Source organism: Bradyrhizobium sp. 160 (assembly GCF_023073735.1).
Taxonomy (GTDB): domain Bacteria; phylum Pseudomonadota; class Alphaproteobacteria; order Rhizobiales; family Xanthobacteraceae; genus Bradyrhizobium.
Genome location: NZ_JADPKD010000076.1, coordinates 1 through 55,574, shown reverse-complemented (window position 1 = coordinate 55,574; position 55,574 = coordinate 1). Strand labels below are relative to the sequence as shown.

46 protein-coding genes and 2 pseudogenes are annotated in these 55,574 nt (G+C 63.1%); 23 read left to right on the top strand and 25 right to left on the bottom strand.

Going from position 1 to position 55,574, the window contains the following annotated elements; genetic code table 11:
* Positions 1-85 precede the first annotated feature (85 nt).
* From IVA98_RS32050 to rfaD, 4 genes are all read right to left on the bottom strand, one after another.
* Positions 86-1,999, bottom strand: coding sequence for an SDR family NAD(P)-dependent oxidoreductase (locus tag IVA98_RS32050; protein WP_247356398.1), 1,914 nt, complete (start codon positions 1,997-1,999; stop codon positions 86-88).
* 100 nt (positions 2,000-2,099) lie between these two features.
* Positions 2,100-3,386 carry an O-antigen ligase family protein gene (locus tag IVA98_RS32045; protein WP_247356397.1) on the bottom strand — a complete coding sequence of 429 codons (1,287 nt, stop codon included), beginning with the start codon at positions 3,384-3,386 and terminating at the stop codon, positions 2,100-2,102.
* Positions 3,383-4,867, bottom strand: coding sequence for a D-glycero-beta-D-manno-heptose-7-phosphate kinase (rfaE1, locus tag IVA98_RS32040; RefSeq protein WP_247356395.1), 1,485 nt, complete (start codon positions 4,865-4,867; stop codon positions 3,383-3,385). Before rfaE1 ends, IVA98_RS32045 begins: the two co-directional genes overlap by 4 nt.
* A gap of 28 nt (positions 4,868-4,895) precedes the next feature.
* On the bottom strand, positions 4,896-5,876 hold the full coding sequence (gene rfaD / locus IVA98_RS32035) for an ADP-glyceromanno-heptose 6-epimerase (RefSeq protein WP_247356393.1): 981 nt from the start codon (positions 5,874-5,876) through the stop codon (positions 4,896-4,898).
* Between the two features lie 156 nt (positions 5,877-6,032).
* Between rfaD and waaF the strand changes: the two genes are divergently transcribed.
* On the top strand, positions 6,033-7,103 hold the full coding sequence (gene waaF / locus IVA98_RS32030) for a lipopolysaccharide heptosyltransferase II (protein ID WP_247356391.1): 1,071 nt from the start codon (positions 6,033-6,035) through the stop codon (positions 7,101-7,103).
* Complete coding sequence (locus IVA98_RS32025; protein ID WP_247356388.1) at positions 7,100-7,270, top strand: hypothetical protein; 171 nt, start codon at positions 7,100-7,102, stop codon at positions 7,268-7,270. Before waaF ends, IVA98_RS32025 begins: the two co-directional genes overlap by 4 nt.
* Positions 7,271-7,280: 10 nt before the next feature.
* Here the strand turns inward: IVA98_RS32025 and IVA98_RS32020 are convergent, their stop codons facing one another.
* The gene (locus tag IVA98_RS32020) at positions 7,281-8,318 is read right to left on the bottom strand and encodes a glycosyltransferase family 4 protein (RefSeq protein WP_247356386.1); all 1,038 of its coding nucleotides are present in this window, start codon (positions 8,316-8,318) and stop codon (positions 7,281-7,283) included.
* Between the two features lie 126 nt (positions 8,319-8,444).
* On the opposite strand from IVA98_RS32020, the gene galE reads away from it, so the two are divergent.
* The 3 genes from galE (at position 8,445) to IVA98_RS32005 (ending at position 12,119) form a co-directional block, all read left to right on the top strand.
* Complete coding sequence (gene galE / locus IVA98_RS32015; RefSeq protein ID WP_247302953.1) at positions 8,445-9,458, top strand: UDP-glucose 4-epimerase GalE; 1,014 nt, start codon at positions 8,445-8,447, stop codon at positions 9,456-9,458.
* A 118-nt stretch (positions 9,459-9,576) separates the two neighbouring features.
* Entirely contained in the window at positions 9,577-11,379 is a 1,803-nt protein-coding gene (locus tag IVA98_RS32010) for an ABC transporter ATP-binding protein (protein ID WP_247356384.1), read from the top strand.
* A 38-nt stretch (positions 11,380-11,417) separates the two neighbouring features.
* Entirely contained in the window at positions 11,418-12,119 is a 702-nt protein-coding gene (locus tag IVA98_RS32005; RefSeq protein WP_247334352.1) for a fumarylacetoacetate hydrolase family protein, read from the top strand.
* A 61-nt stretch (positions 12,120-12,180) separates the two neighbouring features.
* On the opposite strand, the gene IVA98_RS32000 is transcribed toward IVA98_RS32005, so the two are convergent.
* The 15 genes from IVA98_RS32000 to IVA98_RS31925 form a co-directional block, all read right to left on the bottom strand.
* Positions 12,181-13,521, bottom strand: a complete 1,341-nt coding sequence (locus tag IVA98_RS32000; RefSeq protein WP_247278749.1) for an MFS transporter — start codon at positions 13,519-13,521, stop codon at positions 12,181-12,183.
* Between the two features lie 164 nt (positions 13,522-13,685).
* Positions 13,686-14,144: a YybH family protein gene (locus IVA98_RS31995; RefSeq protein ID WP_247356382.1), complete on the bottom strand. Its 459-nt coding sequence runs from the start codon at positions 14,142-14,144 to the stop codon at positions 13,686-13,688.
* A 13-nt stretch (positions 14,145-14,157) separates the two neighbouring features.
* Positions 14,158-15,087, bottom strand: a complete 930-nt coding sequence (locus IVA98_RS31990) for an aspartyl/asparaginyl beta-hydroxylase domain-containing protein (protein ID WP_247302948.1) — start codon at positions 15,085-15,087, stop codon at positions 14,158-14,160.
* Positions 15,088-15,216: 129 nt separating this feature from the next.
* Entirely contained in the window at positions 15,217-15,372 is a 156-nt protein-coding gene (locus IVA98_RS31985) for a hypothetical protein (RefSeq protein WP_007612486.1), read from the bottom strand.
* Positions 15,373-15,533: 161 nt separating this feature from the next.
* Positions 15,534-16,997: a flavin-containing monooxygenase gene (locus IVA98_RS31980; protein WP_247302946.1), complete on the bottom strand. Its 1,464-nt coding sequence runs from the start codon at positions 16,995-16,997 to the stop codon at positions 15,534-15,536.
* 50 nt (positions 16,998-17,047) lie between these two features.
* On the bottom strand, positions 17,048-17,464 hold the full coding sequence (locus IVA98_RS31975) for a nuclear transport factor 2 family protein (protein ID WP_247302944.1): 417 nt from the start codon (positions 17,462-17,464) through the stop codon (positions 17,048-17,050).
* A 165-nt stretch (positions 17,465-17,629) separates the two neighbouring features.
* Complete coding sequence (gene ahcY, locus IVA98_RS31970; protein WP_247302942.1) at positions 17,630-19,051, bottom strand: adenosylhomocysteinase; 1,422 nt, start codon at positions 19,049-19,051, stop codon at positions 17,630-17,632.
* Positions 19,052-19,179: 128 nt separating this feature from the next.
* Entirely contained in the window at positions 19,180-20,376 is a 1,197-nt protein-coding gene (gene metK / locus IVA98_RS31965; RefSeq protein ID WP_247356380.1) for a methionine adenosyltransferase, read from the bottom strand.
* Positions 20,377-20,436: 60 nt separating this feature from the next.
* Positions 20,437-21,792 (bottom strand): hypothetical protein, encoded by a 1,356-nt coding sequence (locus IVA98_RS31960; protein WP_247278755.1) that lies wholly within the window; start codon positions 21,790-21,792, stop codon positions 20,437-20,439.
* A gap of 794 nt (positions 21,793-22,586) precedes the next feature.
* A complete protein-coding gene (locus tag IVA98_RS31950) occupies positions 22,587-23,705 on the bottom strand; it encodes a cobalamin-independent methionine synthase II family protein (RefSeq protein ID WP_247356379.1) in 1,119 nt (372 codons plus the stop codon).
* Positions 23,706-23,785: 80 nt separating this feature from the next.
* Positions 23,786-24,502, bottom strand: coding sequence for an ABC transporter ATP-binding protein (locus IVA98_RS31945; protein ID WP_247356377.1), 717 nt, complete (start codon positions 24,500-24,502; stop codon positions 23,786-23,788).
* Positions 24,495-25,250 carry an ABC transporter ATP-binding protein gene (locus tag IVA98_RS31940; protein ID WP_247356375.1) on the bottom strand — a complete coding sequence of 252 codons (756 nt, stop codon included), beginning with the start codon at positions 25,248-25,250 and terminating at the stop codon, positions 24,495-24,497. The genes IVA98_RS31945 and IVA98_RS31940 overlap by 8 nt, the downstream gene beginning before the upstream one ends.
* The gene (locus IVA98_RS31935; protein WP_247356373.1) at positions 25,247-26,275 is read right to left on the bottom strand and encodes a branched-chain amino acid ABC transporter permease; all 1,029 of its coding nucleotides are present in this window, start codon (positions 26,273-26,275) and stop codon (positions 25,247-25,249) included. Before IVA98_RS31935 ends, IVA98_RS31940 begins: the two co-directional genes overlap by 4 nt.
* Positions 26,276-26,283: 8 nt before the next feature.
* Positions 26,284-27,153, bottom strand: coding sequence for a branched-chain amino acid ABC transporter permease (locus IVA98_RS31930; RefSeq protein WP_247356371.1), 870 nt, complete (start codon positions 27,151-27,153; stop codon positions 26,284-26,286).
* A 238-nt stretch (positions 27,154-27,391) separates the two neighbouring features.
* Positions 27,392-28,570 (bottom strand): ABC transporter substrate-binding protein, encoded by a 1,179-nt coding sequence (locus IVA98_RS31925; protein WP_247356370.1) that lies wholly within the window; start codon positions 28,568-28,570, stop codon positions 27,392-27,394.
* A 522-nt stretch (positions 28,571-29,092) separates the two neighbouring features.
* On the opposite strand from IVA98_RS31925, the gene IVA98_RS31920 reads away from it, so the two are divergent.
* Positions 29,093-29,371 carry a hypothetical protein gene (locus IVA98_RS31920; RefSeq protein ID WP_247356368.1) on the top strand — a complete coding sequence of 93 codons (279 nt, stop codon included), beginning with the start codon at positions 29,093-29,095 and terminating at the stop codon, positions 29,369-29,371.
* An 82-nt stretch (positions 29,372-29,453) separates the two neighbouring features.
* Here IVA98_RS31920 and purU read toward each other — a convergent pair whose 3' ends face one another.
* Positions 29,454-30,317: a formyltetrahydrofolate deformylase gene (gene purU, locus IVA98_RS31915; protein ID WP_247356366.1), complete on the bottom strand. Its 864-nt coding sequence runs from the start codon at positions 30,315-30,317 to the stop codon at positions 29,454-29,456.
* Positions 30,318-30,462: 145 nt separating this feature from the next.
* Here purU and IVA98_RS31910 point away from each other — a divergent pair, with 145 nt between their 5' ends.
* Positions 30,463-31,302 (top strand): uroporphyrinogen-III synthase, encoded by an 840-nt coding sequence (locus tag IVA98_RS31910; protein ID WP_247356355.1) that lies wholly within the window; start codon positions 30,463-30,465, stop codon positions 31,300-31,302.
* A gap of 176 nt (positions 31,303-31,478) precedes the next feature.
* Positions 31,479-32,741: an MFS transporter gene (locus IVA98_RS31905; RefSeq protein WP_247356353.1), complete on the top strand. Its 1,263-nt coding sequence runs from the start codon at positions 31,479-31,481 to the stop codon at positions 32,739-32,741.
* On the opposite strand, the gene IVA98_RS31900 is transcribed toward IVA98_RS31905, so the two are convergent.
* Positions 32,738-33,412, bottom strand: coding sequence for a Crp/Fnr family transcriptional regulator (locus IVA98_RS31900; RefSeq protein WP_247356351.1), 675 nt, complete (start codon positions 33,410-33,412; stop codon positions 32,738-32,740). The two genes, IVA98_RS31905 and IVA98_RS31900, sit on opposite strands and share 4 nt — an antisense overlap.
* A 291-nt stretch (positions 33,413-33,703) precedes the next feature.
* On the opposite strand from IVA98_RS31900, the gene IVA98_RS31895 reads away from it, so the two are divergent.
* The 6 genes from IVA98_RS31895 (at position 33,704) to IVA98_RS31870 (ending at position 40,894) form a co-directional block, all read left to right on the top strand.
* Positions 33,704-34,570, top strand: a complete 867-nt coding sequence (locus tag IVA98_RS31895) for an ABC transporter ATP-binding protein (protein WP_249817136.1) — start codon at positions 33,704-33,706, stop codon at positions 34,568-34,570.
* Positions 34,567-36,498 (top strand): long-chain fatty acid--CoA ligase, encoded by a 1,932-nt coding sequence (locus IVA98_RS31890; protein WP_247356341.1) that lies wholly within the window; start codon positions 34,567-34,569, stop codon positions 36,496-36,498. Before IVA98_RS31895 ends, IVA98_RS31890 begins: the two co-directional genes overlap by 4 nt.
* Positions 36,499-36,616: 118 nt before the next feature.
* Complete coding sequence (locus tag IVA98_RS31885; RefSeq protein WP_247356339.1) at positions 36,617-37,510, top strand: branched-chain amino acid ABC transporter permease; 894 nt, start codon at positions 36,617-36,619, stop codon at positions 37,508-37,510.
* Between the two features lie 3 nt (positions 37,511-37,513).
* Positions 37,514-38,587, top strand: a complete 1,074-nt coding sequence (locus IVA98_RS31880; RefSeq protein ID WP_247334333.1) for a branched-chain amino acid ABC transporter permease — start codon at positions 37,514-37,516, stop codon at positions 38,585-38,587.
* Positions 38,588-38,629: 42 nt separating this feature from the next.
* Positions 38,630-39,913, top strand: a complete 1,284-nt coding sequence (locus IVA98_RS31875; RefSeq protein WP_247302910.1) for an ABC transporter substrate-binding protein — start codon at positions 38,630-38,632, stop codon at positions 39,911-39,913.
* A gap of 141 nt (positions 39,914-40,054) precedes the next feature.
* Positions 40,055-40,894 carry an ABC transporter ATP-binding protein gene (locus IVA98_RS31870; protein ID WP_247302908.1) on the top strand — a complete coding sequence of 280 codons (840 nt, stop codon included), beginning with the start codon at positions 40,055-40,057 and terminating at the stop codon, positions 40,892-40,894.
* Here the strand turns inward: IVA98_RS31870 and IVA98_RS31865 are convergent.
* Entirely contained in the window at positions 40,891-42,042 is a 1,152-nt protein-coding gene (locus IVA98_RS31865; RefSeq protein ID WP_247302906.1) for an AGE family epimerase/isomerase, read from the bottom strand. The two genes, IVA98_RS31870 and IVA98_RS31865, sit on opposite strands and share 4 nt — an antisense overlap.
* An 89-nt stretch (positions 42,043-42,131) precedes the next feature.
* On the opposite strand from IVA98_RS31865, the gene IVA98_RS31860 reads away from it, so the two are divergent.
* The 3 genes from IVA98_RS31860 (at position 42,132) to IVA98_RS31850 (ending at position 45,055) form a co-directional block, all read left to right on the top strand.
* A complete protein-coding gene (locus tag IVA98_RS31860) occupies positions 42,132-43,355 on the top strand; it encodes a phenylacetate--CoA ligase family protein (RefSeq protein WP_247302904.1) in 1,224 nt (407 codons plus the stop codon).
* Between the two features lie 484 nt (positions 43,356-43,839).
* Positions 43,840-44,145: a hypothetical protein gene (locus IVA98_RS31855; RefSeq protein WP_247302903.1), complete on the top strand. Its 306-nt coding sequence runs from the start codon at positions 43,840-43,842 to the stop codon at positions 44,143-44,145.
* A 715-nt stretch (positions 44,146-44,860) separates the two neighbouring features.
* A complete protein-coding gene (locus tag IVA98_RS31850) occupies positions 44,861-45,055 on the top strand; it encodes a hypothetical protein (RefSeq protein ID WP_247356337.1) in 195 nt (64 codons plus the stop codon).
* 1,907 nt (positions 45,056-46,962) lie between these two features.
* Here the strand turns inward: IVA98_RS31850 and IVA98_RS31845 are convergent.
* Positions 46,963-47,502 carry a D-glycero-alpha-D-manno-heptose-1,7-bisphosphate 7-phosphatase gene (locus IVA98_RS31845; RefSeq protein ID WP_247302898.1) on the bottom strand — a complete coding sequence of 180 codons (540 nt, stop codon included), beginning with the start codon at positions 47,500-47,502 and terminating at the stop codon, positions 46,963-46,965.
* A 307-nt stretch (positions 47,503-47,809) separates the two neighbouring features.
* On the opposite strand from IVA98_RS31845, the pseudogene IVA98_RS31840 reads away from it, so the two are divergent.
* From IVA98_RS31840 to IVA98_RS31820, 5 genes and pseudogenes are all read left to right on the top strand, one after another.
* Positions 47,810-48,373: pseudogene (locus IVA98_RS31840) on the top strand (YqaJ viral recombinase family protein); the annotation flags it as partial.
* Positions 48,357-49,534 (top strand): annotated as a pseudogene (locus IVA98_RS31835) (ERF family protein). The pseudogenes IVA98_RS31840 and IVA98_RS31835, both read left to right, overlap by 17 nt.
* The gene (locus IVA98_RS31830) at positions 49,531-50,148 is read left to right on the top strand and encodes a hypothetical protein (protein ID WP_247356335.1); all 618 of its coding nucleotides are present in this window, start codon (positions 49,531-49,533) and stop codon (positions 50,146-50,148) included. Before IVA98_RS31835 ends, IVA98_RS31830 begins: the two are co-directional and overlap by 4 nt.
* Before the next feature lie 177 nt (positions 50,149-50,325).
* On the top strand, positions 50,326-50,841 hold the full coding sequence (locus tag IVA98_RS37855) for a hypothetical protein (RefSeq protein ID WP_524536441.1): 516 nt from the start codon (positions 50,326-50,328) through the stop codon (positions 50,839-50,841).
* 616 nt (positions 50,842-51,457) lie between these two features.
* Positions 51,458-51,883 carry an NUDIX domain-containing protein gene (locus IVA98_RS31820; protein ID WP_247302894.1) on the top strand — a complete coding sequence of 142 codons (426 nt, stop codon included), beginning with the start codon at positions 51,458-51,460 and terminating at the stop codon, positions 51,881-51,883.
* Positions 51,884-52,333: 450 nt separating this feature from the next.
* Here the strand turns inward: IVA98_RS31820 and IVA98_RS31815 are convergent, their stop codons facing one another.
* The gene (locus IVA98_RS31815; RefSeq protein ID WP_247302891.1) at positions 52,334-52,555 is read right to left on the bottom strand and encodes a hypothetical protein; all 222 of its coding nucleotides are present in this window, start codon (positions 52,553-52,555) and stop codon (positions 52,334-52,336) included.
* 989 nt (positions 52,556-53,544) lie between these two features.
* Here IVA98_RS31815 and IVA98_RS31810 point away from each other — a divergent pair.
* Complete coding sequence (locus IVA98_RS31810; protein WP_247356324.1) at positions 53,545-55,539, top strand: SDR family NAD(P)-dependent oxidoreductase; 1,995 nt, start codon at positions 53,545-53,547, stop codon at positions 55,537-55,539.
* Positions 55,540-55,574: the final 35 nt, after the last annotated feature.

Genomic DNA, 55,574 nt, shown 5'->3' with positions numbered 1-55,574 from the left:
TCCCGTCACCAGCGCGACCGGCTTTATCTCGCTCATCATTGCTCCGACAGAACAGCGTTGCGCAACAATCCGTCGACCGGCACGATCAGGCCGCGGTCGACCCGAATTCGGGAACCGCATCCTTCAGGATGGTCCTGATGGTGGCGCGATCGTCGCGTGCGATCGCCTGCTCCAGCGCCGCAATCCATTTGCGCAGCGTCTGCATCGGCGGCTCGTTCGGCTGCGCCGCCATGATGCCGGCAACGCCGATTTCGCGGGTCGGCTCCTCGGAGGCGAATAGGATCTCGTACAGCCGCTCGCCCGGCCGCATGCCCGTGAACACGATGTCGATGTCGTAGCCGGGCTCAAGGCCCGAGAGGCGGATCATACGCTCAGCGAGATCGACGATCTTCACCGGCTGTCCCATGTTGAGGACGTAGACCGAGACATCCGGCCGCGTCTGTCCGAGTGCGTGCGTTGCCGCCGTGATGACGAGATCGCAGGCTTCCCGGATGGTCATGAAATAGCGGACCATGTCGGGATGGGTGACGGTGACGGGGCCGCCGGCCTCGATCTGGGCTTTGAACTTCGGCACCACCGAGCCGTTCGAAGCCAGCACATTGCCGAACCGCACCGAGATCAGCCGCATCGGCGGCCTGGCGCCGCCGCTCGCTACTGCGAGATCATGGTCGAGCGCCTGGCAATACATCTCGGCGAAGCGCTTGGTCAGGCCGAGCATCGATACCGGCTCGATCGCCTTGTCGGTCGAGATCATCACCATGGCTTCGGCGCCTGCGGCAAGCGCCGCATCGGCGACGTTGATCGAGCCGAAGATGTTGGTCTTGACTCCCTCGCTCCAATCGCGCTCGAGGATCGGCACGTGCTTGAGGGCCGCGGCGTGAAACACGATGTCGGGCTTGAACTCCGCCATCAGGCGTATGATGCGCTCGCGGTCGCGGATGTCGGCAATCCGCCCTTCGATCGCAGCGCCGGAGCCGTGCGCGGCGAGCGTCTCCGTGACGGCGTAGAGTGCCGGCTCGGAATTCTCCAGAATCAGCACGCGTGCAGCACCGAAGGTGACCACGCGCTCGCATATCTCGGACCCGATCGAGCCGCCGCCGCCGGTGACGATCACCGCCTTGCCCTTGATCAGCGCTTCCAGGCGCGCATAGTCGATCTTCTCGCTCGGCCGCAACAAGAGGTCCTCGACCGCGACCGCCGTGAGCCGTGGCGCCTCGCCGCTCTCCAGCGAGGGCATGCGGCTCACGATCACGCCTAACTTGCGTGCCCGCATCAGGACCGCTTCGGGATGGGCTTCCGGCTCGAATGCCGACGACGTCATCACGATGCGGGCGATCGGCTTGTCGCGCTTGGAAAAGTCCGCGATGACGTCCTCGAAATCGTCGATGCCGCCCAGCACCGGCACGTTGCGGATGAGCTGGCCCAGATCGGCGCGCGAGGGCGACAATATGCCGACCGGCCAGATCCGCTTGATCGCCCCGCTCTCGATGCCGCGCAACAGCACCTCGGCATCCGCAGTCCGGCCGATCAGCAGCGTCGGCGCGGCGTCCTCGGTGCGTGCATGACGCCGCACCCGCGTATAGCGGAAGTAGCGGTAGGTCATGCGCAGCGCGCTGAGGAAGCCGATCTCGAGAAACCAGTAGAGGACGATGGTCACCTTGCCGACGAAGAAGCTGCCGCGGACATTGGGCGCGACGAAGATGTAGTCCAGCACCAGCAGCGCGAGCGTCAGCACGGTTGCAGCGCGGATGATGTTCAGCGCATCCGGCAGCGAGATGAAGCGCCACTTCGTCGTGGTCAGGTTCAAGAGGAAGAACACGACCACGGCCAAGCCGAGGAAGTAGGGTAGGATCTGGAACAGGAGCGGCAGGCGCGCGAAGAAGTCGTCACCACCCTCGAATCGCAGGTAGAAGGCGGCAAAAAGTGCCGCAGTGGTCGCAAGCACGTCGTGCAGCGCGATCAGGAAATTGCGCGAGGTGAGATGCGAAAGACGCGTCATCCGCCGGCCGATGAAACCCAGTTAGGTGCAACCTGACGGCGCTGATAGCCCATCTCGGCAAGACATGCCAGTCAGAGCGTACCAACCGCGCGCCGCCCGTTCAGGAACCGCAGTCCCCCGCTTTCGCCTCGGCCTGTCGTGCCCGGATCACCATGCCGCCGGCAACGCCGACGCCGATGACGTACATCCAGCCCTCGTGGAAGTCGAACAGATGGGAGTTGAACAACGAAGTGAAGACGTTCTGCACCACCACCAGCAGCCCGATCCAGTCGGCAAGCCCCTCGCCACGAAACAACAGCAGATGCAGGATCCAGATCGCATAGAGAGCGGCGATGCCGATAGCGCCCCATTGCACGGCGACGTTCAGCGTCTGATTATGGGGATTGCCGATCACTTCGGCGGATGCCTGGTACTGACCGCGGGGCGTTGCGACCCGCTCGAACAATCCGCGCGTCGAGCCTGTGCCGTGGCCGAAGATCGGCGCCTCCGCGAAGAAGCCGAGCGATTTCCGCCAGAACTCGAGCCGCATGCCCATCGAGGTCGGCTCGCCCCTTTCCACATAGCCGGTGTAATCCCTGGCGAACCTCTCGGCAGTCTGCCGCAAATGCGGCGAAGCCTGCCAGGCCAGAACGGCGCCGGTGAGCAGAACGGCGGCAACGATCGCTATGCTGCGGCCTTTGAGGTGAAGCAGCGCGAACACGCCGAACAGAATCGGAATGGTGACGAGCGCCGTGCGCGACACCACCACGAAGGCCATGTTGACGAAGAAGCTGAGCGCCAGCGCGGTGAGCAGCCCGGCCAGCCAGTAACGCTTCTCACGCAGCAGCGTCACGACCGGATAGGCGAGCGCGACCGCACAGAGCGTGAATTCCTGGCTTTGGTCGATGTAGTTCTTGACGAAGATGCCGCGTTCGGGCGCATCGGTCTTGAGCGCGAGGTTGGGATAGAAGGCGACCAGCCACGACATCACCGACAACAGCGCGCAGGACACCAGGAACGCGACGATCACCCAATGCCCGCGCCGCGAGCGCTCGAAATGGTAGAGCAGGACGGGCAGCACGAGCAGCTTGACGGTTGGGTTGACCGCATATAGGCGCGCGCCCCAGGACGCGTCCGACCACAGCGTCCCCGCCAGCGCGAGAACGACCAGCGCAATCGGCGCAACGCAGATCGGACGCTTCAGCGACTGCAGGAATGCGCGGAGGTCGAGAAACGGCACCATGCACAGCAGCATGAGAGCATTGAATATCCCCGCGAGCGACGTCGACCAGGGCAGCGAAGCCGCGGTCAGCACCGCAAAAAGATCGACGGTCTCGCGCCAGGCCGCCGGGCTGCGCAGGCGTCGCAAGAGCATATGGCCCGTCGTCTCGCGGGCGAGCACCGTCACTTGCTCCCTCCCCGCGCGCGATGCACCAGCGCGGTGGTGCTGAAGCCCTGGAGGATGTCGACCAGCACGACCGTCCCGCCCGTGGCCTCGACGACCTCGTGGCCGACCACCTGCTCGCGGGTATAGTCGCCGCCCTTCACCAGCACAGCCGGCTTGATCTTGGTGATCAGCTCGATCGGCGTGTCCTCCTCGAAGATGACGACGAGATCGACGGCCTCGAGCGCGGCCAGCACCTCGGCACGCGCGCGCTCGTCCTGGACCGGACGATCGGCGCCCTTCAGCCGCCGCACCGACGCGTCGCTGTTGAGACCCACGATCAGGCGGTCACAGGCGGCGCGCGCCGCGGTCAGCACCTTGACGTGGCCGGGGTGGAGGATGTCAAAACAGCCATTGGTGAAGCCGACGCGCTGGCCCTGCCTCGTCCATTCGGCGAGTTGCGCGTCGAGCGCGTCCGGCTCGAGCACGATCTTCACCTCGGCGGCGAGATAGGCATGGGGCAGGATCTTTCGCCGCAGCTCGGCCGCGCTCACGGTGGCGGTGCCCTGCTTGCCGACGGCGACGGCGGCGGCGGCATTGGCCATGCGCAGCGCCGTGCCCCAGTCCGCGCCCGCTGCGAGCGAGACCGCAAGCGCGGCGGCGACGGTGTCGCCGGCACCGGAGACGTCGCGCACCTTCACCGGGAACGCCGGAACATGGACGGCCTCGCCGCTGCGCGGCACCAGCGTCATACCGTGCTCGCCCAGCGTGACCAGGATCGCCTCGCAATCGGCGAGCCGCATCACGTCCTCGCCGGCATCGACCATGCTCTGCGTGGTGTCGGCGCGGCTCCGCGTCGCCTCCGAAAACTCCTTGCGGTTGGGCGTGAGCAGCGTGGCGCCACGATAGATCGCCCAGTTCAGGCTCTTGGGATCGACGATGACGGGCTTGCCGAGCTTTCGCGCGGCGTCGATGGTGTGGCGGATCACGCGTGCGGTCAGCACGCCCTTGGCGTAGTCGGACAGCAGCACGATGTCGGCGCGCGCGATCTGCGGCAGGATCGCCTCGATCAGCTTCGTCTCGGTCGCATCGGAGGCAGGCCCCGCCTGCTCCCAATCCGCACGCAACATATGCGTGGAAAAATGCTCGGAAACAAAGCGGACTTTTCGCGTGGTCGGGCGCGAGGCTTCGCTCACCAGAACGCTGTCGATGCCGGCGTACTCCGCCAGCGCCGAGGCGAGCCGCCTGCCCGCATCGTCCTCGCCGATCAGCCCGACGAAGATGCAGCGCGCGCCGAGGGAGGCGACGTTGCGCGCGACGTTGCCGGCGCCGCCGATATGGATCTCGCTGCGCTGTGCCGAGATCACCGGCGCGGGCGCTTCCGGCGAGATTCGCGACACCTCGCCATAGACGAACTCGTCCAGCATGATGTCGCCGATGCACAGCACCGTGCGGCCGCTGATGGCTTGTGCGAGAGCATCAAAATCGAGGATGGCTGTCGGCATGATCTTTGGGCCTCAGCTCCTTGGGGCCTCAGCGGAAGCGGTCGGGCCGGTCGAGGTAATCCCCGACATAGGCCTTGACCGCGTCCTCAAGGGTCGTGAAGCCGCCGTTATAGCCGGCGCGGTGGAGACGATCGACCTTGCTCTGGGTGAAGTATTGATAGCTGCCCCGGATCGCCTCGGGCATGTCGATGTATTCGATGTTGGGGCTTTTGCCGAGGGCTGCATAGGCTGCCAGCATCAGGTCCTTGAAACTGCGCGCCTTGCCGGTCCCGACGTTGAAGAGGCCGGAGACCGACGGCGTCGCCAGCAGCCACATGACGACGCGCACGACGTCGTCGACATAGATGAAATCGCGGCGCTGGTCGCCGTCGACGATGCCTTCGCGATGCGACTTGAACAATTGCACGACGCGGCCCGCTTTCACATCATCGAAGCGGCGCGCCAGCACGCTCATCATCGAGCCCTTGTGGTATTCGTTGGGGCCGAACACGTTGAAGAATTTCAGGCCCGTCCATTGCGGCGGGAGCCGGTCGCCGCTCGCTACGCGCTCGGCAACAGCGAGGTCGAACAGGTGCTTGCTCCAGCCGTACAGATTCATCGGGCGCAGCTTTTTAAGCGCCGGCAGCGAGGAATCGTCGTCAAAGCCATCCGCGCCATCGCCATAGGTCGCGGCCGATGAGGCATAGATGAACGGCACCGCATTCGCCGTGCACCAGTCCAACAGGCGCATCGAGAGGCGGAAATTGGTCTCGATCACGAGATCGCCGTCGGTCGCGGTGGTCTCGGAAATCGCACCAAGATGGATCATTGCGTCGAGCTTGCGGCCCTTCAGCCAGCCCTCCAGTTCGGCCGGCGGGACGATATCCACAAGCTGCCGCTTGGCGAGGTTGCGCCATTTGCCGTCAGAGCCGAGGAGATCGCAGACCACGACGTCGCTGCGGCCGGCCTGGTTCAGCGCGGCGACGACGTTCGATCCGATAAAACCGGCCCCGCCGGTCACCAGCAACATTCCACCTACCTGCCCGATTTTCTGAATGCCCGGTCCTGCCGTAGCGCATGATCTGCCAAAGTGTAAGCGGTTTTGGCATCGTTCCTCAGCCGGCTTTACCTGCTGGCTGGGAGCGGCTAACCGAGCGCCCATATCAGCTCGCCCGATCGTATTACAATGAATCAAAATTCGCAACTTGGTGAACATGCAGACCGGGACGACACGCGCCCGATCCTGATCATTCCCTACATGTGGATCGGCGATTTCGTCCGGAATCACACCGTCGTGCGGGTTCTAAATCAGCGGTGGCCGAACCGGCCGGTCGATCTCCTGACCACCTCCGTGTGCGCCCCGCTGGTCGATTACATGCCCGGTGTGCGCGCTGGCGTCGTTTGGGACCTGCCGCGCGGCCGGCTCGCAATTGGCCGCCAGCTCAGCCTGGCAAAACGCCTGCGCGAGCGGAACTACGGCACCGCCCTGGTGCTGCCCCGGACCTGGAAGGCGGCCATCGCGCCCGCGCTGGCGGGCATTCCCGAGCGGGTCGGCTTCGTCGGCGAGTTCCGGTTCGGCCTGCTCAACCGCTGGCGCTGGGGCGAGAAGAAGCTGCCCCGCTTCATCGACAAGAACGCCGCCCTCGCCCAGCCCGACGGCGCGCCGCTGCGTGCGGAATGGCCGGTGCCGCAATTGCGGGTCCCGGCCGAGGAGATCGCCCGCTGGCGGCAGGCCAATGGCCTCAGCGCCGGCGCAGCCATAGCGCTGGCGCCCGGCTCGGTCGGGGCGTCCAAACGCTGGACCTACTATCCCGAGGCTGCCCGGTTACTGGTCCAGCGCGGCCTGGAGGTCTGGGTGGTCGGCGGCCCTGCCGAGAAAGGCCTCGCCCAGGAGATCGTCGCGGCCGGCGGCGCGGGGGTGCGAGACCTCACCGGCAACGATCTGCGCAACGGCGTGCTGGCCATGGCCGCGGCCGGCGTCGCGATCTCCAACGATTCCGGCCTGATGCACATCGCAGCCGCCCTGGGCACGCCCACCATGGGCATCTTCGGGCCAACCGACCCCTATCTCTGGGCCCCACTCAACGGCCTTGCCGCCACCGTGGTCCAGAACAAGAGCGTGCTGTCCTGCCAGCCGTGCCAGAGCACCGTCTGCAAGATGAACGACCACCGCTGCATGCGCCACATCGCGGCGAGCGAGGTGGTCGCGATTGCGCAGCGGGTGTTGAGTGAAGCGGAAGCGCGGGCGACGACGTGAGCGATCTGGCCATTGCCGATGATGACATCCTGCCAGTGTTTTGCCCGACAGGTCAAACACGATTCGAAAAATCCGCAAAACATCGTGCCGGCGGCCAACCCGTTGATTTTGCTACTCCCGGCTACTGTGCATGGGGTTGTTTTCGCGCTTTTTGTTTGGCGTCGTGAAAAAACCGGTTCAGAGCAGCGGCCGATAGATCTCGCCGATCCGCGCCGTCTCCGCATCCAGGCTGAACTTTGCGAGCACCCGCGCCCGCCCGCGCGCGCCCATTGCGGTCGCGGCGTCCACATCTCGCATCAACGGCTCCAGCGCGGCGACCAGCGCATCGACATCGCCCGGCGGCACCAGCACGCCGCTCACGCCATCCTCGACCACGAGTTCGGCCGCGCCGGCGCGTGCGGCGACGAGGGCGCTGCCGGTCGCCATCGCTTCGATCAACGTCAGGCCGAAACCTTCGTTGCGCGAGGTGAAGGCGTAGATCGTCAATCGCTGATACCAGCGCTGCACCGCTTCGATCGGCAATTCGCCGGTCATGACGATGCGCGATTGCAGGCCGGCCGTCTCGATGCGCTGCTTCAGGTCGTTGGCAAAGCGCGTCTGCTCGGGCGTGACCTGGCCGACGATCACAGCGGAGAAATCCGGATGTCGCGGCAGCAGCCGGCACATCGCATCGACGAATACGTCGGTGCCCTTCTGGGCGCGCACGCGGCCGAAGCAGCCGATTGCGTAGCGGCCGGGCAGCGCGGCTTCGGCGAAGGCCGCGGCGCGATCTGTCGGCGGTGCGTAGACGTCGGTGTCGACACCATGCGGGATCACGGTTGCCTTCACTTTCAGGAAGGATGCCGAGATGTCGCTCGTTGCGATGATCGCATCCATGCGCCGGATCAGCCAGCGCGTGATCCAGCTGTGATGCCGCTGCGCCGCCGAAGTGAACACGAGCTTCAGGGGCCAGCCGAGCGCGCGCAACGCGACGCCGGCGATCATCTCGTTGTTGCGCCGCGCATGCCAGATCAGCGGCGCCTTGCGGCGCCATAGCTTCAGAAAATCCGCAGCGCTCAGGCGGCCGATCCCCGCCGGCGCATCGGAGCCGAACCAGGCCGCGCGAAACAGCCTTGCGAGCCGCGGCGCCACCATCCGATTGGTCGCGGTGACCCCGGAATAGCGCCTGTGCAGATTTGGCACGATCACTTCGAGATCGCCGGGGAAATTCGCCACGTCATGCTCCGTTTCGAAAGATCCCTATACGCAACATTAAGCATAGTGACCAGTTCAGCCGCGCCGATACCCCCTCTTCACCACGCGGGCGGTAGTTTTAGGCGTTGATCGAAGACGGGTGAGATCATGACTGTGCTAGTCACCGGCGGCGCCGGCTATATCGGAAGTCACACGGTCCTGGCGCTGGCGGAAGCCGGCGAGGACGTCGTCGTGATCGACGATCTCTCCACGGGTTTTTCCACCTATCTGCCGGAAGGCGTGCCGCTGTTCATCGGCGATGCCGGCGACGAGAACCTGCTCGAAGGCGTGATCGCGCAGCACGACATCGAGAGCATCATCCATTTCGCGGGCTCGGTCGTCGTGCCGGATTCGATGCGCGATCCGCTCGGCTATTATCGCAACAACTTCATGACCGCGCGCAATCTGCTCAACGTCGCGGTCAAGCGCGGCATCAGCCGCTTCATCTTCTCCTCGACCGCCGCCGTCTACGGCGATCCTGACCAGGTGCCGGTGCCCGAGCATGCGCCGACGCGACCGCTGTCGCCTTACGGCTCGTCGAAGCTGATGACCGAAATCATGCTGCATGACGTCGCCGACGCCTACGGCATGCAATATGTGACCTTGCGCTACTTCAACGTCGCCGGCGCCGATCCGCAGGCGCGCATCGGCCTTGCCACCGCCGGTGCCACGCATCTGCTCAAGATCGCAGTTGAAGCCGCCACCGGCCAGCGCGCCAAGATCGACGTGTTCGGCACGGACTATCCAACCCCGGACGGCAGCTGCATCCGCGATTTCATCCACGTCACCGACCTCTCGCAGGCGCATCGCTCGGCGCTGGCCTATTTGCGCAATGGCGGCGCCTCGACGACGCTCAATTGCGGCTATGGCCGTGGCTATTCGGTGCTGGAGACCATCGACGCGGTGCGGCGGGTTTCGGGCCGCAGCTTCGCCGTGCAATACGCTGCGCGCCGGCCTGGCGACATCATGACCATGGTCGCCGACACCAGCCGCATCCGCGGCCTGCTCGACTGGCACCCACAGTATGATGACCTCGAGACCATCGCCGCGCACGCCCTGGCCTGGGAGGACAAGCTGTTCCGCGAGCGCCATGGCGAGCTCCGCCACGCCGTCTCGGCCTAGAATCAACCCGAGCGCAAGCCCTTAATTGGGCTTGAAAAACTGTAGCCGAGCGGGCACAGAGGCCCATCGATCCCTGACGCACGGGCAGGCTTTGTCCCGCGCCGTCAATGGACACCGGATGGCCCAGTTTCCAAAGAAAATCACTGACGACCCCTATGCAGCAGCGGTCTTGATTCGCCGCCTGGTCTTGGAACAAGGGGTCGTCTACTGGAGGCGCTACCTCGTCGCCTTCGCGCTGATGGCACTCGCCGCCGGCGCGACCGCAGGCGCGACCTATGTGCTCGGCCAGGTCATCAACCAGGCCTATGTCGACAAGAACATTCCAGGTATCGCGATGTTTTCGGGCATCACGGTGGTGCTGCTGTTCATCAAGGGCGTCGCGACCTACGGCCACATGGTGATCCTGACCAAGATCTCCAACGCCATCCTTGCCACCAATCAGCGTCAGCTCTTCGCCAAGCTGATGCGCGAAAGCGTCGGGTTCTTCTCCGAGCGGCATTCGTCCGAATTTCTGGCGCGGCTGACCGCCGGCGCCAAGTCCATCACCGACGTGCTCAACATGCTGGTCAACGCCGTCGGGCGTGACCTCTTGATGCTGCTCGCCATGATCGGCGTGATGGTATGGCAGGACCCACTGATGTCGTTCATCGGCCTCGTCGCGGTGCCGCCTGCGATGCTGGTGCTGCGCAAGCTGGTCAAGCGCATCAAGGGCCTCGCCTACAACCAGTTCACCGGCACCGCCGACATCATGGAAACCATGCAGGAATCGCTGCAGGGCATCCGCACCGTGAAGGCGTTCACGCTCGAAGATACCATGCAGAAGCGCATCGACGAGAACATCGCGATCGTCGAGCGCAATGCCAACAAGATGGCCCGCGTCGCCAACCGCTCCAATCCGCTGATGGAGATGCTGGGCGGATTCGCCGTTGCCGGCTGCCTGCTCTATGGCGGCTACAGCGTGGTCGCGCTCAATGCGACGCCCGGCGCGTTCTTCTCTTTCATGACGGCATTCCTGATGGCGACCGAGCCGGCCAAGCGGCTGGCGCGGCTCAACATCGACCTCAACAGCCAGTTGGTCGGCGCGCGCATGCTGCTCGAGGTCGTCGACAGTCCGGCGAGCGAGCAGTCCGATGACGACAAGCCGGCGCTGAAGCTGTCAGATGCCCGCATCGAGCTGCGCGACGTGAGCTTCTCCTATCGCTCAGGCGAGAGCGTGCTCAACCGCATGAGCTTCGTCGCCGAGCCGGGCAAGGTCACCGCGCTGGTCGGCCCGTCCGGCGGCGGCAAGTCGACCGTGCTGGCGCTGCTCTTGCGCTTCCACGAGGTGACGCAAGGCGAGATCGTGATCGACGGGCAGTCGATCTCGTCAGTGTCGCGAAAATCACTCCGAGCGCAGACCGCCTATGTCGGCCAGGACGTCTATCTGTTCCGCGACACCATCCGCAGCAATATCGCCTTCGGAAGGCCGGGCGCGAGCGAACAGGAAATCATCGAGGCCGCAAAAGCGGCCTGCGCACATGATTTCATCATGGGTTTCCCGCTCGGCTACGACACGCCCGTCGGCGAGCACGGCACGCAGCTGTCGGGCGGCCAGCGCCAGCGCATCGCGGTGGCGCGCGCGTTGATCAAGAACGCGCCGATCATCCTCTTGGACGAAGCCACCGCCGCGCTCGATTCGGAGTCCGAGCGGCAAGTGCAGGAGGCGATCGAGCATCTCTGCCAGAACCGCACCACCATCGTGATCGCGCACCGCCTGCACACCATCATGCACGCAGACCGCATCCTGGTGGTCGAGGGCGGCGAGATCGTCGAGCACGGCCGGCACGACGATCTGCTGCGCCGCGGCGGGCGCTATGCGTCGTTCTTCCGCCTGCAGCATCACCATTCCGGCGCTCTGGCGCCGATCAGCGCAACCGCATAGAGTTCCTTGTCAACCTCAAGAGCCGCGAGACCCGCTCCATGAACGCCGCCTCCTACGTGATTCCGCTTCCGCCCCAGGCTTCGCTTCCCGTCGTCGGTGAGAGCGGCCGCTATCCGGTGCGCCGCATCTGGTGTGTCGGTCGCAATTATCTCGAGCACATCCGCGAGATGGGCAATGACGAGCGCGCCCCGCCGTTCTTCTTCGCCAAGCACGCCGACATGCTGGTGCCTGATGGCGCCACCATTGCCTATCCGCCCCTGACCAAGGATCTGCATCACGAGGTCGAGCTGGTCGTCGCGATGAAGAGCGGTGGGCTGAACATCCCTGCCGACAAGGCGCTCGACCACGTCTACGGCTACGCAGTCGGCATCGACCTCACCCGCCGCGACCTCCAGATCGCCTCGCGCAAGAAGGAGCGGCCGTGGGAGATCGGCAAGTCGTTCGACGGCTCCGCCCCGTGCTCCGCGATTCAGCCGGCATCGAAGATCGGCCACCCCGCCAAGGGCAAGATCTGGCTCACGGTCAACGGCAAGGAAGCGCAGAAGGGCGACCTCACCGAGTTGATCTGGAACGTGCCCGAAATCATCTGGCAGCTCTCGCAGCAGGTGAAGCTCGCCGCCGGCGACATCATCATGACGGGCACGCCGGCCGGCGTGTCGCAGCTCCAGGTAGGCGACAAGCTCGAATGCGGCGTCGACGGCATCGGCACGTTGAAGGTTGCGATCGGCCAGCCAGAATAGGCTGAGCTCAAATCAAGGAAAACGCAAAGCCCCGGACGTCGCGTCCGGGGCTTTTACGCGCTCAAGTTCGCCGCTCATGCGCGCCGGCCACGTTGATGTCCTTCCCGGTGTAATCGGTCATCATCGCGGTCGCGGCCAGCGTCACGACAGCGCAAATCGCGATGTAGATTGCGATCGCGGTCGCCGAGTGGAACGTGCCGAACAGCCAGGTTGCGATCAGCGGCGCCGGACCGCCGGCGATCACGGAAGCGAGTTGATAGCCGAGCGAGGAGCCGCTGTAGCGCAGGCGTCCGGTAAAGCTCTCGGCGATCAAGGCGGCTTGCGGGCCGTACTGCATGTCATGCGGAATCAGCGACAGGATGATCGCGACGAAGATGATGGTTGGCGATCCGGTGTCGAGCATCGCGAAATAGACGAAGCCGAATATGCCCGTCACGGCAGCGCCGATCATGTACATGTTCTTGCGGCCGATCTGATCGGAGATATGTCCGCACAGCGGAATCGAGACGAACGACAGCACCGAGGCCGAGAGCACCGCGGTCAGCAGGAAGTCGCGCGAGACATGCAAGGTGCCGATGCCATAGGAAAAGACGAAGGCTGTGAAGATGTAGAACGGCGCCTGCTCCGACATGCGCGCAAAGGCGGACAGCAGAATCTCCTTCGGATACTCCCGGATCACGGTCAGCATCGGCGTGCGGTCCACCTGACGTTCGGCCACGAGCTTTGAGAACACCGGCGTTTCGAGGATGCCGAGCCGGATATAAAGGCCGACGCCGACCAGGATGATGCTGAGCGCGAATGGAATGCGCCAGCCCCACGCCAGGAACTGATCGCCCGCCATCTGGCTGAACGCCAGCACGGCGAGATTAGCGAGGAACAGACCGCAGGGCACGCCGAATTGCGGCCATGACGCGATCAATCCTCGGGATCGGTCGCTGCGGGCCCATTCCATCGACATCAGCACCGAGCCGCCCCACTCGCCGCCAACGCCGACGCCCTGAATGAATCGCAGCACGGTCAGGATCACGGCGCCCCAGATGCCGATGCTCGCATAGGTCGGCACCACGGCCACCGCGGCGGTCGCCAGTCCCATCAAGAGCAGCGTCGCGATCAGCGTCGACTTGCGGCCGATGCGGTCGCCATAGTGACCAAAGATTGCCGCGCCGATCGGGCGCGCGATGAAGCCGACTGCGTAGATCGCAAACGCCTCCAGCGTGCCAACCCAGGGGTCAGACTGCGGAAAGAACAGCTTTGCGAAAACCAGACCGGTGACGGTGCTGTAGAGAAAGAAATCATACCATTCGATCGCGGTCCCTACCGTGGACGCGATCACCGCGCGACGAAGCTGGCGCTGATGCTCGGATGGAGTAAGTCGGGTGGCGTCAAGGCCGAGTGTTGCCATGGGAGCGTTTCCTCCGGACAGCCCCCCGGTTGCGTATTTTTCACCGGTTGTTCCTTGAGGAACAAACGAGATCAGGTTCCAAGGGTTCCGGCCGAGGTGGAACGAGAGTGTAAAACTTTAGTCGGCCAATAAAGCCGCGGCGCACGCTGCCGGATGGCTTGGCGCTACCAAGCCTTCACGGGCCGATTGGCGTGGCTTGCCTGCGGCACACCGCGATTGAGCGACATGTGGGAATGCACGCACAGCCACGTTTCGCCATTCCTGGCAAACACCATCGTGGCCCGGCCGGGGCGTGGAAACGGGCTGCCATCGGGATGATAGCCCGTGCTCGCCCATGGCGCGATCACAGTCGCCATCGTGCCATCGGCGGATGCCAGGATCGAGGTCTGATCGAGCACGAAATGAAAATCGGTCGTCTTGGGCCAGACGTTATTCCACTGTGTCGAGACCCACTGATCAAGACCAGGGATGACGTCGTTATGCGTGCCGAAGGCAAGCACGTCCGGATGGAAGAGCGGCCGCGCCGAAGCGTAATCGACCTCCCGGACATAACCGGCAAAACTCTCCAGCCAGTGGCGGAAGAACAGCACGATCTCCGTATTCGCGACCGGCAAGGGGCTCATCGCGACGCCCTGATCACCGCAGCGCCGACAGCACGACGAGGCCGAGGATCAGCGCCGTCAGCGAATATTTCAGCGTGTAGTAGACGTTGCGGTTCCATTCCTTGACCTTGCGGCTGGCGAGATGGATCTCGTAGAGCTTGCCGAACATCTTGTTGAGCACGCCGACATTCTCGCCGTCGACGTTCTGGGTCGCCGACGCCTTGACGATGTGCTGGCTGACCCAGCGGTTGATGGCGGTCATGAAGCCGAACTTCATCGGCCGCTCCACATCGCAGAACAGGATGATGCGGTTGACGTCGGTCGCATTCTCCGCGCTGTGGATGAAGGTCTCGTCGAACATGAAGGCTTCGCCGTCGCGCCAGACGCATTCGACACCGTCGACCAGGATGCGGCACTTGTTCGAGTTCGGCGTGACGAGGCCGAGGTGATAGCGCAGCGAGCCCGCGAACGGATCGCGATGGGCGCCGAGCTTGCCGCCCGGCGGCAGCATCGCAAACATCGCGCCGTGCACGCTCGGGATCGCGTTGAGCAGCTCCACCGTCTTCGGGCAGAGCGTGCGCGCCGACGGCAGGAAGTCGTCGTACCATTTTAGGTAAAACCGCTTCCAGCCGCTCTTGAAGAAAGAGTAGAAGCCCCAGTCGTTGTTATTGGCGGCCGCGCGAATAAAACCTTCGTCGAACAGGCGCACCGCCTCGTCGCGTATGATCTCCCAGTTCTCGCTCAGCAGCTTCAGCTCGGGAAACTGATCGACCGAGATCACCGGCTTGTTGGGCACGGCCGAGCCGACATACATCAACACGTTGTAGGGCGCGAGATAGGTCGAGTGATCGCCGAGCTGGCGCGCGAAGCGCAGCCGCTGCTTGCCGCGGAAGTGAACGTAAATCGTCGAGACCGCCAGCACATAAAGAACAACAAGTTGCGGCGCAAAAAGCTGTTTCAGCATATCCCCGTTCCCCAGTGACCCAGCCGGGGACGTCATCTATCCCCACCCGACCGGGGCGGCAAGATATTCACCGCTGGGTTGCACTCACACTGGCGCGAGCAGGAGCATGGAACCTGAACCGAGAGGCGGTCACGCCCGCGATAGCGCCTGGAGCCCTTTGAAGGTCAGGCGTTTGGGGTCGGTGACGCCGGCGAGATAGAGACGGCGGATGAAGGCGATGACGGCGTCGCGGTCGCAATCGGTCAGCGCGACGACGGCGTCGACCGCAATTCTCTGGGCTTCCATTGGGCTCACCTCGGCCTTGCGAGTAACCCCGGCCGAGACAGGCTAGGACTCAATCGGTTAAGCCGGCGTTAACCGTTCGTCTGGTGCGCCAGGCTCAACCCGGCGGCCGATCGCGCCACCGCACTCACCTCAAAGGCACACCCGCCGCAGCAGCGGCGGGGTCAGGAATATCGCATCACGCCGTCGTCGATCCGCCCGAAGCGCAGCGAGACGATGTCGAGTGCGTAGTTCTGATACAGCCGCCACGGCCGCTTCGAGCCTTGCTTCGGCATCCTGGCGATCGAGCGCTGCACATAACCCGAGCTGAAGTCGAGCGACGGCTGGGCGCTGATCGTGGCATCGTCATTGTGCGGCATGCACTGACGGAAATTGTGCCGGTCCATGTAGTTGATGAGCCGGCAGACATATTCGCAGGTGAGATCGCATTTCAGCGTCCAAGACGCGTTGGTGTAACCGAACGCCGAGGCCATGTTCGGCACGTCGGCATACATCATGCCCTTGTAAGTCAGCGTGTTGGCGAAATCGACGGCGTGGCCGTCGACGCTGATCTCGAGCCCGCCGACGACCTGGAGCACCAAGCCAGTCGCCGTCACGATGATGTCGGCGGCAAGTTCGCGGCCGTCCTTCAGGCGGATGCCATCGCGCGTGAAGGTATCGATCTCATTCGTGACGACGGAGGCGCGCTGCTCGCGGATCGCCTTGAACAAGTCGCCGTCCGGCACGAGGCACAGCCGCTGGTCCCAGGGATTGTAGCGCGGCGTGAAATGGGTCGCGACATCGTAGTCGGGCCCCAGCGCGTTTCTGACGCCCTTGAGGATGAGGTCCTTCACCTTCGCGGGCCGGCGCCGGCTGAGCTGGAAGAAGAACATCCCCCACATCACATTGCGCCAGCGGATCAGGTGATAAGCGAGCCGCGCCGGCAAATTGCGACGGAGCTTGTTGGCAAAGGGATCGTGCGCGGGACGCGACACCACATAGGTCGGCGAGCGCTGCAGCATGGTGACCTGCGCCGCTCTCTTGGCGAGCTCCGGCACCAGCGTCACCGCCGTCGCGCCCGAGCCTATCACGACGACGCGCTTGCCCGAATAGTCGATGTCCTCAGTCCATTTCTGCGGATGCACGATGCGGCCCTGGAAATCCGCCGTGCCATTGAACTCCGGGGTGTAGCCCGCCTCGTATTTGTAATAGCCCGAGCACATAAACAGGAAATTGCAGGTGAAGCGTACGAGCTCGGTTGCGCCCTCGCCTGTTGTGCGCTCGGCCTCGACGGTCCAGCGCGCCTCCTGCGTCGACCACGATGCGCGCTTGACGCGATGACGGAAGCGGATGTGCTTCTCGATGCCGTTCTCGGCGGCGGTCTCGCGCACATAGTTCAGGATCTGCGGCCCGTCGGCGATCGCGTTGGGATCGGTCCACGGCCTGAAGGAATAGCCGAGCGTGAACATGTCGCTGTCGGATCGGATGCCGGGATAGCGGAACAGGTCCCAGGTGCCGCCGATGCAGTCGCGTCCCTCCAGGATGACGTAGCTCTTGGTCGGGCACTTGGTCTGCAAATGATAGCCCGCGCCAATGCCGGACAGGCCGGCACCGACGATCAGCACGTCGAAATGTTCTTCTTCGGCCACCGCGGTTCTCCCCGCTCAGAGGATGGCAGCGCCACGGCAAATTGCAACCGTCAGGTCGCAGCAGCGGCCACGCAGGCGGTATCGAAGAACTCGTGGTACTCGACCGCCTTGCCATCCTTGAAGCGCCAGAAATCGACCTTGGGCGTCTGCGCGACCTTTCCGGTCTTCTTGTTCGTCCATGCGCATTCGCCGCGCGCGACGACGGCATCGCCCTGCGCAACGTATTCGTTCATCGTGTAGTACTCCATGCTCCAGTCAGCAAGCAGGCCGTCGAAATAGCCGCGCAGCTCGGTCCGGTCGTCATAACGCCTCGCGAAAGGGACCGGCTCGGCTCCCCGCGGAATCGAATCGAACTTGATCTGCGGGCCGATGACGTTGTCGAACCAATAGTCGACGCTTTGGCCCTTGCTGTCGTTCCACTGGCGATAGGCTTCCTTCAGCAGCTGAACGTTGGCTTCGCTGGACATCGCATTCCCTCCATATGCATTTTGACAATGAACATCGGAAAAGGCCGCCCGCTGCAAAAAGTGGCGGGCTTGTTGTGGCTCTACCTGCGAGCGTATCACAGGCGCGGCCAACAAAAAATAGGCCCCGGATCGCTCCGGGGCCCTGGTGTCGCAATCGCGGTCGGATCAGTACCGGTAGTGGTCCGACTTGTACGGGCCTTCCGGCTTCACGCCGATGTAGTCGGCCTGGTCCTTGCGCAGCTCGGTGAGCTTGACGCCGATCTTGGCGAGGTGCAGGCGCGCGACCTTCTCGTCGAGCGTCTTGGGCAGCACGTAGACCTTCTTCTCGTACTTGCCGTCCTTGTTGTTGGCGAACAGCTCGATCTGCGCCAGCGTCTGGTTGGTGAACGACGCCGACATCACGAAGGACGGATGGCCCATCGCGTTGCCGAGGTTCACGAGGCGGCCCTCCGACAGCAGGATGATGCGGTGCTTGTCGGGGAATTCGATCTCGTCGACCTGCGGCTTGATGTTGGTCCACTTCAGGTTACGCAGAGACGCGATCTGGATCTCGTTGTCGAAGTGGCCGATGTTGCAGACGATGGCGCGATCCTTCATCGCGCGCATATGCTCGATGGTGATGATGTCCTTGTTGCCGGTGGCGGTGACGAAGATGTCGGCGCGGGGCGCGGCGTCTTCCATGGTCACGACCTCGTAGCCTTCCATCGCGGCCTGCAGCGCGCAGATCGGATCGACTTCGGAAACCATCACGCGGCAGCCGGCCTGGCGGAGCGAAGCGGCCGAGCCCTTGCCGACGTCGCCGAAGCCCGCAACCATGGCGACCTTGCCCGACAGCATCACGTCGGTGCCGCGGCGGATGCCGTCGACCAGCGATTCACGGCAGCCATAGAGGTTGTCGAACTTCGACTTGGTGACGCTGTCGTTGACGTTGATCGCCGGGAACAGCAGCGTGCCCTTGTTGGCCATCTCGTAGAGGCGATGCACGCCCGTCGTCGTCTCTTCCGAGACGCCCTTGATGTTCTTGGCGATCTCGCCGAAGTAGTCCTTGGGCTTCTCCTTCAGCAGGCGCTTGACCAGCGCATAGAAGATCTCCTCTTCCTCGGAAGCAGGCTTGTCGAGGAAGGCGGTGTCGCCGTTCTCGGCGCGAACACCGGCATGCACCAGCATGGTGGCGTCGCCGCCGTCATCGAGGATCATGTTGGGCGTGCCGCCGCCATGCCAGTCGAACAGCTTTGCGGTGTAGTCCCAGTACTCGGTCAGCGTCTCGCCCTTGACGGCGAAGACGGGAATGCCGGCGGCCGCGATCGCGGCGGCGGCGTGGTCCTGGGTCGAATAGATGTTGCAGGAGACCCAGCGGATGTCGGCGCCGAGGGCGGCCAGCGTCTCGATCAGCACCGCGGTCTGGATCGTCATGTGCAAGGAACCTGCGATGCGCGCGCCTTTGAGCGGCTGCTTCGGGCCGTACTCCTCGCGGGTGGCCATCAGGCCGGGCATCTCGGTCTCGGCGAGCGAGATTTCCTTGCGGCCGAAATCGGCCAGCGAAATGTCCTTGACGATGTAATCGGTGAAGCCGGGCTTCGCGTTCATTGCGAGTGTCCTGTTTGCTGAACTCGTCATTCCGGGTCGCCCAAAGAGGCGGACCCGGAATCTCGATGTGATGGATAAGGATCCCGGGTTCGCTCGCGCTGCGGGCGCGCCCAGGATGACGCGTAAAACTAGAGCGCGCGCTTGAGCGGCTCGACGAGGTCGGTCTTCTCCCAGGAGAAGCCGCCCTCGTTGTCCGGGGTGCGGCCGAAATGGCCGTAGGCCGAGGTGCGCGCGTAGATCGGGCGGTTAAGGTCGAGATGGCTGCGGATGCCGCGCGGCGTGAGATCCATCGCCTTGGCGACCGCCTTCTCGAGCTGATCCTCCGACACCTTACCGGTGCCGTGGGTGTCGATGTAGATCGACAGCGGGCGTGCCACGCCGATGGCATAGGCGAGCTGGAGCGTGCAGCGGTCGGCGAGACCGGCGGCAACCACGTTCTTGGCGACATAGCGCGCGGCATAGGCCGCGGAGCGGTCGACCTTGGTCGGATCTTTGCCGGAGAACGCGCCGCCGCCATGCGGGGCCGCGCCGCCATAGGTGTCGACGATGATCTTGCGGCCGGTCAGGCCGGAGTCGCCGTCGGGGCCGCCGATGTAGAACTTGCCGGTCGGATTGATGTGCCAGATCGTTTTCGGCGTGATCCAGTCCTTCGGCAGCGCCTCGCGCACATAGGGCTCGACGATGTCGCGCACCTGCTTGGAGGTGAGGTCCTCGACCAGATGCTGGTGCGACACCACGATCTCGCGCACGCCGACCGGCTTGCCGTTCTCGTATTGCACGGTGACCTGGCTCTTGGAATCCGGGCCCAGCACCTTCTCGCGGCCGGAGTGGCGCGCTTCGGAGATGAGGCGGAGGATCTTGTGGGCGTAGAAGATCGGCGCCGGCATCAGGTCGGGCGTCTCGTTGGTGGCGTAGCCGAACATGATGCCCTGGTCGCCGGCGCCTTCTTCCTTGACCTCGCCCGGCTGGAGCGCGTCGACGCCCTGCGCGATGTCGGCCGATTGCGGATGCAAGAGGATCTCGATGTCGCAGGTCTTCCAATGGAAGCCGTCCTGCTCGTAGCCGATGTCCTTGATCGCGCCGCGGACGACGCTCTCGATCTGCTCGTTGCTCACCGACTTCGGACCGCGGGTCTCGCCGGCGATCACCACCTTGTTGGTGGTGGCCAGCGTCTCGCAGGCGGCGCGAATCTGCCAGGGATCGATGCCCGCCTTCGGCCCTTCACGATAGAACAGGTCGACAATCTCATCGGAGATCCGGTCGCAGACCTTGTCCGGATGACCCTCGGACACGGACTCACTGGTGAAGAGATAGGACGCGCGCATCAGTAACCCCTTGTTCCGCCACTAGCCGGCGGGCGTTTGCGATGTTTACTTTTGATGATGTCAATCACGCCGACGCGAGATGACGTAGGATTCGTCGAGAAACCAGAGCCCATTGTACTTCCGCAGCACGTCCCTGGCGGCATCCAGAGTGCGGCCGTTTTGAGTCATTTCCGTCAACCGGTCGTCCTCAATCTGAGCGACATACACCGCCGCATTCCACGCTGCAAAGGCCGTCGAGGTGCCGATGGTGCCGGTGACCTCGTTGGGCAGCGCCTCCATATCATACCTGAAGATCGAACGGTTATCCGCGTAGGCATTAAAATTTAAGTCGCGGCCCACCGACCCAAGTTCATACTTAACTGCACGCAGTAGCTCATGACGGCTGACTGAGAAAGGATTTTCTCCAGGCCAGATCGCCTGGATCATTTCCATGCCCGGATCCTGGCCGTGGGAGTGAATTCCGATCAGCCGGCCGCCAGGCCGGAGCGCCCGCGCCAGCGGTGCAATGATCCGCTTGGCCCGGAAATTGACCGAGGACAGGGCCCGGTAAGGCTGAGATGCGATAACGAGGTCGAAATTGGCCTCGGCCTGTCCCGGCCGCGGAATGGTCGAATCCAGCAGGAACCTATGGTCCTCGCGATAGAGCACGAGGACGACGGGTCGCTCATAGAGCGGCATGGCCGTGCGCGGGCTAATCGCAGCGCGCCAATTCTGCTCCAGAAACGGCCTCAGCTCCGCGATCTGCTGCTCGAACTCGCCCGATGAGGCGCCGCGGAGCGGCACTTCATGCCAGACGGTGGCCGCCGCCGCCGCAGGCGATGCCGGCGTGAGCCAGGGCGCCTCGGCGTAGAACATGTTGGTGAAGACGAACACCGACGCCGGATGCTCGAAAATGCGGTCCGGGACCTTCTCCAGAGTCAGGCGCAGGTCCTCGAGGCTGAGCTCCTTGCCCGCGACATAGAACGGCATGTGCGGAAAGCGCTGGTGCGTTGCGCGCAGCACCCGCGCCAGCACCGTGCCGTCGCCGACGCCGGCGTCGAACAGGCGCAGCGCCGGCGGGCGCGGGTGGATGGAGCTTAGCTCCAGGGCAACCCTGTCTGCGATCACCCGCTTCTCGCTGCAGGTGTGGACGAACAGCAGGTATTTCTGGCGGTTCTCGAAGAAACGGAAATTGCCGCGCGGGTCGCGTTTTTCCGGCGGCACCTGAAGTCCCCGCGGCGGCGGCACGCCGCCGGCCATCGATGCGGCCATATAGGCCTGGATCCGCTCCAGCGTGTCGATGGTGATGCGCTTGCCCTCGCGCAGGCGGTGCACCAGCTTCCCATCGTTCACCGCGCGGCGGCCGAAGGTCGATTCCGCCATGTCCGCCTTGCGGCAGAACTCGGTGATTTGGCTCAGGATTTCGTCGTTTTTCATCAGTGGGAAGCGTTGGGCAGACGGGATGGGTCACACGTCCTAGCAAATTCTGCCCACTCATGGAATAGTAGATCGAGCCCGCCTCGGTTTGCCATGCGCCGCCTGCTCGTCGCGCTCCGCCTGCTCACACTTGCGCCGTGGTCCGTGCCCGCCTTGGGGCAAGCGCGCAATCAGCGCCGTCCACTCTGCACGAGCGAGACGACGCCGGCAGACCAGATGGTCGACGCCCGCACCAGGATCATCGCGCTGAAAGTGTTCAGGGGCGAGACTTCTGGCTTGCGGCCGCGTGAACAAGAAGGGCGACTACGCCAAGTTCGTCGCGACGCCGCGGAAGCGATCGCCTCCAGCCGGCCAGGCGGTCTACAGCTTGCGGATGGGCCTATTACGGCAAAGGCGAGTACGAGATCGCGATCGCGGATTTCGGCGACGCGCTGAAGCTCGGCGCGCCCAGCGGCATCATCTTCCACAATCGCGACAGGCAATGCCTGGCGCGGCAAGCGTGACTATGCCAAGGCCATTGCCGATTATGACAGGTCAATCAGGGCCGACCCGAAGTCGGCGTTCTCGGCCGACGTGGTCTCGATCACGAAGAACAAGCAGGTGCGGTGGTCGAATTCCTCGTTTGCTGGGCGAGGTCGACCTGGCGGCGAAGTGACGACGCGCTATCGCCCAACTCAGCTGTCATCGCCCGGCCTTGACCGGGCGATCCAGTATTGCAGAGACAGCGAGAGATCCGGAGAGGCCGCGGCGTACTGGATTTCCCGCCTTCGCGGGGAATGACAGCGGAGGGGGCCTTACTGGCCCCACACTTCCTTGGCGATCTCGACCGCAAGGCTGAGCTTGGCCCATTGCTCTTCCTCGGAGAGGATGTTGCCCTCCTCGGTCGAGGCGAAGCCGCATTGCGGCGACAGCGCGAGCTGCTCCAGCGGGGCGAACTTGGCGGCTTCTTCCAGGCGCCGCTTGATGTCGTCCTTCTTTTCGAGCTCGCCGAACTTCGAGGTGATCACGCCGACCACGACGACCTTGTTGCCCTTGGGCAGGAAGCGCAGCGGCTCGAAGCCGCCGGCGCGGTCACTGTCGTATTCGAGGAAATAGCCGTCGTAATTGGTACCGGCCAGCATGGTCTCGGCAACCGGCTCGTAGCCGCCCGAGGAGATCCAGGTCGAGCGGAAATTGCCGCGGCAGACATGCGTCGTCACCACCATGTCGGCGGGCTTCTCGGCCAGCGCGTAGTTGATGATACGGGCATAGATCTGCTGGAGGCCGTCCGGATTGTCGCCGCGCTCGCGTGCCTTCTGCAACTCGTCCTGCGAGCAGAGATAGGCCCAGACGGTGTCGTCGAACTGGAGATAGCGGCAGCCGGCGTCGTAGAACGCCTTCACCGCCTTGCGGTAGGTCTTGCCGAGGTCCTCGTAGAAGGCGTCGAGATCGGGATAGACCTCCTTGGAGATCGACTTGCGGCCGCCGCGGAAATGCAGCACCGCAGGCGACGGGATCGTCATCTTGGCGGTCACGTGGGCCTGGTCGGCATACTTCTTCAGGAAGCGGAAATGGTCCAACATCGGGTGGTTGTCGGGGAAGTCGAGCTTGCCGACCACACGAACCGCATCATGGCGCGTCTCCACGCCCGCAAACTGGATGCCGGTGTCGGGGTGGAACAACTCGCAGCCGGTGAGCTTGGCCAGGAAGTCGAAATGCCACCAGGAGCGGCGGAATTCGCCGTCGGTCGCGAGCTTGAGCCCGATCGAGGCCTGTTTGTGCACGACCTTCTCGATCTCCATGTCCTCGATCTTGCGCAGATCGTCGGCCGAGATCTCGCCCTTCTCGAGACGGCTGCGCGCTTCCTTGATCTTGGCCGGACGCAGAAGGCTGCCGACCTCGTCGGCGCGGAAGGGGGCTTTGGTTCGCTGCATTTGTTACTCCCGGGATATTTTCTATGGCGTTTTCAAACGAAGTGGCTACCGGTTCGCGTTAAGAAAACGCGTCGGACAAGTTAGTGGGTCGCCGCCCCGGCGACGCCGAGGTGACGCTCCAGGACCGAGGGGTCGGCCGTCAGCGCGGCGCTCGGGGCGTCGTGGACGATCGTTCCGCGCTCCAATATCACAACGCGGTCGGCCAGCCCCAGAATCTTTTGGGCATTCTGCTCGACGATGATCGAGCAGATGCCGCCCGCCCTGGTGATGGTGCCGATCGCTTTGAGCAGCTCCTCGACGATGATGGGGGCGAGGCCCTCGGTCGGTTCGTCCAGCAGCAGAACCTTCGGATTGAGGGTCAGCGCGCGGCCGATCGCCAGCATCTGCTGCTCGCCGCCGGAGAGCTGGTTGCCAAAATTGCTCCGCCGCTCCTTCAGCCGCGGGAACATCTCGTAGACCTTCTCGACCGTCCACGGGCCGGGCTGGGCTACCGCGGTCATGTTCTCCTCGACCGTGAGCGAGCGGAAGATGTTGCGCTCCTGCGGCACCCAGCCAATGCCGGCGCGCGCGCGCTGGTCCGGCCGCATGGCCGTGACGTCGAACCCGGCGAGCGCGATAGAGCCGGAGAAGCGGCGGGTGACGCCGACGATGGAATTGATCAGCGTGGTCTTGCCGGTGCCGTTGCGGCCGAGCAGCGCCAGCACCTGCCCCTCGGCGAGGCGCAAGGACATGCTGGGCAGCACCACGGCTTCGCCATAGCCGGCGCGAAGCGCGTCGATCGCGAGCAGGTCAGACATTGACCGCCTCCTCGCCGAGATAGACTGCCTTGACCTGCGGATCGCGCGCGACCTGGTCGGGCGGCCCTTCCGTGAGCAGCGCGCCCGAGACCAGCACCGAGATACGGTCGGCAAAGGAGAACACGAGGTCCATGTCGTGCTCGATCAAGAGTACCGTGACGTCGCGCGGAAGCGCGCCGACGACCGCCAGAATGTCGTGGCGCTCGCTCTCGGGCACGCCGGCGGCAGGCTCGTCCAGCAGCAGCACGCGCGGCCTGGCCGCGATTGCGACTGCAATCTCGAGCAGGCGCTGCTTGCCGTAAGGCAGCGTCACGGTCTGCTCGTTCATGACGTCGAGCAGATGGAAGCGCGTGAGCAGATCGGCTATCTCGCCATTGACGTCACTGCGAGTGCCCATCCGCCGCCACCAGTCGCCGCCATGGCCAAGGCACTCGGAGACGGCAAGGCCGATGGTTTCGAGCGGGGTCAGGTCGGGATAGAGCTGATTGATCTGGAAGGTGCGCGACAGGCCGCGCAGCACGCGCTTGTGCACGGGCAGATCCGTGATGTCCTGGCCTTCGAGCAGGATGCGACCTGAGTTCGGCTTGAGCACGCCGGTGAGCTGGTTGATGACGGTGGTCTTGCCCGCGCCATTGGGGCCGATCAGCGCGTGACGGGCGCCCTGCTCGACCTTGAGCGACAGGTCGCGGGTGACCCGCAGACCGCCGAACTGCTTTTCGAGATTCTTCGTTTCGAGCGCGATGGTCATGCGTCGCTCTCCGGCACAGCGACAACGGCCTTGCGCCCGGCCACCTGCTTGATGATCAGGTTCGGCACATAGAGCGCCCAGCGGTGCAGGCGCTGGCGGCCAATCAGCACGATCACGACCAGCACCAGGCCGATCCAGAACTGCCAATATTGCGGGGTGATGGTCGAGAACAGTTCCTGGAGCATGCGGAACACGACCGCGCCGATCAGCCCGCCATAGAGATAGCCGGTGCCGCCGATCACGAGCACCAGCATCAGATCGGCGGAGCGCTCGAACGCGAACACGTCGAGCGAGGCGATCGCGGTGGTCTGGGTGAACAGTGCGCCTGCGATGCCGGCATAGAACGCCGCCAACGTGTAGATCGCGATCAGGCGGCGGTTGACCGGAATGCCGATCGCGGCGGCCCGCAGCGGATTGTTCTTGATCGCACGTAGCGACAGGCCGAACGGCGAATGCACGACGCGGCGCGCGAACAGGAACAGGAGGAACAGCACAGCCAGTGTGTAGAAGAAGCCGGCTTTGCCGAACATGTCGAACGGGATCTCGCCGAAGATCGGCTGCATCTCGATGCCTTGCAGGCCGTCGGTGCCACCCGTGATATTGGAGAAGCGCTCGGCCAGCGCTTCCAGCAGCAGGGCGATGCCGAGCGTCACCATCAGTCGGGTCAGGTCGACGCCGCGGATCACCAGGAAGCTGGTGGCAAAGCCGAGCACCATCGCGGCAAGGCCGGAGGCGACGAGCGCCAGCACGGGCTCTTTGATGATGCCGTGCAGCGCGAGGAGTCCCGCCGCATAGGCCCCGACGCCGAAGAACGCGGCATGGCCGAGCGAGACGATGCCGGCATAGCCGAGGATGAGATCGAGCGACATCGTGAACAGCGCCAGCCGCAGGATGTCTGTCATGATCAGATAGCGCGTGGGAAAGGCGAAGCCGCAGGCCAGCACGATGAGCCAGAAGGCGATTTCGCCAAAGTGCCAGCGCGCCTGGCGCTGAGCGTGATAGCCGACGTCGGAGGAGGCGCTCATCGGCAAACTCAGCGCGCGGCCGTGCGGCCGAACAAGCCGTTCGGGCGCCAGATCAGGATCACGATCATCATGGTGTAGATCACGAAGGGGCCCATCTTCGGCACGTAATATTTGCCGGCGACGTCGCCGATGCCGAGCAGGAGCGAGGCCAAGAACGGCCCTGTGATCGAGGACGAGCCGCCGACGGTGACCACGATCAGGAAGTAGATCATGAACTTCAGCGGAAAGTACGGATCGAGGCCGAGGATCTCGGCGCTCAGCGCGCCGCCGAGGCCGGCGAGCCCGCAACCAAAGGCAAAGGTGAACGCGAACACTTGCGGTACGTTGATGCCGAGACCGCTGGCGGCGCGCGGATCGTCAACGGCGGCGCGCAGACGGCTGCCGAAGCGGGTCTTGGCCAGCACCATCTGCAAAGCGATGGTGAGCAAGCCGCAGATCACAATGATCATCAGCCGGTAGCGGCCGATGCCGACGCCGAACACGTCGAACTGGCCCTGGAGCGCGGCCGGCAAATTGATGAAGACGCGCGAGGATCCCTGGATGTAGTCGACGGCCGCGACCGACATGAAGGTCAGGCCGATGGTGAACAGAACCTGGTCGAGATGGCTGCGCGCATAGAGGTGGCGGTAGAGCGTGCGTTCGAGCGCAATGCCGATCGCGGCCGCGGAGATGAAGGCGAGCGGCAGGGCGGCGAAGAACGGCCAGCCCATTCGGTTGACCAGCACCATGCAGATATAGCCCCCGGCCATCGCGAAGGCGCCATGGGCAAGATTGACGAAATTCATCAGGCCGAGCGTGACTGCAAGCCCGCAAGCGAGCACGAACAGCAGCATGCCGTAGGCAACGCCATCGAACAGGTTGGTGAGGATTGCGGTCATCGGGAGCAGATCGTTGTCGAGAAAGTATCAGGTCTAGCGGAGTAGGCTGCTCTGCTCCCTCTCCCGCTTGCGGGAGAGGGCTGGGGAGAGGGTGTCTCGGCAACGGGAGAATCCCGACTTGAAAGAGCCCTCACCCGGCGCTTCGCGATAGCCGAGGCTTCGCCTCGGCGTCTCTTATAGGACGGCCACCAAAGGTGGCCGACGCTCTCCCGCAAGCGGGAGAGGTTTAGAAGAGCGCTCACTTCTTGGTCTTGCCGAGATCCTTGACGGCCTCGAAGGTCGCGAACTCGACATTGTAGAGCTCGCCCTCGACCTTCTCGACCTTGCGGATGTAGATGTTCTGCACGATGTCGCGGGTCTCGGGATCGATCGAGATCGGGCCGCGCGGGCTTTCCCACTTCTGGCCCTTCATGGCCTCGATCAGCTTGTCGCCGTTGGTGTCGCCGCCCGTCTTCTTCAGCGCTTCGTAGATCAGGTGGATGCCGTCATAGCCGCTCACCGCCATGAAGCCCGGGCGGTTGCCGAAGGCTTTCTTGTAAGCGGCAACGAAATCCTTGTTCATCTGCGAGGGATGCGCCGCGGAGTAGAGATGCGCGGTGACCGTGCCGAGCACGGCGTCGCCCATGTTGTTGAGCAGGTCGTCGTCAGTGACATCGCCGGGTCCGATCACTTTGATGCCGGCCTTGTCGAGACCGCGCTCGGCATACTGCTTCATGAAGTTGCCGCCCTGGCCGGCAGGCACGAACACGAAGATCGCGTCAGGCTTGGCGTCTTTCATGCGCTGGAGGAACGGCGCGAAATCTGGGTTTTGCAGCGGCACCTTGACCTCTTCGACCACCTCGCCGCCCCCGGCGGTGAAATTCTGCTTGAAGAAGTTCAGCGCGTCATTGCCGGGCGCGTAGTCCGAGGTCAGCGTTGCCACCTTCTTGATGCCGTTCTTGACCGCCCAATCGCCGATGATGGTCGAGGACTGCGCAAGCGTAAAGCTGGTGCGCACGATGTAGGGCGAACGCTCGGTGATGATGGAGGTGCCGGCCGCCATGACGACTTCCGGAATCTTGGCCTGCGTTGCGAGCGGCGCCGCCGCGAGCGCGGCCGGCGTCACGCCGAAGCCGGCGATGAAATTGACCTTGTCGTTGACGATCAGCTCCTGCGCGGCGGTCTTCGTCTTGTCGGGAATCGCGGCGTCATCCTTGACGATGATCTCGACCTTCTTGCCGGCGACGGTGTCGCCCTTCTGCTGCATGTAGAGCTTGATCGCGTTCTCGATCTGCTTGCCGGTCGAGGCCTGGCCGCCGGTCATCGGCAGAATCAGACCGATCTTCACGGCGTCCTGCGCCTTCGCAGGCGCGATGGCGGCGAGGCCCGCGATGGCGGCCGCTGCTGCCGTCCGTGAAAACGTTTTGCGTTCGAACATCAGATGTCCCTCCCCTTCATTCCTGACCTCTTGTGCATCGAACCGAGTGCCCGGTCCTTGCCTTTACCTTGGCGCGCACGCGCTATATCGCCGCGCCACATGGCGTCTTTCGCGCCCTTATTGTCAATCGGACGTTTGGCGACCATTCGGCGCAAGCCGCGCGCTCCGATTGCCGACGGCGGCAAGCGGCATCGGGATTACGCCGGCGACCCGAGCGTCTAGATTGAGGCCGCCGCCATTTGTACGATTGTACAAATAAAATGGACCTGTCAACGAAAACCCGTTGCCGTGGTCACGCTACTTTGTCGCGAGCCTCGGCCGGCAGTCTAGAAGCGCGACGGGCTGCGTGGATGGAGCATTTCGTCTTTCTTTTGCAGAATGTGTACCTCAGCGAGCCTTGATCGACACGCCTCGGTAATAAAATACCCACCTCGAATAAGTCTATTTTACCGTGTTGAAGGCTATTCTCTTCGCGCCGGCCCGGTCCGGCATCCAACGACCGAACTCGCGCGCACCGATACAATGCCCAAGATTCTTCGTTCCATCCTCGTCCTCGCTGCCCTCGCAGCGGGGCTAGCCGGCTGCGGCACCGTCAACGAAAGACTCTCTGCCGGCATGGGCGACTACGTCCCGCAATGGGCCGGCGGCCTGCCGGCGGATGCCCCGCCCCGGCCGGGCACCCCGCAATACGACGCCTACATGAAGGAGCGCGAACGCAAGCGGCTGATGCCCGCGGCCGATCGCGAAAAGGAAGAGCAGAAGGGCGCGACGGGATCTTCGTCAGGCAGCGCAGTACGTTAAGGGGGCGAATGGGGGCGAATGGCGAATAGGGAGTGGCGAATGTCGCGCCCTCTTCTATTCGCTACTCACCATTCACCATTCGCTAATCCACGAACACCACGGTCTTGCGGCCATTGAGGATGACCCGGTCGTCGAGATGGTAGCGGATCGCGCGGGCCAGCACACGGCGCTCGATGTCGCGGCCCTTGCGGACCAGGTTTTCGGGCGTATCGCGATGGCTGATGCCCTCGACGTCCTGGTCGATGATCGGACCCTCGTCGAGATCACGCGTGACGTAATGCGCGGTCGCGCCGATCAGCTTGACGCCGCGCTCGTGGGCCCGGTGATAGGGCTTTGCGCCCTTGAAGCCCGGCAGGAACGAGTGGTGAATGTTGATACAGCGCCCCGACAGTTTTGCCGAGAGATCGTCCGACAGGATCTGCATGTAGCGGGCGAGCACGACGAGATCGGTGCCTGTGCTGGCGACGAGGTCGAGGATCTGCGCCTCCTGCTCGCTCTTGGTCTGCTTGGTCACCGGCAGATGGTGGAACGGAATGCCGCCGAAATCGAGCCCGGCATAGACCTCGCGCGGATGATTGGAGACGATCGCGGTGGGGATCATCGGCAATTCGCCGGTGCGCCAGCGATAGAGGATGTCGACCAGGCAGTGATCGGACTTCGACACCAGCAGCATGACCTTGCGGTGCGCGGCGCGGTCGCGCATCTGCCATTCCATGCTGAAACGTTCGGCGATTGCCGCAAAGCCGGTCTGGAGCGCCGACAACTCCACGGCGAGATCGGCCGCGGTGAAGACCACGCGCATGAAAAACTTTTTGGTCTCGACATCGTCGAACTGCTGGGCGTCGAGAATGTTCTGTCCATTGTGGGCGAGGAACGTCGACACAGCCGACACGATGCCCGGGCGATCCGGACAGGACAGGGTCAGGACATATTGATGATCGGGCATGTCTCTTGATGAAGGTTTGGGCAAAGGCCCGCGGAACTAGCTGCGATTTGCGGCCTCCTCTAGCACCGACGCCGCCCTTGCGCCAATCCCAAGCGCGGAGTCAGGATGAACGTACCATTGCGATTTGACTGACCGGAGCACGCCTATGGCCGATCGCTTGAACGGCACCCGCATTCTCATCCTGGAGACGCGCGAGGAGGCGCAGTTTTCCAAGCTTCTCGCCGAGCAAGGGGCCGAGGTCGTGCAGTGCCCGATGTTCACCATTCACGATGCGCCGGACCCCGCACCCGTTGAGGCCTGGGTCCGCCGCGCCATCGACAGGCCGTTCGACGACCTCGTGTTGATGACCGGCGAAGGCCTGCGCCGGATCATGAAGCTCGCCGTGGCTCGTGGGCTCGATCGGGCTCTCGTGGCAGCGCTTGCCAAATCGCGAAAATTCACCCGCGGACCAAAGCCCGGCAAGGCGCTGCGCGAGATCGGCCTCGAGGCGCAGCAGACCACGGAGAAGCCGACCACTGAGGGCGTGATCGAGATGCTGGGCAGGCTCGACTTGAAGGGCCGGCGGCTCGGCCTTCAGCTCTATCCGGACAAGGACCACAGCGCGCTGACCGGCGCGCTCGCCGCGCAAGGCGCCGAGGTCGATACCGTGCTGCCGTATGTTTACGATTCCAAGGCGGCGGATGCCAACATCGTCACGGCCATCGACGACATGGCCGAGGGGCGGATCGATTCCATCGCGCTGACCAATCTCGGCCAGGTCCGCCGCCTGATTGAGGCCGCGAAAGCGCATGGCATCGAGGCGAAGTTGCGCGCAGGCCTTCAACGGACGCTGATCGCCTCGGTAGGTCCGGCGGTCTCCGGCGAACTCGCCGCGCACGGCCTGCGTACAGACATCTCACCGCCAGAGGACGCCTTTTTCATGCGTCCGCTGATCTCGGCGATGGCCGCGGCGCTGGCAGAACGGAAGCCAGTGGCGACGCGTTGATCCGCGGGGCCGGGTCTCCGCAATCCGGTCACGCGGTTGCGGTGGGCCGGCGCGCTGAAACGGCGGCGCATGGCGGCATGCGGCAGCTTCGATTGACAGCGGCGTCGCCGACGCTACCTTCTCGCGCAGAAGAAGAAACAAAGTAAAGGAATCGCCGTGACACGCGTCATCGCGTCGTGAGCGCAGCCGCGCGACGATCGGCGCTCGCGCCATTCCGCATCCGCAATTATCGCTTCCAGTGGCCGTCCGACCTGCTTACCTCCTGGGCATTCGAGGTCGAGACGCTGGTGCTCGGCTGGTACATCCTGGTCGAGACCGGCTCGGTGCTGCTGCTCACCGTGCTTGCATCGCTCCAGTTCGTCGGGACGCTGGTGGCGCCGGTATTCGGCATGATCGGCGACCGCATGGGTCATCGCGACCTGCTGGTCGCGATGCGCCTTGCCTACACGGTGCTCTCGTCGACCATCATGGCTCTGGCGTTGACCGGTCATTTGTCGCCGCTCAGTGTCATGGTCATTGTCGCGATCATGGGCCTGATTCGGCCCTCCGATCTCGGCGTCCGGGGCGCGCTGCTTGCCGAGATCATGCCGGCCGAGCAACTGGTCGGCGCCATCAGCGTTGCGCGCACCACCCAGGACAGCGCCCGCATCGCCGGAGCATTGACGGGCGCCGGATTGTTCGCCGTTCTTGGCATTGGCCTCGTCTATGTGGCGATCGCATGCCTCTATCTCGTGGCCGCGCTGCTCATGCTCTGCCTGACCCGGCCGAAAAGGACCGTCACCACGAGCGATCTCCCGGCGAACAGTCACGCGATGTCCCGATTATTTGCCGATCTCAAGGAGGGGATCGTCTACGCCTGGAATGGCCCGGGAATGCGCGCGGCGCTGTGTGTCGCCTTTCTGGCCAATCTCACCGCATTTCCTTTCACCGGCGGACTACTGCCCTACATCGCGCGGGAGATCTTTCAGACCGACCAGACCGGCCTCGGCTATCTCTCGGCGAGCTTCGCCGTCGGCTCGCTGATCGGCTCCATCACGCTGAGCTTGGTGAACGGAGTTCGCATTGCCCGGCTCCTGATCGGCGCGACGCTGGCCTGGTACGCCATGCTGCTGGTGTTCGTCGAGATCAGGACCCTGCCGGTGGCCATGGCCTGTCTCGTCCTCGCCGGTATTGCGCAGAGCATGTCGATGATCTCGGCAGCCGTGATCCTGATGCGGACGGCGAGCGCACATCTGCGCGGTCGCGTCATGGGCGTCCGCATGATGGTGATCTACGGCCTGCCGCTCGGACTACTCGCGGCCGGCAGTCTGATCGACATCATCGGCTATTCGGCCACGGGTTCGCTCTATGCCGCCTCAGGGATCATCGCGATGCTGGCGATCGCGATCCGCTGGCGCGCCGACCTCTGGCCGGTGCACGCCCCCGCAAATGCGCGTTAGTCCCCGTACCCGCGCAGCCGCTCGATATCGAGGATAGTGACCCCGCCATATTCGAGCCGGAGCAGCCCCTCTCTCTCCAGCCGGTTCAACGCGCGGTTGGCGTTCTGGCGGGACATGCCCGAGAGCGCGCCGATCTCCTCCTGGGTGATCTGCAGATGCGCAGTCGATTCGGGATAGAGGATCGGGTTGAACAGCGAGGCAATGCTGCGCGCGAGGCGCGCGGTGGCGTCAAGCGTGCGGTTGACCTCGAGCATGCCGATGAACTGGCCGAGCCGCTCGTTGAGCTGGCGGACCAGGAAGCGGTTGAAGCCGACACTGTTCTCAAACAGCCACATGAAGGCGCTGCGCTCCATCAGGGCGACCCGGCTGTCGCGCAGCGCGACCACGTCGTAGCGTCGCGGCTCGTTCTTGAGCACGCTGCCTTCGCCGAACCAGGCCCCTGCCGTCAGCCCGGCAAGACTCGTCTCCTTGCCGTCGGGCGACACCCCGCCCATCCGGGCAAGGCCAAAGACCATGCCGGCCCAGTAGCCAAAGGTGTCGCCCCGCATGAACACGGTCTCGCCGGTGCCGTAGGACCGCTCGGTGATTCCGGCGCGCGCGACCTCGATCTCGGCCTCCGTGAGCTCGCGCGACCAGGCGGCGATGCGCTTCAGTTGATCCTCTGAAATCATGATCTCGAAGCCAGCCGCACCGTTTCGTCACTCCGCCCTTCTGCTGCACTGCAACATGATCACCTCGGCGGCCATCCGACGAAAGATGGACGCCGCGCCCGCCCGAAAAACTTTGTCACCGAATTGTCAGGCCGAAGACATTTCAAAATAGCGCTTTCCCGTATTGAGAGCCACCTTGGGCGATGCGGTCTTTGAGCCCTGATGGGAACGAATGTAGCGCGGCTCCGGTCGAGACCAATGGCTGCATGGCCTCACCAGGACGACCGTACTAGGATCGCCCGAAAACAATGGATGAAGAGCGCCACTGAAGGCGCCGTCACCGGGAGGGATTTGTTGGTGGGTACTAGTCTAGAAGTGCGCGGCGTGTCCTTGCGATTCGGTGGCGTCCGTGCGCTGACCGATGTGGGCTTCGCCATCAGGCAAGGCGAGCTGTTCTCGATCATCGGGCCCAACGGCGCCGGCAAGACCTCGATCGTGAACTGTATTTCCGGTCGCTACAGGCCGACCGAAGGCCAGCTCCTCTACCAGGGCCGCGACATCACCGGTTTGACGCCGAACGCCCGCGCCTCGCTCGGCATCGGCCGCACTTTCCAGAATCTCGCGCTGTTCCACCACATGAGCGTGCTCGACAACATCATGGTCGGGCGCCATCACCTCCTGAAGAACAATTTCCTCACGGGCTCGCTGTACTGGCTCACCGGCGCGCGCAAAGAAGAGCTCGAGCACCGCCGCAAGGTCGAGGAGATCATCGACTTCCTCGATCTCCAATCGGTGCGAAAAGCCACCGCCGGCACCCTCTCCTACGGCTTGCGCAAGCGCGTCGAACTCGCCCGCGCCATGGCGCTGGAGCCGCGGCTCATTCTCCTCGACGAGCCGATGGCCGGCATGAACTTCGAGGAGAAGGAGGACATGGCGCGCTACATCGTCGATCTCAACGAGGAGTTCGGGATGACGGTGGTGATGATCGAGCACGACATGGGCGTGGTGATGGACATCTCGCATCGTGTCATGGTGCTGGACTTCGGCAAGAAGATCGCCGAGGGCGATCCCGCGGCGGTTCTTGCCGACCCTCACGTCAAGCGTGCCTATCTTGGTGAGGAAGACGAGGTGCTGGTCGATCCGGACGACGCCCCGCCGGCGCAGGAGAGCGCGGCATGATGGATTACGCAGGACGCGTTGCGCAGGCCGACACCTATCCCAAGATGCTTCGGCTCAATGCGAGGGAGCATGGCAACGAGATCGCGCTGCGCGAGAAGAATCTCGGGCTCTGGCGCATCTTCACCTGGAACGACTACCAGACGCGGGTGCGCGACTTCGCGCTCGGGTTCCTCGAGCTCGGCCTCGGCCGCGGCGACGTCATCGGCATCATCGGCGACAACCGGCCGGACTGGGTCGCGGCGGAAGTCGCGACCCATGCCGTTGGCGGGTTGAGCCTCGGGCTCTATAGCGACGTGCTGGACGAGGAAGCCGCCTATCTCCTGACCTATGGCGAAGCGCAGCTCGTATTCGCGGAGGACGAGGAGCAGGTCGACAAGCTGCTCACCCTCGCCGAGCGCGTGCCGAAGCTGAAGCACATCATCTATTCCGATCCCCGCGGCATGCGGAAATATGACGATCCCAAGCTGATGTCGGCCGAGAAATTCGCCGAGCTCGGCCGCGCGCGGGCCGTTCGGGATCCGAAGCTTTACGACCGGCTCGTGGACGCGACCAAGGGTGAGGACGTCGCGATCCTCTGCACGACGTCTGGTACCACCTCGCATCCAAAATTGGCGATGCTCGCGGCCGGCCGCGTGCTCGGCCATTGCGCGACTTATCTCGCCTTCGATCCGAAGGGACCTGATGACGAATACGTCTCGGTGCTGCCGCTGCCCTGGATCATGGAGCAGGTCTACGTGCTCGGCAAAGGCCTCTTGTGCCGGATGAAGATCAACTTCGTCGAAGAGCCCGATACGATGATGAACGATCTGCGCGAGATCGCGCCGACCTTCGTATTGTTCGCGCCGCGCGTCTGGGAATCGATCGCAGCCGATGTCCGCGCCAAGGTGATGGACGCCACGCCGTTGAAGCAGCGCCTGTTCGATGTCGGCATGAAATCGGGTCTGGCCGCACTCGCGCAGCGTAAGCGCTCGGGTTTTGCCGACGCGATCTTATTCCGCGCACTGCGCGACCGGCTCGGTTTCACTCGTCTGCGCTCGGCCGCGACCGGCGGCGCGGCGCTCGGTCCTGAAACGTTCAAGTTCTTCCAGGCGATGGGTGTGCCGCTGCGCACGCTCTATGGCCAGACCGAGCTGTTGGGCGCCTACACGTTGCATCCCGAGGGCAAGGTCGATCCCGACACGACAGGCGTGCCAATGGCCGACAATGTCGAGATCCGGATCGACAACGCCGACGTCCACGGCGTCGGCGAGATCGTGGTGCGGCATCCCAACATGTTCCTCGGCTATTACAAGAACCCGGAGGCGAGCGTCGCTGACCTCAAGGACGGGTGGCTCTGCTCGGGCGACGCCGGCTATTTCAACGCTCAGGGGCAATTGGTCGTCATCGACCGTATCAAGGATCTCGCCGAGACATCGCGCGGCGAGCGCTTCTCGCCGCAATTCATCGAGAACAAGCTGAAGTTTTCGCCCTATATCGCCGAGGCCGTGGTGCTGGGCGCCGGCCGCGACACGCTCGCTGCCATGATCTGCATCCGCTACTCCATCATCTCGAAATGGGCGGAGAAGAACCGGCTCTCGTTCACGACTTACAGCGACCTCGCCTCGCGGGCCGAGGTCTATACGTTGCTGCGCAAGGAGGTGGAGACCGTCAACGCGACGCTGCCGCCGGCCCAGCGCATCTCGCGCTTCCTGCTGCTCTACAAGGAGCTCGACGCCGACGACGGCGAACTCACCCGCACACGCAAAGTGCGCCGTAGCGTCATCAACGAGAAGTACGCAAGGATCATCGATGCGATCTACCGCGGCGATTCAGACATTCCCGTCGACACCGTGATCCGCTTCCAGGACGGCACCACGCAGCGCGTCCGCACGACCCTGCGCGTCGTGGATCTGGGTGGGCATCGGCACATGGCGGAGGCCGCGGAGTGACACGCATGATCGTCATGCGCAGGCTTGACCCCCGCATCCATCCTCTTCCGAGCAAACTTCCGTCCACATCGATGGATTGCCGGGTCGGGCCCGGCAATGACGAACTGGGTCGACCGACATGAACACCGCCTTCCTCTTTCAGCTCCTGGTCAACGGCCTCGTGGTCGGCACGCTCTATGGCGTGGTCGCGATGTCGTTCGTGCTGATCTACAAGGCGACGCAGGTCGTCAATTTCGCGCAAGGCGAGCTGCTGCTGGTCGGCGCCTGGGTGTGCTGGGCCCTGCTGGCGAAATACCAGGTGCCGTTCTGGATCGGCATGCCGATGACGCTGGTGTTCATGTTCGTTTTCGGCATCGCGGTCCAGGTCCTGATCCTGCGGCCGATGATCGGCGAGCCCATCATCTCGGTGATCATGGTGACGATCGGCCTCTCCACCGTGCTCCAGGCGACGCTGAAATGGATGTTCGGCGTCAATCCGCAGCCGTTCCCGCGCGTGTTCGAGAGCCAGTCGGTCAGTCTGTTCGGCCTTCAGATCCAGACCGTCTATGTCATGAGCCTCGTGGTGTCGGTGGCGATGATGATCAGCATGGCCTGGTTCTTCCGCGCTTCCAAATATGGTCTTGCGATGCGCGCCACCGCATTCAACCAGCAGGTTGCGCAGTCGCTCGGCATTTCCGTGAAAAGCGTGTTCGCGATGGCCTGGGCGATCTCCGCGACGGTGTCGGCCGTCGCCGGCGTCGTCGTTGCAGTCGTGAACGGTGTGTCCTCTGGCCTTGCGGCCTACGGCATCAAAGTGTTTCCGGCGGCGATCCTCGGCGGACTTGATTCGGTCGGCGGCGCCGTGCTCGGCGGCATCATCATTGGGCTACTGGAGAACGTCGCGCAATATGTTGACAGCGAATATCTGCACTGGGGCAATCTCTACGAGATCGCGCCCTTCTACGTCCTCATCATCGTGCTGATGATCAAGCCTTACGGCCTGTTCGGCACCCACGACATCGAGCGGATCTGACCCATGGCCGGCCCTGCCCTCATCCCCGCTGGTGATTTCCGCACCACTTATGCCGCGGACACCACGATCTTCCCGACCACGACCAGCCGCAATTTTGCGATCGCCGGCGTGCTGCTGCTGTGTCTCGCGCCACAATTCTTCAGCGGCTACTGGCTCAGCATCTTGATCCAGATTGGCATCTTCTCGATTGCGGCCCTGGGGCTGAATATTCTCGTCGGCTTCACCGGCCAGATCTCGATCGGCCACGCCGCGTTCTTCCTGCTCGGCGCCTTCACCTCGGCCTACATCTCCAACAACGCGCCGATCCCGGTGTTCTTCGCAATTCCGCTCGCCGGGATCGTCACTGCGCTGGTCGGGCTGATCTTCGGCATCCCGGCGGCGCGGCTGAAGGGCCTCTATCTCGTGATCGCGACGCTGGCCGCGCAATACATCCTGCTCGACTTCTTCTCCCGCGCCGAATGGTTCTCGGGCGGATCGGTGCCTGCGAGCGCCGAGCCGTTCTCGATTCTGGGCTACACGCTGCGCGGCGACAGGCAGTATTTCTACGTCGTGCTGGCCTATGTGCTGGCGAGCTACATCCTCGTCACCAATCTGATGCGCACGCGCGACGGTCGCGCGCTGGTGGCGATCCGCGACCATTATCTCTCAGCGGAGATCATGGGCATCAATCTCACCAAGTACCGCACGCTGTCGTTCGGCCTCGCCGCCTTCTTCGCCGGGATTGCCGGTGCGCTCTATGCGCATTACCAGCTCGTGGTCTCCCAGGAAGGTTTCGGCATAGAGCGCTCGATCCTGTTCCTGGCCATGATCATCATCGGCGGCACCGGCTCGATCATGGGCACGCTGATGGGCACCGCCTTTGTGGTGCTGCTGCCTGAATCGATGGAATTCCTCAGCCTGCACTTGAAGGGAGGCGCAATCGACAAGGCGCTCTCGCTCAACAACAACATCACCTTCCTGCGCGAGATCGCGATCGGGGTGATCATCATCGCGTTCCTGATGTTCGAGCCTGATGGCCTCGCGCATCGCTGGCGGCAGATCAAGGCTTACTGGAAACTTTACCCGTTCTCGCATTGAGCGCGGAAGCTTCACTTAAACAATAACAGGAGGAACCGACCCATGACGATGAAGTCCCTTTTGAGCACCGCATCGCTCGCGCTTGCGATCGCCGCATTCTCGGCAAGCGCGCAGGCACAGATCGCGATCGGACATCTCGCCGATTATTCCGGCGGCACCTCCGACGTGGGCACGCCCTATGGACAGGCCGTCGCCGACACCTTCGCCTGGGTCAACAAGAACGGCGGCGTCGGCGGCAAGCAGCTCAACGTCGACACCAACGATTATGGCTACCAGGTGCCGCGTGCGATCGCGCTCTACAAGAAGTGGTCGGCGCCGGACTCGAAGGTCGCTGCGATCATGGGCTGGGGCACCGCGGACACCGAGGCGCTGACCGGCTTCCTCGCACAGGACAAGATTCCGGACATGTCCGGCTCCTATGCCGCCGCGCTGACCGATCCCGAAGGCGTCAGCGGCAAGGCCAAGCCTGCTCCCTACAATTTCTTCTACGGCCCGAGCTATTCCGACGCGCTACGCGCGATGCTGATGTGGGCGGCCGAGGACTGGAAGGCCAAGGGAAAGTCCGGCAAGCCGAAATTCGTCCACATGGGCGCCAACCATCCCTATCCGAACGCGCCGAAGGCCGCCGGCGAAGCCATGGCACAGGAGCTCGGCTTCGAGGTGCTGCCGCCGCTCGTGTTCGCGCTCGCACCCGGTGACTACAGCGCGCAGTGCCTCAGCCTGAAATCTTCGGGTGCCAACTACGCCTATCTCGGCAACACCGCGGCCTCCAATATCTCGGTGATGAAGGCCTGCAAGACCGCGGGCGTCGAGATCCAGTTCCTCGGCAACGTCTGGGGCATGGACGAGAACGCCGCCAAGACTGCAGGCGATGCCGCCAACGGCGTGATCTTCCCCTTGCGCACCGCGGTGAGCTGGGGCGGCGATGCGCCCGGCATGAAGACCCTGATGGAGATCTCCAAGATGTCAGATCCCACCGGCAAGGTCTATCGCCCCGTACACTACGTCGCCGCCGTCTGCTCAGCGCTGTACATGAAGGAAGCGCTCGACTGGGCTGCCAAGAACGGCGGCGCCACGGGCGAGAACGTTGCCAAAGGCTTCTACCAGAAGAAGGACTGGGTTCCGGCCGGGATGGAAGGCGTCTGCAATCCCTCGACCTGGACCGACAAGGACCACCGCGGCACGTTGAAGGTCGATCTCTATCGCACCAAGGTCTCAGGTGCGACCGATGGCGACCTCAACGACCTCATGGCCAAGGGCACGATCAAGCTCGAGAAGGTCAAGACCGTCGAACTGCCGCGCAAGGCGGAATTGCTGGGGTGGTGAGCCCCCGCTTTCGCCCCCCACACAACTGTCATCCCCCGCGAAGGCGTGGGATCCAGTACGCCGCGACCTCTCGGGAACGTTGGGCGTCTCTGGAATACTGGATCACCCGCCTTCGCGGGTGACGACAGCGGAGAAGACTGTATGACCCAGACTGCCGAAGCAACGCGCCCCAACCCCAGCATCGTGCCTGCGTCCGCCCTCCTCAGCGTGCGCAACATCGAGGTCGTCTATGACGACGTCATCCTGGTGCTGCGCGGCCTCAGCCTCGATGTGCCCAAGGGCGCGATCGTGGCGCTGCTAGGGGCCAACGGCGCCGGCAAGTCGACGACGCTGAAGGCGATCTCGGGACTACTCAAGACCGAGGACGGCGAGGTCACGCGTGGCGAGATCCTGTTCGAGGGCGACCGCATTAACGGCATCGATCCCGACAAGATCGTGCGCCGCGGCATCTTCCAGGTGATGGAGGGCCGGCGCATCGTCGCCGACATGACCTCGCTAGAGAACCTCAGGCTCGGCGCCTTCACCCGCAGGGATCGCGAGGTCGATGCCGACCTCGACATGGTCTTCAACTACTTCCCGCGCCTGAAGGAACGCACCGGACTTGCCGGTTATCTCTCGGGCGGCGAGCAGCAGATGCTTGCGATCGGCCGCGCGCTGATGGCGCGCCCGAAAATGATCTTGATGGACGAGCCGTCCATGGGATTGTCGCCGCTGCTGGTGAAGGAGGTGTTCTCGATCATCCAGAAGATCAACCGCGACCTCGGCGTCACCATTCTGCTGGTGGAGCAGAACGCGCGCGCCGCACTCTCGGTGGCGAGCCACGGCTACATCATGGAGCAAGGCAAGGTCGTGCTCGACGGCACCGCGGACGAACTGCGCGACAACGAGGACGTCAAGGAATTCTACCTCGGCGGCGCCGGCGACCAGCGCAAGAGCTTCAAGAACCTCAAGAGCTTCAAGCGGCGCAAGCGTTGGCTCTAACCCAACACCTGCTCCGCTTCCGTGACGGCGCACAGAACATGATAGAACGACGACGCAGGAATGGTGTCGATCAGCGATTTGCCGTCGCGGTCGAACTGATCGTACCAGCCGCCCTTCACAGGATGGCTGAGATAATGCCGTTCGAGCCGCAACAGCGCTGCGCGCGCTTCGTCCGCCGCGCCGGCCTCGCCGGACTCGGCCTGCGCGATCCACGCCTTCGCGATCTCGGTCTGGGGCCACAGCCGACGCGTGCTGCGGCGGATGTTGCCGGCGTCGTCGCCCTCGTCGATCAGGCAGCCCGTGGCCTCGTCGCGGTAGCGCAGCGAGGTCGCCAACAGTTCGGCGCGCCGCTGCCCGGTCGGGCATCCCGTGATGCGTTCGAAACCCTTCAGGAGCCAGACCCATTCCGCCTGGTGACCCGGCTCGACGCTGATCGGCTCGATCTTCGACCAGTCCTCCTCGAAATACTCGCCGAGCACGCACTTCCGCTTGTCATAGAGGTTGGCGAGGAACAGCGCAAAGAACTCACCGGCGCGGTTCTGGAACGACAGATCGTGGGTCGCCTCGAAGCAGGCGATCATCGCCTCGAACAGATGCATGTGCGGGTTCTGCCGGCGCGGCAGCGAGACCGGAAGGCCTTCGTGGACGCCACCATGCGGCGAGCGCAGATGGCCGTCGAGGAAGCCGAGCAGCGCATCCATCTCGGCGCGCACCTGTGCATCCCGGTCGAAGGCGTAGACCGTCGCGAGCGCAAACAGGATGAAGGCGTGGTCATAGGCATCGCGGCGGGCATCCAGCACCGCCCCTTCCGGCGTCAGCCGGTGCACATAGCCGGGCCGGCCGTCTGGCGCCTTCGCTCTGTCCAACAGATGCTCCAGCCCCTTCAGCGCGATCGCTCGCCCCTCGGGATACCAGCCCATCTGCGCGGCCTTGGCGTAGCAATAGATCTGGCGCGCCTGCACGAACACGCGGCGCGGCGCGGCCGCGTCCGCCGTACCGTTCGGGTGCAGCCGGTCGATGAAACCGCCCGTGGCGTGATCCCAGCCCACGGTCGACCACAGCGGCAGCGCCTCGTCGATCATGCGGCACTTCAGGCGCGCGACGACGCCCACCGCCTCGTCCGCCGCAATACTTCCTTCGTCCGCCATCGGGTCGTCTTCAAGCCTCGCCAATGGCGGTCTGATACCGATGCCGGCGGCGGCGTGCAACGGACCATGCCAACCCGGAAAGATCAGCCATGACCGCTCATTACGACGCCCTCGAAACGCGCGACCAGGGCGCGCGCGAGGCCGAGCTGTTTTCGCGGCTCCCGGAGGTCCTGCGCGGCGCGATGGCCGCTCCAGCCTATGCCGAGCGGCTGAGGGGCCTCGACCCCGCCTCGGTGAGGTCTAGAGAGGCGCTGGCGGGCCTGCCGGTGCTGCGCAAGTCGGAACTACCGGCCCTGCACAAGGCTTCTAGGCCGTTCGGCGGCCTTGTGGCGGCCGCGCCAGGGTCGTTCGCCCGCCTTTTTACCTCCCCTGGGCCTATTTTCGAGCCGGAGGGGCGCCAAGCCGACCCCTGGCGCGGCGCACGGGCGCTGTTCGCAGCCGGGTTCCGCCCGAACGACATCGTGCTCAACACCTTCAGCTACCATCTCACACCGGGCGGCTTCATCTTCGACGCATCGGCACGCGCGCTTGGTTGCGCGGTGATTCCGGCAGGTCCCGGCAATGCCGAACAGCAATTCGAGCTGATCGAGGCTTACCGGCCGGTCGGCTACAGCGGCACGCCGGATTTCCTGAAGATCCTGCTCGACGCCGCAGCAAGCGGCGGCCGCGACGTCTCCTCGATCAAGCGCGCTATGGTCTCGGGCGCGGCGTTTCCGCCCTCGCTCCAGGCAGAGATCAAGGCGCGCGGCATCGACGCCTATCAGGCCTTCGGCACCGCCGATCTCGGCCTCATTGCGTTCGAGACCGAAGCTCGCGAAGGCATGGTCGTGAACGAGGACTTGATCCTGGAGATCGTCAAGCCCGGCACGGGGGATCCGGTTGCGCCGGGCGACGTCGGCGAGATCGTCGTCACCTCGCTCGACCCGCACCATCCCTGGATCCGCCTCGCACTCGGCGACCTCACCGCGACTCTGGCGGGCGTCAGTCCGTGCGGGCGCACCAACATGCGCATCAAGGGATGGATGGGCCGCGCCGACCAGACTACAAAGGTGAAGGGCATGTTCGTCCGCCCCGAGCAGATCGCCGAAATCGGCAAGCGCCATTCCGCACTCGGACGACTACGCCTCGTCGTCTCGCGCCAGGGCGAGACCGACGCAATGACGCTGAAAGCGGAAACGACAGCCGTGAGCGACGCGTTGCGCGAGCAGATCGCCAGCACCTTGCGTGCCGTGACGAAGCTCGGCGGCAACGTCGAGCTGGTCAGCCCCGGCGTGCTGCCGAATGACGGCAAGGTGATCGCGGACGAACGCTGACGCCGCTAATCACGCGATCGGGCATTAACAGGCCAAACTCAATAAACTTCGGCCGGCAGCCGACCCAAGCCCGTGACAAAAATAGTGAATTCAACCATTTAGCGGCCGAACTCCCGCAACACCGATAGAACCGACATGAACCGGATGCGCGCCAGTGGCGCCTCGGTGTGCGGCGTCTTTGCGTGGCTTCTGCTGCAGAAGATGGTCTCACTCCTGGGGCGTTACGCCAAACGAGGAGTTGAGACGATGCAATCTGACGATGACGACAGTCCCGAACACGAGCCAGCTCGCGCTGGAGCGAAGTCGCGTTCCTATGAAATAGGGTACGGCAAGCCGCCAAAGCACACGCAGTTCGGGACGCGGCGACAGCCAAATCGACATAAAGAGGTAGACGCAGGCCGCTCATCGAAGAGGCCGGATGTCGCGTCCCTGCTAGATCGTCAAGCTCGGCGGCCGGCCAACGAAACTGCATCCGCATGAGGCTATGCTTCATAGCCAGTTCGCCAAAGCGGCTAGCGGACAGCTGCAAGCCATCAAGCAGCTCTTGCGGGAATTTGATCGGGCTGGGCTGCTTGAACCAGAGGCCCTGCGGCAGTCATCAGTCTTCCATGTTCCCAAGGACGTGCCGATTGATCTCGCAGGATACGTGTTCCTAAGGGAGGGACCGCCGCCCTGGGACGAAGAGACGCTGCATCCGTATCTTGTTGAATATGAGCGCGACGTCGGGCGCCTCAGGGCGTTGGAGGAGGCACTCGCCATTGCCCGCGCAGGGGGCGAGAATGTCTACTAGCAAGACGCGGCAAGGCATCTCCGCTTCGGGGCGAAAGACCTATGGCGGATCGGAGCGCACCGTCTGATTTGCGGCGATTCGACTGAAGCTCTGCTCGTTCGTCTACGCAAGACTCTTCTCAAAGAAGGCCGTCTGACACCGACCATTATCAATCGAACTCCGGGCCTTCCCTGCTCTGCGACCTGTCGAACCCACTTTGGCAATTTTCGGAATCTCTATCGATTGCTCGGCTACACACCGAAGCCGAATTGCGAATTTCTCGATGGGCGTCCTGTCTGGTCAGAGCTGAGGGCACGGCTTGTCGAACACGCCGCCGCCGCGATTAAAGCGGCAGGAGGACGCATCAGTTCGGGCGGCTGGAGCGATTGCCTGCGTGTGAACGGGACGGCCTGCCTTTCCGTAAGAGCTGCTCGTTGGATATCCGCGGGCGGCGCTGATACCGAGACCAATATCCGCTCACCCCCATGGCGGCGGAATTGCGGTTATGAGCCCAGTGTCACAGAAGGGCTCAAAGCCAATATCGGATTTGCTACGCCCGCCGTGACGAGTCGATGGCCATGGTAGTCTGCCGACGTGGACGCGCGCCGCCCTACAGCAGAGGTGCTGACTCATCAGAAGCACTGATCACCGCAAGGACTCCATCGACGAACGCTTGGCACTCCGCGTGAGTTTTGAAACTGCCTCTGTACTTCCCCAACAGGAATACGGTTCGGCCATGGCCCTTCCCAAACAGGTATTGGCCTACGTGGCTCCCGGTTTCGTCCTGGAGCGCAATGCTTTCGATACGCTGTGCTGCTTTGAGATCGGTCACTGGAAGCTTAATCTGCACGATGGTCCCTCGGGGGATCGTCAACCGAAGATTGGAATGCTTCCGAGTAATATCACGCTTGCCGAAGTTTTCCTGCCGTGACTCTGAGCAGACCAAAAAGTCGGCCAAAGTAGCAGAGGCTGCCAATCGGCCGGCCCATCACAACTGGAGGCTACTGAGGAGAAAGGATAGCCGCAAAGCTAAACGCCACCACGCAGGCGGCGGCTAAAGACCAAAGCGTTATGGTAATCTCCCTTGGCATGGCGATACAACACCGTTGCAAAATCCGGGCTCCCGGCCGCAGCGGCGAAGCCGGCCTTGCTACTTCTGGACTTCGAGGTCGCGGATCATTCGCCGCAGGTTCTGTCCTGAAGGGCTGGCAAGCTCCCGGCAACGCCTCAAGCGAGCTGCGAGTTCTTGGGCCTGGCCGCTTTGCATCGCCTCGCCGTGCCACCCTACGACGCGATTGAGAAGGTAGCAAAACCAAATTGTCCGGAGGATCAATATGACGGACTGAGGACGCCTTACTCTCCGGCCCGATTTCCCGAATCGTAGAACGTTGCAGTCCGACCCATTGCGCGGCTCACGGTGGCGATCTTAGCTTGGCTTTAAGACCTTTGCAGCGGCATCACCGCGGCTAGAAGGAGGACCGCGCTAGCGTCAGTTGCGTTCAAGCGTTTTGACTACGACACGCAGTACCACATCCAGCGTTTTGAGCGCGGGCATAGGCGCTGGGTTGCCCGCATCACCCGGGCCGACGGCCAGAACATCCGCACCATCCTGCCGGCTTCCGAGCATCCTTACCTTGATACGAAGCCCACCACTTCCGCCGAGGAAGCCGAGGAGCTTGCCAAGGAAGGCATCGATTTTGGCGGCGTGGTTTAGCCGCTTCGCCGAGAGCTACGTGGCTGCACCTTGCGCCGGAGCTCGTGCAAGAACGCATGGGGAAGATCGCTCGCCTGGTCGTAGGTTGCGCCGCCCCTTTCCGCGATTTTTCCGGAGCAGCGAGAGCGCGACAGGAATTACTCACTTCAATCCGGCAATCGCCTCGTTCAAGCTATTACCCGGCAGCTTATAACAACGCACCCCGCCTGCCGAGCCATGCCAGTGCCGCGGAGCAAGCGGCCGAAAGCAACGCGGTCCAAAGCCAGGAGCGTCCACGGGCGGCATTGATGGAGCGCAGGTATAGAGCGCCGAGAAGCTTGCCGTAATTCCTTCGGAACCATTGAGCCTAGCGAGCGCGGGCAAATCAGATAACGCTTTGAAGTCATCAGTCATGGCTGGTTCGTCGTTTCTGAGTGGGACCAGCACCCTATAAACCACTGTTTTGCCCGACGATGCAAGTCTCATTTCGGTTTTTTCGATGTGATCTCGAAGGAACTTAATACGGAATTGCTGACCGACTCGCTACGGCGTCTTATCAGAGGATCGAATTGGGCCAATGAGGAACCTCAAGGGCGGGCTGGGTCGACGTAAGTTCTGCCGCACCATCAAGTAGAACAGTGAACTCCCGCTTCGATGGTCGGCACGGCTCCTTGTGGACGACCTTATCCACTTTTCCGCTTCACGCGTTTGAGCCCTCTCCGCTGCCGCGACAGGGCGGCCTTCTCATATCGTTCCAAACTCGACAGATCTCTCATTTGGCTTTGGTTCAGCGCACTCGATCACGGCGGCGATCAGACGGAGCCTAAGAGTTCGGAGGCGATCCTGTCGGCTCCTGGCTTGAGCCAGATGTTGAAGTGCGACTTCCAAGCCCGTGTCGTCAAGCTCCTCTGCAAGGGCTGCATCGAACCCGGCGGGCCCAGAACCAGCGGCTTCGTCCCACCGCGATAAGCCATGCCTATAAGCGTTGCGGCTCGAGGTTGCTTTCCCGGCGCTCGTTTGCGGGCCTGTACTCTTTGCTGCGTTCGCCCGATTGGCTTCGATTTGTCGCTTTGACGCCAACTTACCTCCTTAATTCGGCTAACGAGTGAACGATCGCAAGCGTGAATCTCCCTTTCCCGCGGCGGTTATGCGACCGTGTTCGATGCGGGGTGATCGGAACCCCGTTCATTCAACAGCGGGGCGATGAACGCATGGAGGTTTGACCCATCGAACAAATGGGCTGCGATGCCGGCCGCTTGCGCTGCAGCAAGATCGCTCTGCTTGTCGCCGATCATGAAGCTGGCACCGACATCTACCGGATACCGTTCAAGCAGAGCTTTGATCATCCCCGGTTGCGGCTTGCGGCAGTTGCAGAGGATACGATACCGCGCAATCAGACCATCAGGGTGATGCGGGCAAACTTCAAACGCATCAATATGCGCACCAACGACAGCAAGCTCACGCAACATCCATTCGTGCAAATTGCGAACATGCTGCTCCTCGTAAATCCCCCTGGCAATTCCTGATTGGTTCGTCACGACGAACGCGAAATAACCAGCATCATTGACTGCCTTGACGGCCTGCTGGGCCCCTTTCACCCACCGGATTTTGTTCGGGTCAAAAGCATAGCCGTCGTCCTCATTGAGGACGCCATCACGATCAAAAAAAACTGCCGGACGCATCAATTCTTACGGGCCCACGTTTCATGGAGAACAGCTGATCTTCCGACAATCCCTGCTTCTTTTCAACATGTCGCAGGATTAGGCAGGATCGTGCTCTGCCAGCGCATCTCGCGTCTTTCTCTTTGCTGTTCATCCGTCGATTGGCTTCGTTTTGTCGCTTTGATACCGGTCAGACTCCTCCCGTCCTTGCCCTAAGCGGGTGAGAATAAGAGCCATTGCTGCGGCTAAAGCGAGCAACAATGTTGCTGCAGAAAGGACTGGCATTCGTGCGATTGGAGCGTTACTGATTCCACCGGGCGCGTAGCGCGACTATAGCGCCGGTACCCTGGACGGCACCGTCGAGCAAACCGACGCAGTGTTTGAGGCGAAGTTCATGCTGCCGTGGGCCTTCACCGAGGAAGCGGCAGCCGAAAAACACATGGCGCAGCTACAGCATAACATGTGGGTCACGGCCGCGCGAAGCTCGGTGCTCTCAATCATCACCGGCGGCGGAAAATAGGTAGAAATCAGAGTCCACGCCGATCCGCTCTACCAGCACCTATTGCTCACGGCCGAAAAGAAGTTCTGGCGCTGCGTCCAAAGCGGTGAGCCTCCAGCACTCTTCAATATCGAGACGCCGCGCCCACGCCTGGAAGCCGTCAGAGTCGTCGACATGTCGACGTCCAATCACTGGGCTGAACTGGCAGCGACTTACCTTCGAACCCGGGAGGCCCATGGCGAGCATGAGACCGCCAAGGCTGATCTGAAGAAGCTCATGCCGGAGGATGCCAAGGAGGCGACCGGCCACGGCATCAAAGCCAAGCGCTCCAAGTCCGGCGCGGTGAGTTTCGAGGCCCACGGCGCGACGGAGGGCTCCGATGCACCAGTCCAGTGAGCGGATCGGGACCATCGCGGCCGCGCTTGCCCGCGCCCGGGCTGAACTCATGAACCCCGAGAAGACCCTCACCGCCGTGATCCGGTCGCCCTTCCCGCGGGAAGACGACCGGACCTTCCGTTACGCTTCGCTAGCCTCTGGCCTTGACATCGTCCGCAAGACGCTAAGCCAGCAGGAGATCGCCACCATCCAGACCACCCGGATCGAGCAGGGCACGGGCCAGATCCATCTCACGACCCTGCTGGCCCACGCCTCCGGCGAATGGATCTCCTCGGACCTTCCGGTGTGCGCCGCCAAGGAGGTTGAAGCGCCGCATCGGATGGGAACAGCGCTGACCTACGCTCGCCGATATGCTCTCTTTGCCCTGGTCGGGATCGCCGGGGAGGATGATTTGGACGCCCCTGACATCGTTCCAGCGCCTCCAGCTGCCAAGCGACCACAGAGTGCGCTAGGACCGAAGGGGAAGGCCCCTAAAAGCGGCCTGAACCGCCCTCCTCTCTTAGCCCTGAACGCTCCGCCGAGCTCCTGGACCGGCTCTTGGGCGAGCTTGCGCAGCGGGAGGGCAGCGAAGAGCTGCTTGCCTGGGCCAAGATCGGCCTCCCGCTCAAGAACACCCTTCTGGAGGCGGACGCCCGCGTACTCGAGGCCGCCTACCAGAAAACATTTGAGGAAGCCGCCCTTCCCGACGCCTATTTAGCAGACCAGCAGCCTGTGTCCTCAGTGGACCGAGTTCCCGCCGATGGAGGCCCAACGGCGGCGCCCAGCAAAGTTCATGCAGCTGCTCCTACTCCCGAAGAGCAAGTCGGCCTCGCCTTCCCGAAAGAGCCGCCCCGACGACGCAGCAAGGATCACCTCGCGTTCATCCGCAGCCAGGGTTGCCTGGTCTGCCAGAAGACCTCCGCTGATGCGCATCATCTGAAGTTTGCTCAGCCAAGAACATTAGGGCGCAAGGTGAGCGACGAGTTCACGGTGCCGCTCTGCCGATCGCACCATCAATCGCTCCACCGCCACGGCAACGAGCGAGCTTGGTGGGCGAACCTGCAGATTGCTCCGTTATCAATCGCCAAGGATCTTTGGGATGCGAGCCCCGTTCATCTGACGGATGGAGCGAGCCACTCTGCACCTAGCCAAACTCCACTCTTGCACGTGCAACGGCAATGAATACTGCAATCGATCGTCCTCACCCGCTAACGCTGGCTGTGTTGCCCCCTCACCTCGAAGCGCTTTGTCCTCCACCACAGCTCCTGGCTGGAGAGAACATCGATCACTATCACGCGCTTCAGGCTGCAATCTTTCGCGACATCAATCCGCGGTCCGCTATCGAATGGCTCCTCACCATCGACATTGCCGAACTCTCCTGGGAGATGCAGCGCTACCGGGTTCTGCGACACAGGCTCCTTGGCGCGTACCGGCAGAAGGCTGTCGAGATGACGCTTCGGCGCGTGGACGTCGCGGGCATGCCTCCCGACTTACAGGACGCCGCCGAAATCTACACGATTAGGAACGCGCTGGATTGGCAGCTCGACCGGTCTGCCGCGGTTGAAATCGAAACCCGGCTCCGCTCCTACGGCTTCGATCAGCACGCCCTGAACATGGAAGTCTACATCCAGGCACGCGAAATTCTGTCCCTGTTTGAAGCGCTCCTGAACGGAACGCAGCTTCGGCGGCTCCTGCTAATAAGAGAATTGATAAATTTTCGCCGATCGGGCCAAGCAAACTCCAATCGCGCCACATCAAACTGCACGATAGCACGAAGATCCGAAGATCAGGACTGACCTCACGTATGGACTTATAAACTGCAGAAGCACCATCAGAGCCCTCCCTCGTAAATCAAAACACGCCAAGTCTCAACGCCTCGATGGCTGTGCACCTGGCCGACAGGGGTGGGCTCAGCGACAAATGGGCTCGAGGGGCATTAAGCGGCCTACCTTTTGCGCAGAATTTCCCAACTCATGTTTCTCGGTTCAGACCAGATGGAAGCCAATTGGAAGCTGGGCTGCGACCATGGTGAGCATAAGCGCGAGGATCAGGAGCGGATACCTGTCGCAGCGGAAATCGCAAAGATCTGCTCCAGCAGGATTGGCTGCCGGGCGGGAACAGCCACAACTTGGCCGCTGTTTCTAATCCCTGGCAGAACTCCCGCCGTCAACAGTGACGGCCGACGCGGGATTTTCGGCATGGACATCGGCTGCTCCGAGGCCGAGGCATTCTGGACCGCGTTCTTGCGCAAGGTTCCCCGCCCTAGGGCCCTAATGGGCGTCGAAGACCACCAGCGTGACGCCTCGCAGGTCAAGGCTGTCGCCAAGCTCAACGGCATCCAGCAGAGCTGCCGCGCCAACAAGGACCTGGCGCATGCCGGCAAGAGCGGCAGGCGCGTCGTCTCAGCCATCGCTACCGGTTGCCGACCAGCTCCGTCCCAAACTGCCCCAAGCTCGCTCACTTTCATTATTGAAGCTATGCTTGCCTAGCATGACTGTTCCGGCTCCGCACCCGCCAAGCTGCACTCGATCAACCCGATCGAGCGCCTTATCGGCCAGATCCAGCGGTGACCGAGGTCGTCGGCAGCTTCCCGACAAGGACCTCGTTCGCCTTGTCGGCACGATCCTGCTCAAACAAGACGAGAATGGGCTGTGCAGCGCGCCGCTATCCTACGCTAGAAACTACCGTCCCATTGAGCTATGATTTCCCGGGTGGCTTGCCCGTCGTGGCAAGCTGATGTCTTCCGCCAGCTACACCACTCCACGGGACACGATTGCCAAGTCAGACTCGTCTAATTTGTAACGAGAGCTCCGGCGATGCTCACCACGTGAAGTTCGCGCAACCCGAAGACCGGACATAGGCGACCAATTGCCGCTCGACCTTCGCTCCTAGATCAAGCTCTGACGACGAGAGACATGGTTGTTTAAATATGCAGATCTCGCGTGCTCGCATTAGTGTTTTCGGCGCGCCGGTTGCGCCGCCAAACCTTACGATTCAGCAAGGTCCTGTTCGGCTCGTCGTCGATCAAGGAGGCACCTGTCAGCGCAAACGGTCGGCGACGATCAATTCTATCATCGACCACCGATGGCGCTTTGATGCAATCTCATGAACGGTAAACGACGGGAAGCGACCGCCGCCATTCTTCTTGCTCAGGACGGGCGTCTTCTATTGCAGCAGCGTGACACTGTTCCTGGAATCCTACATCCGGGGAAAGTTGGATTGTTTGGAGGCCATCGCGAAGGCAACGAGTCTTTCCTGGAATGTATTGTAAGAGAGGTTTATGAGGAGATCGGCTGTCGTTTGCCGGCTTGCCGTTTTGAGCACTTGGCTACGCGAGCTGGAGACGATCCCGACGTGCCAGGGGGCGTCGTACATGGAGAGATCTTCGTAGCCCGCAATGTCCCCCTCGAACAGTTGATTGTCAGTGAAGGAACGCTACTTCTGATGCAGCCTGCATCGATTCCAAAAATCGCCCATAAGCTGGTCCCGTCCGCTCATGTTGCCCTCCAGTGCTTTGGATTTCGCCTTTAGTCCTGTGCGTTTAGCTGCAAACTGCCCTCGAGTTTGGCGTGGCGTTTGCCGCCTGAGTTCATTGCCGGTCGGAGATCGAGGCGCCAAGGTCCCACCGGATGAGTCCCGCATATTTGCGCTTGGCTGCTGCTCCAAAAGGCACAAACGAGCAAAATCATCGCGAGCAATTCGCCTTCGTGAGCAGGTCTCCGAATTAAACTGAACAGTATGATGCTCACCCGTGGGTGAGCGCACGGACAAGACGTAGGCAGCAGTGGATTGCCCGGCGCCGCTTCACCTTCCCCCTCCTACGTTTCATGATAGATGCCGGCCGCGGTCGGTGATGCCGTTCGTAATCTACAGTCCATACTCCTGCCGACTCGCAACTTCGGCCCGGTTTCTTTTGGTCCTGCTGGATGGTAACTTTAGCCTACGGCCAGGATCGTGCGCCATGTCCAGAGGGGGAATCCCTTAAAAGCGTTCGGCGAGTGCATCTAGCTCGTGTTCAGCTCCTGGCCTTCTACGCTTTTTGCATAAATGCACGCCACGAATGAATATTTTCCCCGGCACTGGCTTTCCAAGTTGCCTCGAGCCCTTGGGTTTTCTGAGGTTTTTGAAGATCATGATTTCGCCTTCTGCCAGACTTTGCGCCAGCACCTTTTCGACGTAGAGCGTGAAGAGCTCACCATTCACGGGGCGCGCCACCGAGCCAGGGCGCACCAATCCAATCGCGGCGCAGCGCAGCGATGAAGGTCATTGTCTTCAGGTGGCCGAAGGGCGCAGATGCTTCAAGATGCTGACTGCTCGGCCGCAGCCACGCATGTTTGGTTTTGGTCCAAGTCTTGTCAGTAGAGGCCAGTCGCGAAGCTTCAATCCGGCACTGATAGGCCTTCCAGCGTATCCGTACGGGGCGATGTCTGGCAAATTTTGCTCAGCCGGCCGAACGGCGCTCAACCGTTCGGGACGGAAAAATGTTCACATTGCACGGACGCCCGTCCTGATCCCGCTCGCCGCCTGTCCCTTCGTTGACTCACGCAACGCAAGGTGAATGGCCTCGGGCAGCTCCGCTTGCGCAGCCACTCGGCATTCATGCCGGACAAAACCGCTTGTTGTGGCGGGCCAGTTTTGTGGGGCGAAACGGCACGGGTCTGCCGCCTCAGAATTTTTCCACTGCGAAAGAGTTGTGGATGCGCGGAGACTGATTACCCAGTGGCCTGAGCATTTATGCACGGTCGAGCCGATCGTCCGGGATGATCGGAGGCAACGCGTAAGCAACATGCCAAGTGGATTCCGGACAGCCTACCCCCTGACTCTGTCGCGACTCTTCGAACTACACAGCAACCTAAAGGGCTGCTTTCGATCAGCAGCTGCTCTACGGCGCTTCAAATTGCCGGAATGAAAGTGTTCCTTTCCTATGCGTGCCGAGCTGTTGAAAACAGTGCGCAGACGCAGCGCATTAGCGTGTTTCGGATCGCAATGTTAGGTCGATGCATAGCACGAGACGCCCTCTATCCGCCCCATTTTTGACGGTTCGGAAAGTTTAGGTCATGCGCTACCTGGCGCAAGTCCAGAAAGGGCTGACGCAACCACCGGAATGGCCGGTCTGGACGCTGGCAAGTTTTATCGAGATCGGTTATCAGCGCGGGCAGGTTGCATCTAACTAGGTTTTCATCGGTCCGCGGATGACGCGTCTTTCGCATCTCACCTTGCGCAATTTCCTGATCGCGTTCCACGACCTGCTGGCGACCACGGCGGCGCTTTTTGCTGCCTTCTATCTGCGATTCGAGGGCGGCGACGACTTCTTCGCGCGCCTGCCGCTCCTGTTCCAGATCCTACCCTACTTCCTCGGCTTGGCCGTGGTCGTGTTCTTCCTCTTCAACCTGACCACGACGAAATGGCGCTTCATCTCGCTGCCGGACGCGCTGAACATCATTCGCGCGGCGACCGTGCTGACCGTTGCCCTGCTCGTGCTCGACTACATCTTCGTCGCCCCCAACGTTCGCGGCGCCTTCTTCCTCGGCAAGGTGACGATCGTCCTCTACTGGTTCCTGGAGATTTCCTTTCTGAGCGCGCTGCGCATGACTTATCGCTATTTCCGCTATACGCGGGTGCGCCGTCATGCGAAGACCGATGATGCCGCGCCGACGCTGCTGATCGGCCGCGCCGCGGATGCGGAGGTGCTGTTGCGCGGCATCGAGAGCGGGGCGATCAAGCGCATCTGGCCGGTCGGCGTATTGTCGCCGTCGCTTGCGGATCGGGGCCAGTTCATCCGCAACCTGCCGGTGCTGGGCGGCATGGACGATTTCGAGGGCATCATCGCGGACTTCGCCAAGCGCGACAAGCCGATCGCCCGCATCGTGATGACGTCGTCGGCGTTTGAGCCGGAAGCCCATCCCGAATCGATCCTGATGCGGGCACGCAAGTTAGGCGTGATCGTGAGCCGCATGCCCTCGCTGGAGAGCGGCGAGGCGCCCCGGCTCACTGCGGTCGCAGTCGAGGACCTCTTGTTGCGGCCGAGCGAGAAGATCGACTATGTGCGCCTGGAAGCGCTGATCAGGGGCAAGGCGGTGATCGTCACCGGCGGCGGCGGCTCGATCGGCTCCGAGATCTGCGAGCGCGTGGTGACCTTCGGTGCTGCACGCGTGCTGATTCTGGAAAATTCCGAGCCGGCGCTCTACGCGGTCACGGAAGCGCTCGCCGGCGCGGCTGCCGTGATCGAGGGGCGGATCGCCGACATTCGCGACCGCGAGCGCATCATGCGCCTGATGGCCGAGTTCAAGCCGGACATGGTCTTCCATGCCGCGGCCCTCAAGCACGTGCCGATCCTCGAGCGCGACTGGAGCGAGGGCGTCAAAACCAACATCTTCGGCTCCATCAACGTGGCCGACGCAGCGCTCGCCGCCGGCGCGGAAGCCATGGTGATGATCTCGACCGACAAGGCGATCGAGCCGGTGTCGATGCTCGGGCTGACCAAGCGCTTTGCCGAGATGTACTGCCAGGCGCTCAACCGTGATCTTGCGGCAGCGAGCAGCGGTGCGAAGCCGCCGATGCGGCTGATCTCGGTCCGGTTCGGCAATGTGCTGGCCTCGAACGGCTCGGTGGTGCCGAAGTTCAAGGCCCAGATCGAGGCCGGCGGCCCTGTCACCGTCACCCATCCCGACATGATCCGCTATTTCATGACCATCCGTGAGGCTTGCGATCTCGTCATTACCGCGGCAACGCACGCGCTCGGGGCGCAGCACTCGGACGTCTCGGTCTACGTGCTCAACATGGGCCAGCCGGTGAAGATCGTCGATCTCGCCGAGCGCATGATCCGGCTTTCCGGGCTTCAGCCGGGCTACGACATCGAGATCGTGTTCACGGGCATGCGGCCGGGCGAGCGCCTGTACGAGATCCTGTTCGCTTCCGAGGAGCCGACCCACGAGATCGGCGTCCCCGGCATCATGGCCGCGCAGCCGAACGAGCCGCCGATGCAGACACTGCGCAAATGGATTGCGGCGCTTGAGCAGGCGATCGCGCGCGACGATCGCGCCACCATCAGGACCATCCTGAAGGATGCGGTTCCCGAATTCGGGTCGACCGCGGGCCTGACCATGCAGCCTCGAGGCAAGATCGTCGTCGCCTGGACCGCTCTGGTTGACGGATTGTTGCGCAACGCTGATCCGGCGGGGCAATGATGAGCGAGACAAAGCCGGTCGTGCTGGTGACGGGG

What these genes read in the sequence shown, in the direction of transcription:
- IVA98_RS31865 (WP_247302906.1), bottom strand. Translation starts at nt 42,042, where the DNA reads ATGGCGGACGAAGGAAGTATTGCGGCGGACGAGGCGGTGGGCGTCGTC.
- IVA98_RS31860 (WP_247302904.1), top strand. Translation starts at nt 42,132, where the DNA reads ATGACCGCTCATTACGACGCCCTCGAAACGCGCGACCAGGGCGCGCGC.
- IVA98_RS31975 (WP_247302944.1), bottom strand. Translation starts at nt 17,464, where the DNA reads ATGTCCAGCGAAGCCAACGTTCAGCTGCTGAAGGAAGCCTATCGCCAG.
- IVA98_RS31990 (WP_247302948.1), bottom strand. Translation starts at nt 15,087, where the DNA reads ATGCTGAAACAGCTTTTTGCGCCGCAACTTGTTGTTCTTTATGTGCTG.
- IVA98_RS32010 (WP_247356384.1), top strand. Translation starts at nt 9,577, where the DNA reads ATGGCCCAGTTTCCAAAGAAAATCACTGACGACCCCTATGCAGCAGCG.
- IVA98_RS31950 (WP_247356379.1), bottom strand. Translation starts at nt 23,705, where the DNA reads ATGCAGCGAACCAAAGCCCCCTTCCGCGCCGACGAGGTCGGCAGCCTT.
- IVA98_RS31940 (WP_247356375.1), bottom strand. Translation starts at nt 25,250, where the DNA reads ATGACCATCGCGCTCGAAACGAAGAATCTCGAAAAGCAGTTCGGCGGT.
- IVA98_RS32050 (WP_247356398.1), bottom strand. Translation starts at nt 1,999, where the DNA reads ATGACGCGTCTTTCGCATCTCACCTCGCGCAATTTCCTGATCGCGCTG.
- IVA98_RS31810 (WP_247356324.1), top strand. Translation starts at nt 53,545, where the DNA reads ATGACGCGTCTTTCGCATCTCACCTTGCGCAATTTCCTGATCGCGTTC.
- IVA98_RS31920 (WP_247356368.1), top strand. Translation starts at nt 29,093, where the DNA reads ATGCCCAAGATTCTTCGTTCCATCCTCGTCCTCGCTGCCCTCGCAGCG.
- metK (WP_247356380.1), bottom strand. Translation starts at nt 20,376, where the DNA reads ATGCGCGCGTCCTATCTCTTCACCAGTGAGTCCGTGTCCGAGGGTCAT.
- IVA98_RS31855 (WP_247302903.1), top strand. Translation starts at nt 43,840, where the DNA reads ATGCTTCATAGCCAGTTCGCCAAAGCGGCTAGCGGACAGCTGCAAGCC.
- waaF (WP_247356391.1), top strand. Translation starts at nt 6,033, where the DNA reads ATGAATCAAAATTCGCAACTTGGTGAACATGCAGACCGGGACGACACG.
- IVA98_RS31935 (WP_247356373.1), bottom strand. Translation starts at nt 26,275, where the DNA reads ATGAGCGCCTCCTCCGACGTCGGCTATCACGCTCAGCGCCAGGCGCGC.
- IVA98_RS31925 (WP_247356370.1), bottom strand. Translation starts at nt 28,570, where the DNA reads ATGTTCGAACGCAAAACGTTTTCACGGACGGCAGCAGCGGCCGCCATC.
- IVA98_RS31960 (WP_247278755.1), bottom strand. Translation starts at nt 21,792, where the DNA reads ATGAAAAACGACGAAATCCTGAGCCAAATCACCGAGTTCTGCCGCAAG.
- IVA98_RS31890 (WP_247356341.1), top strand. Translation starts at nt 34,567, where the DNA reads ATGATGGATTACGCAGGACGCGTTGCGCAGGCCGACACCTATCCCAAG.
- IVA98_RS31995 (WP_247356382.1), bottom strand. Translation starts at nt 14,144, where the DNA reads ATGAGCCCCTTGCCGGTCGCGAATACGGAGATCGTGCTGTTCTTCCGC.
- IVA98_RS31870 (WP_247302908.1), top strand. Translation starts at nt 40,055, where the DNA reads ATGACCCAGACTGCCGAAGCAACGCGCCCCAACCCCAGCATCGTGCCT.
- IVA98_RS31930 (WP_247356371.1), bottom strand. Translation starts at nt 27,153, where the DNA reads ATGACCGCAATCCTCACCAACCTGTTCGATGGCGTTGCCTACGGCATG.
- IVA98_RS32005 (WP_247334352.1), top strand. Translation starts at nt 11,418, where the DNA reads ATGAACGCCGCCTCCTACGTGATTCCGCTTCCGCCCCAGGCTTCGCTT.
- IVA98_RS31885 (WP_247356339.1), top strand. Translation starts at nt 36,617, where the DNA reads ATGAACACCGCCTTCCTCTTTCAGCTCCTGGTCAACGGCCTCGTGGTC.
- IVA98_RS31945 (WP_247356377.1), bottom strand. Translation starts at nt 24,502, where the DNA reads ATGTCTGACCTGCTCGCGATCGACGCGCTTCGCGCCGGCTATGGCGAA.
- purU (WP_247356366.1), bottom strand. Translation starts at nt 30,317, where the DNA reads ATGCCCGATCATCAATATGTCCTGACCCTGTCCTGTCCGGATCGCCCG.
- IVA98_RS31900 (WP_247356351.1), bottom strand. Translation starts at nt 33,412, where the DNA reads ATGATTTCAGAGGATCAACTGAAGCGCATCGCCGCCTGGTCGCGCGAG.
- ahcY (WP_247302942.1), bottom strand. Translation starts at nt 19,051, where the DNA reads ATGAACGCGAAGCCCGGCTTCACCGATTACATCGTCAAGGACATTTCG.
- IVA98_RS32000 (WP_247278749.1), bottom strand. Translation starts at nt 13,521, where the DNA reads ATGGCAACACTCGGCCTTGACGCCACCCGACTTACTCCATCCGAGCAT.
- IVA98_RS37855 (WP_524536441.1), top strand. Translation starts at nt 50,326, where the DNA reads ATGTTTCTCGGTTCAGACCAGATGGAAGCCAATTGGAAGCTGGGCTGC.
- IVA98_RS31820 (WP_247302894.1), top strand. Translation starts at nt 51,458, where the DNA reads ATGAACGGTAAACGACGGGAAGCGACCGCCGCCATTCTTCTTGCTCAG.
- rfaE1 (WP_247356395.1), bottom strand. Translation starts at nt 4,867, where the DNA reads ATGCCGACAGCCATCCTCGATTTTGATGCTCTCGCACAAGCCATCAGC.
- IVA98_RS31850 (WP_247356337.1), top strand. Translation starts at nt 44,861, where the DNA reads ATGGCCCTTCCCAAACAGGTATTGGCCTACGTGGCTCCCGGTTTCGTC.
- IVA98_RS31985 (WP_007612486.1), bottom strand. Translation starts at nt 15,372, where the DNA reads ATGGAAGCCCAGAGAATTGCGGTCGACGCCGTCGTCGCGCTGACCGAT.
- IVA98_RS31830 (WP_247356335.1), top strand. Translation starts at nt 49,531, where the DNA reads ATGAATACTGCAATCGATCGTCCTCACCCGCTAACGCTGGCTGTGTTG.
- IVA98_RS31910 (WP_247356355.1), top strand. Translation starts at nt 30,463, where the DNA reads ATGGCCGATCGCTTGAACGGCACCCGCATTCTCATCCTGGAGACGCGC.
- IVA98_RS31880 (WP_247334333.1), top strand. Translation starts at nt 37,514, where the DNA reads ATGGCCGGCCCTGCCCTCATCCCCGCTGGTGATTTCCGCACCACTTAT.
- rfaD (WP_247356393.1), bottom strand. Translation starts at nt 5,876, where the DNA reads ATGTTGCTGGTGACCGGCGGGGCCGGTTTTATCGGATCGAACGTCGTC.
- IVA98_RS31875 (WP_247302910.1), top strand. Translation starts at nt 38,630, where the DNA reads ATGACGATGAAGTCCCTTTTGAGCACCGCATCGCTCGCGCTTGCGATC.
- IVA98_RS31895 (WP_249817136.1), top strand. Translation starts at nt 33,704, where the DNA reads ATGAAGAGCGCCACTGAAGGCGCCGTCACCGGGAGGGATTTGTTGGTG.
- galE (WP_247302953.1), top strand. Translation starts at nt 8,445, where the DNA reads ATGACTGTGCTAGTCACCGGCGGCGCCGGCTATATCGGAAGTCACACG.